44 protein-coding genes and 2 pseudogenes are annotated in these 49675 nt (G+C 61.9%); 23 read left to right on the plus strand and 23 right to left on the minus strand.

Going from position 1 to position 49675, the window contains the following annotated elements:
- Positions 1-129, plus strand: a pseudogene (locus K6N12_RS31575) (electron transfer flavoprotein subunit alpha/FixB family protein); the annotation flags it as partial.
- Between the two features lie 42 nt (positions 130-171).
- On the opposite strand, the gene K6N12_RS31580 reads toward K6N12_RS31575, so the two are convergent.
- Genes K6N12_RS31580 through K6N12_RS31590 form a run of 3 tightly spaced genes read right to left on the minus strand, consistent with a single transcriptional unit; the run spans position 172 to position 2583 of the window.
- Entirely contained in the window at positions 172-450 is a 279-nt protein-coding gene (locus K6N12_RS31580; protein ID WP_097629787.1) for a DUF6522 family protein, read from the minus strand.
- Between the two features lie 41 nt (positions 451-491).
- A complete protein-coding gene (locus K6N12_RS31585) occupies positions 492-1622 on the minus strand; it encodes an HPP family protein (protein ID WP_097629786.1) in 1131 nt (376 codons plus the stop codon).
- A 55-nt stretch (positions 1623-1677) separates the two neighbouring features.
- Positions 1678-2583: a LysR substrate-binding domain-containing protein gene (locus tag K6N12_RS31590; RefSeq protein WP_097629785.1), complete on the minus strand. Its 906-nt coding sequence runs from the start codon at positions 2581-2583 to the stop codon at positions 1678-1680.
- A gap of 255 nt (positions 2584-2838) precedes the next feature.
- Between K6N12_RS31590 and K6N12_RS31595 the strand changes: the two genes are divergently transcribed.
- Positions 2839-3150, plus strand: a complete 312-nt coding sequence (locus tag K6N12_RS31595; RefSeq protein ID WP_097629783.1) for a hypothetical protein — start codon at positions 2839-2841, stop codon at positions 3148-3150.
- A 37-nt stretch (positions 3151-3187) separates the two neighbouring features.
- On the opposite strand, the gene K6N12_RS31600 is transcribed toward K6N12_RS31595, so the two are convergent.
- Entirely contained in the window at positions 3188-3409 is a 222-nt protein-coding gene (locus K6N12_RS31600) for a hypothetical protein (protein ID WP_097629782.1), read from the minus strand.
- A gap of 292 nt (positions 3410-3701) precedes the next feature.
- Here K6N12_RS31600 and K6N12_RS31605 point away from each other — a divergent pair, with 292 nt between their 5' ends.
- Both K6N12_RS31605 and K6N12_RS31610 read left to right on the plus strand, forming a co-directional pair.
- Positions 3702-3902 carry a hypothetical protein gene (locus tag K6N12_RS31605; protein WP_097629788.1) on the plus strand — a complete coding sequence of 67 codons (201 nt, stop codon included), beginning with the start codon at positions 3702-3704 and terminating at the stop codon, positions 3900-3902.
- Positions 3903-4113: 211 nt separating this feature from the next.
- Complete coding sequence (locus K6N12_RS31610) at positions 4114-5157, plus strand: tartrate dehydrogenase (protein ID WP_097629781.1); 1044 nt, start codon at positions 4114-4116, stop codon at positions 5155-5157.
- 60 nt (positions 5158-5217) lie between these two features.
- On the opposite strand, the gene otnC is transcribed toward K6N12_RS31610, so the two are convergent.
- Both otnC and K6N12_RS31620 read right to left on the minus strand, forming a co-directional pair.
- Entirely contained in the window at positions 5218-5886 is a 669-nt protein-coding gene (gene otnC / locus K6N12_RS31615; RefSeq protein WP_097629780.1) for a 3-oxo-tetronate 4-phosphate decarboxylase, read from the minus strand.
- Between the two features lie 16 nt (positions 5887-5902).
- Positions 5903-6901, minus strand: coding sequence for a LacI family DNA-binding transcriptional regulator (locus K6N12_RS31620; protein WP_097629779.1), 999 nt, complete (start codon positions 6899-6901; stop codon positions 5903-5905).
- Between the two features lie 240 nt (positions 6902-7141).
- Between K6N12_RS31620 and K6N12_RS31625 the strand changes: the two genes are divergently transcribed.
- The 14 genes from K6N12_RS31625 to K6N12_RS31690 all read left to right on the plus strand — a co-directional run bounded on the left by K6N12_RS31625 (position 7142) and on the right by K6N12_RS31690 (position 23297).
- Positions 7142-8458 (plus strand): MFS transporter, encoded by a 1317-nt coding sequence (locus tag K6N12_RS31625; RefSeq protein ID WP_097629778.1) that lies wholly within the window; start codon positions 7142-7144, stop codon positions 8456-8458.
- A 169-nt stretch (positions 8459-8627) separates the two neighbouring features.
- Complete coding sequence (gene ltnD, locus K6N12_RS31630) at positions 8628-9566, plus strand: L-threonate dehydrogenase (RefSeq protein ID WP_097629777.1); 939 nt, start codon at positions 8628-8630, stop codon at positions 9564-9566.
- Between the two features lie 2 nt (positions 9567-9568).
- Positions 9569-10345, plus strand: coding sequence for a 2-oxo-tetronate isomerase (gene otnI / locus K6N12_RS31635; protein ID WP_097629776.1), 777 nt, complete (start codon positions 9569-9571; stop codon positions 10343-10345).
- A 3-nt stretch (positions 10346-10348) separates the two neighbouring features.
- The gene (gene otnK, locus K6N12_RS31640) at positions 10349-11629 is read left to right on the plus strand and encodes a 3-oxo-tetronate kinase (protein ID WP_097629775.1); all 1281 of its coding nucleotides are present in this window, start codon (positions 10349-10351) and stop codon (positions 11627-11629) included.
- Between the two features lie 76 nt (positions 11630-11705).
- Positions 11706-11954: a hypothetical protein gene (locus K6N12_RS31645; protein ID WP_222149137.1), complete on the plus strand. Its 249-nt coding sequence runs from the start codon at positions 11706-11708 to the stop codon at positions 11952-11954.
- Between the two features lie 145 nt (positions 11955-12099).
- Positions 12100-12813: an HAD-IA family hydrolase gene (locus K6N12_RS31650; RefSeq protein WP_097629773.1), complete on the plus strand. Its 714-nt coding sequence runs from the start codon at positions 12100-12102 to the stop codon at positions 12811-12813.
- A 63-nt stretch (positions 12814-12876) separates the two neighbouring features.
- Positions 12877-14487, plus strand: coding sequence for an ABC transporter substrate-binding protein (locus K6N12_RS31655; RefSeq protein ID WP_097629772.1), 1611 nt, complete (start codon positions 12877-12879; stop codon positions 14485-14487).
- Positions 14488-14576: 89 nt separating this feature from the next.
- Complete coding sequence (locus K6N12_RS31660; protein ID WP_097629771.1) at positions 14577-15527, plus strand: ABC transporter permease; 951 nt, start codon at positions 14577-14579, stop codon at positions 15525-15527.
- Complete coding sequence (locus tag K6N12_RS31665) at positions 15524-16390, plus strand: ABC transporter permease (RefSeq protein WP_097629770.1); 867 nt, start codon at positions 15524-15526, stop codon at positions 16388-16390. The genes K6N12_RS31660 and K6N12_RS31665 overlap by 4 nt, the downstream gene beginning before the upstream one ends.
- Complete coding sequence (locus K6N12_RS31670; RefSeq protein WP_222134771.1) at positions 16387-18042, plus strand: ABC transporter ATP-binding protein; 1656 nt, start codon at positions 16387-16389, stop codon at positions 18040-18042. The genes K6N12_RS31665 and K6N12_RS31670 overlap by 4 nt, the downstream gene beginning before the upstream one ends.
- Before the next feature lie 127 nt (positions 18043-18169).
- Positions 18170-19495, plus strand: coding sequence for an NAD(P)/FAD-dependent oxidoreductase (locus K6N12_RS31675; RefSeq protein WP_097629768.1), 1326 nt, complete (start codon positions 18170-18172; stop codon positions 19493-19495).
- Between the two features lie 26 nt (positions 19496-19521).
- A complete protein-coding gene (locus K6N12_RS31680; RefSeq protein ID WP_222134772.1) occupies positions 19522-20946 on the plus strand; it encodes an aldehyde dehydrogenase family protein in 1425 nt (474 codons plus the stop codon).
- 149 nt (positions 20947-21095) lie between these two features.
- Positions 21096-22421 carry an NAD(P)/FAD-dependent oxidoreductase gene (locus tag K6N12_RS31685; RefSeq protein WP_097629766.1) on the plus strand — a complete coding sequence of 442 codons (1326 nt, stop codon included), beginning with the start codon at positions 21096-21098 and terminating at the stop codon, positions 22419-22421.
- A 177-nt stretch (positions 22422-22598) separates the two neighbouring features.
- Complete coding sequence (locus tag K6N12_RS31690) at positions 22599-23297, plus strand: aspartate/glutamate racemase family protein (protein ID WP_097629765.1); 699 nt, start codon at positions 22599-22601, stop codon at positions 23295-23297.
- 92 nt (positions 23298-23389) lie between these two features.
- On the opposite strand, the gene K6N12_RS31695 is transcribed toward K6N12_RS31690, so the two are convergent.
- The 3 genes from K6N12_RS31695 to K6N12_RS31705 form a co-directional block, all read right to left on the minus strand.
- Positions 23390-25927, minus strand: coding sequence for a methyl-accepting chemotaxis protein (locus K6N12_RS31695; RefSeq protein ID WP_097629764.1), 2538 nt, complete (start codon positions 25925-25927; stop codon positions 23390-23392).
- A 219-nt stretch (positions 25928-26146) separates the two neighbouring features.
- Complete coding sequence (putA, locus tag K6N12_RS31700) at positions 26147-29854, minus strand: trifunctional transcriptional regulator/proline dehydrogenase/L-glutamate gamma-semialdehyde dehydrogenase (protein WP_097629763.1); 3708 nt, start codon at positions 29852-29854, stop codon at positions 26147-26149.
- Between the two features lie 28 nt (positions 29855-29882).
- Complete coding sequence (locus K6N12_RS31705; protein ID WP_097629762.1) at positions 29883-30089, minus strand: hypothetical protein; 207 nt, start codon at positions 30087-30089, stop codon at positions 29883-29885.
- A 173-nt stretch (positions 30090-30262) separates the two neighbouring features.
- Here K6N12_RS31705 and K6N12_RS31710 point away from each other — a divergent pair, with 173 nt between their 5' ends.
- A complete protein-coding gene (locus tag K6N12_RS31710) occupies positions 30263-30757 on the plus strand; it encodes an Lrp/AsnC family transcriptional regulator (RefSeq protein ID WP_097629761.1) in 495 nt (164 codons plus the stop codon).
- 68 nt (positions 30758-30825) lie between these two features.
- Positions 30826-32478 carry an acyltransferase gene (locus tag K6N12_RS31715; protein WP_097629760.1) on the plus strand — a complete coding sequence of 551 codons (1653 nt, stop codon included), beginning with the start codon at positions 30826-30828 and terminating at the stop codon, positions 32476-32478.
- Positions 32479-32493: 15 nt separating this feature from the next.
- Here K6N12_RS31715 and K6N12_RS31720 read toward each other — a convergent pair whose 3' ends face one another.
- A complete protein-coding gene (locus K6N12_RS31720; RefSeq protein WP_097629759.1) occupies positions 32494-33381 on the minus strand; it encodes a LysR substrate-binding domain-containing protein in 888 nt (295 codons plus the stop codon).
- Positions 33382-33491: 110 nt separating this feature from the next.
- On the opposite strand from K6N12_RS31720, the gene K6N12_RS31725 reads away from it, so the two are divergent.
- From K6N12_RS31725 to K6N12_RS31735, 3 genes are read left to right on the plus strand one after another with little or no spacing between them, the layout of a single operon-like run.
- Entirely contained in the window at positions 33492-34745 is a 1254-nt protein-coding gene (locus K6N12_RS31725; RefSeq protein WP_131711821.1) for an aromatic ring-hydroxylating oxygenase subunit alpha, read from the plus strand.
- Positions 34735-35826 carry an FAD-binding oxidoreductase gene (locus K6N12_RS31730; RefSeq protein ID WP_097629757.1) on the plus strand — a complete coding sequence of 364 codons (1092 nt, stop codon included), beginning with the start codon at positions 34735-34737 and terminating at the stop codon, positions 35824-35826. Before K6N12_RS31725 ends, K6N12_RS31730 begins: the two co-directional genes overlap by 11 nt.
- Before the next feature lie 39 nt (positions 35827-35865).
- Entirely contained in the window at positions 35866-37146 is a 1281-nt protein-coding gene (locus tag K6N12_RS31735) for a M24 family metallopeptidase (RefSeq protein WP_097629756.1), read from the plus strand.
- A gap of 135 nt (positions 37147-37281) precedes the next feature.
- Here K6N12_RS31735 and K6N12_RS31740 read toward each other — a convergent pair whose 3' ends face one another.
- The 13 genes and pseudogenes from K6N12_RS31740 to K6N12_RS31800 all read right to left on the minus strand — a co-directional run.
- The gene (locus tag K6N12_RS31740) at positions 37282-38295 is read right to left on the minus strand and encodes a GlxA family transcriptional regulator (RefSeq protein WP_097629755.1); all 1014 of its coding nucleotides are present in this window, start codon (positions 38293-38295) and stop codon (positions 37282-37284) included.
- A gap of 40 nt (positions 38296-38335) precedes the next feature.
- Entirely contained in the window at positions 38336-39334 is a 999-nt protein-coding gene (locus tag K6N12_RS31745; protein ID WP_097629754.1) for a 4-hydroxyproline epimerase, read from the minus strand.
- Positions 39335-39347: 13 nt separating this feature from the next.
- A complete protein-coding gene (locus K6N12_RS31750) occupies positions 39348-40199 on the minus strand; it encodes an ABC transporter permease (RefSeq protein WP_097629753.1) in 852 nt (283 codons plus the stop codon).
- The gene (locus K6N12_RS31755) at positions 40196-41044 is read right to left on the minus strand and encodes an ABC transporter permease (protein WP_097629752.1); all 849 of its coding nucleotides are present in this window, start codon (positions 41042-41044) and stop codon (positions 40196-40198) included. The genes K6N12_RS31750 and K6N12_RS31755 overlap by 4 nt, the downstream gene beginning before the upstream one ends.
- 21 nt (positions 41045-41065) lie before the next feature.
- Positions 41066-42157, minus strand: a complete 1092-nt coding sequence (locus tag K6N12_RS31760; RefSeq protein ID WP_097629751.1) for a quaternary amine ABC transporter ATP-binding protein — start codon at positions 42155-42157, stop codon at positions 41066-41068.
- Positions 42158-42241: 84 nt separating this feature from the next.
- The gene (locus tag K6N12_RS31765) at positions 42242-43093 is read right to left on the minus strand and encodes a glycine betaine ABC transporter substrate-binding protein (RefSeq protein WP_097629750.1); all 852 of its coding nucleotides are present in this window, start codon (positions 43091-43093) and stop codon (positions 42242-42244) included.
- A 77-nt stretch (positions 43094-43170) separates the two neighbouring features.
- A complete protein-coding gene (locus K6N12_RS31770) occupies positions 43171-44517 on the minus strand; it encodes an NAD(P)/FAD-dependent oxidoreductase (RefSeq protein WP_097629749.1) in 1347 nt (448 codons plus the stop codon).
- Positions 44514-46031, minus strand: a complete 1518-nt coding sequence (locus K6N12_RS31775; RefSeq protein ID WP_222134777.1) for an aldehyde dehydrogenase — start codon at positions 46029-46031, stop codon at positions 44514-44516. The genes K6N12_RS31770 and K6N12_RS31775 overlap by 4 nt, the downstream gene beginning before the upstream one ends.
- Complete coding sequence (locus K6N12_RS31780; protein WP_131711814.1) at positions 46024-46935, minus strand: dihydrodipicolinate synthase family protein; 912 nt, start codon at positions 46933-46935, stop codon at positions 46024-46026. Before K6N12_RS31780 ends, K6N12_RS31775 begins: the two co-directional genes overlap by 8 nt.
- Positions 46932-47648, minus strand: coding sequence for a GntR family transcriptional regulator (locus K6N12_RS31785; RefSeq protein ID WP_131711813.1), 717 nt, complete (start codon positions 47646-47648; stop codon positions 46932-46934). The genes K6N12_RS31780 and K6N12_RS31785 overlap by 4 nt, the downstream gene beginning before the upstream one ends.
- 413 nt (positions 47649-48061) lie before the next feature.
- Positions 48062-48634 carry an S-(hydroxymethyl)glutathione synthase gene (gene gfa, locus K6N12_RS31790; RefSeq protein ID WP_097629745.1) on the minus strand — a complete coding sequence of 191 codons (573 nt, stop codon included), beginning with the start codon at positions 48632-48634 and terminating at the stop codon, positions 48062-48064.
- Between the two features lie 55 nt (positions 48635-48689).
- Complete coding sequence (gene fghA / locus K6N12_RS31795; protein ID WP_222149138.1) at positions 48690-49526, minus strand: S-formylglutathione hydrolase; 837 nt, start codon at positions 49524-49526, stop codon at positions 48690-48692.
- Positions 49527-49529: 3 nt separating this feature from the next.
- Positions 49530-49675: pseudogene (locus K6N12_RS31800) on the minus strand (S-(hydroxymethyl)glutathione dehydrogenase); the annotation flags it as partial.

A 49675-nucleotide genomic window follows, 5' to 3' on the forward strand; every position in this document is an offset into this window, starting at 1 on the left:
GGCATGAAGGACAGCAAGGTGATCGTCGCCATCAACAAGGACGAGGAGGCGCCGATCTTCCAGGTCGCCGACTACGGCCTCGTCGCCGATCTGTTCGAAGCCCTGCCGGAACTGGAAAAGGCGCTCTGAATAGAGCGGCGGCATTAGAGCCGCTCCTCATGATGGATGGGGTCAGCCCGAATTTCGCTCGGATGATTTTCCCCGAAGCACGGTCATCTGTTCGTGCTGCACCTCGTTCGCATCATTCAGTACCGCGCGCCAAAGCCTGTTGCCGAGCCGAAGCGACACCCGTTTGGTACCCTCGTGTTCAGCCGTGCCGATTTCCACGGTGCTGACGAGTGAGCCATGTCGCATGTGACGGCGGAGATCGGCCAGGGACAGCCCGAACCGTTCCGCGAGTTCGGATGAGTCCAGGATAAAATCCCCATTCGGATCGCGCTCGATCAACACCGGCTCATTCCTCCCTCTGCTTGACAATCCACGACCAAAGTTCAGGCCACCGCCGAGATCGGAGCACTGTCGTTCGGCAGCAGCCGCGCCACTGCGCTGAGGAGATCGGTCTGCGATATCAGGCCGAGAATCCGGTAATCGTCATCGACAATGATGACGGCATGCGTGCGCCCGTCCGTCAGAATGGGAAGCAGCGACAGGGCCGGGTCCGAAGGCCTTGCCACCGCCGGTTTTGAAATTGCGCCGGCGATCGTATCGATGCTGGTCGACAATTCCCGCAAGCCGACGCTGCCGATCAGGCGGCCCTCCGGGTCCTTTACCGGCAGCGTGCGGATATTGTGCTTCAAAAGCAGGTGCCGTGCGGCATCCGGTTCCGCAGCTTCGCCGACGGCGATCACGTCGCGCGACATGATATCGGCGCAGCTGATCTTGCCGTTTGAGCGGATTGCCGCCTGCAGCTCGACCTGCTGCAGCAGCCGGCCGAGATCGGCGCGATCGATATCGAAGGTTTCGTCGAGCGCTGCAAGGGCCGCATCGACATCCTCCTCACGAAAACCCACCCGCACGGCGGACGGCAGGTCGATCGTGCGATGGGTGTTCTCAGCGGGTTTTGGAACGACATGCGGATAGTTCCGCCGGGAAAGCTTGTGGAACAGCAGGCCGAGACCGACAAGAAGGCAGGAATTCAGGGCGACCGGCACGAAGGGAAAGAGGAAACCCCAGCCGGCGACGACGGGGCCGCCGAGAACGGCGGTCAGCGCCGCAGCACCTCCCGGCGGATGAAGGCAGCGTGTGAAAGACATGGCGCCGATAGCAAGCGACACGCCGACGCCGGTCGCGATGATCGGATCGCGGATGAAATAGGCGGCAATGATTCCCATCAGGGCGGAAATGGTATTGCCGCCGATGATCGACCACGGCTGCGCAAGCGGGCTCGCGGGCACCGCGAAAAGAAGCACCGCCGATGCCCCCATCGGCGCGACGATCAGGGGAAGGTGCGGCCCCTGCCCGAAGAGATAGCCGCTGATGACGCCGGTAAGGCCGATGGCCAGCAAAGCGCCGAGACATGCGATCAGCCGCTCGCGTAAGGTCGCGCCGGCCAGAATCGGTGAAAACAGACGGAAGCGACGGAAGCGGCTCGGTCCCACCTTCGGGGAAACGGGGTGCGGCATGACAAGACCAATGTTGAGCGAGGATTATCTGGCGGACTGAGGGAAGGCATGAAGGCTAGTTTGTGGCAAGCCTGATATCCCTGCCTTTTGTCGCGCTGAGGACTTCGTGGAAGGCGTTAAAGGCGCTGGGGCGATCGTTCTTGCGGTAGACCAGCAGCGTCTCGACAGGTCCCAGTTGATGAGTCTGGACGGATGTTGGCCAGGGCATGAGGTCGAGAACGGATCTCGGTATGACGCCGGCGGTATTGCCGGTCGCGACGCTCGCCAGTATCGCATGGTAGGAGCCATGCTCGCTCGTCGGCATGGCGGTCGATTTGCGCGCCCAGTTTTCGGCGATCCGGCGATAGGTGCAGCCAGGCTCCAAAGCGGCAATCGACCCGACACGCAGGTCGGCAGCGGATTTGACGGCGGGATGCCCTGATGGCAGCACGATCAACAGGTCCTCGACAAAGACCGGTTCCATCGCCAGCGCCTTAAGCTCGGCCTCGAAACTCATCTCTTCCCCGCGCATCGCCTTCGGCGGGCGGGCAATCAGCGCACAATCCAGTGCATCGGCCACGACGGCGCGGGCGAGATCGCGGGATGCGCCCATCGTCAGATGAAGCGACACATCAGGCCACATCCGGTTGAATTGCGTCAGCACCGCGGGCAGCCGGCTCGCCGCCGTGCTTTCCATGGTGCCGACGCGCAATGTTCCCGACGGGGCGAGAGGCCGCACGGCCTGGCGCGCTTCGAGTGCAAGCGCCATCAGCCGGTTGGCGTAGGCCAGGAACGTCTCCCCCTCCCGCGTCAACGTCATCTTCTTGCCGTCACGGCTGAACAGGGAAACACCGAGATCGTCCTCCAGCTGCCGGATGCGCGTCGTCACATTCGACGGCACCCGACCGACGGCCTTGGCAGCCTTGGTAACACTGCGATCGCCGGCGACAGCGCGGAATATTTCGAGCGACGAAAGGTCCAATGAAAGATCTCGTTTCCAGAATTATGGAGAAAGATAATTCTCCATACAAAAATCATCGCCGCCACTCAAGTCGTATTGCGATATAATTTGCCGGCGCAAGCGAAGAGGGAACAGTTGCCGAAAAAAACAACGCGGCGCCGAGGAAATAGCCACGGGCGGCCGATATTGCCGCCACTTGGCGGGAATTGCGGTGTTTGCAGCTGGCACGGGGTTTGCATCGGCAATTCCATCTGCAGATCGATCGGCGACGACCCCATGGCGCATCTTGTCTTGACCTGTCTTCTTCTCAGCATCGCTTCCGGCCTGAGCATGCGACGCTTTCTCCTGCCCTATCTCCCGGGAGGCGATCTCGCCGAGAAGTCCGCGCCCGTGACGATCGTCGCAAGCGCCGTTTTTCTGGGGGCGCTGGCCATTACCGTCTCCGATCAGAATCTCTGGGCGACATCCGCCATCCTGTCGCTCGGCCTGCTGCTGGCAGCCATGTTCGACGATGCCCGACCCAAACTGACGATCGCCCTCTCCGCCATCAGCCTGGCGGTCTATCTCGGCTTTCGTTCGATCAACTGAGCCATTCGGTTTTTCCAGGCGACGATCGAATACTCGCCTATTTGGCGATATCGAAGCCTCTGTCGAGATGCTGCATCCAAAGACGAAAATCATTCGTGAGCAGCGCCACATCATACCGCCACTCCGCCCGCAAAAGCTCCCAGCGGCCTGCGTCTCCACTATCAAGCAAGGCATGACCCCTCTGCCTGAGATTTTCAAACGCCTTATCGGCGGGATAAAGCACGGGGCGGTGCAATACGGGATGCAATCGGCTTTCCATGAAGCTCACTCCTCAACGATCGGCGCTCTTTAAATATATCGTATTACGATATACATTGACAGCCGTGAACGCGCCGCGATACAGCCAAGGAATTCTCACCCAGCGCGGGAAAACAATCTCTATTGAAGAATGATATTTCATTGTTATTCTTCACTGAGGAATAAATCCGCTGGTGGGATCAGGGGCCCATCTAACGAGAAGAAACGTTCCGTGAGCGGCGACAGCAGCAACTTTCACGGCCTGCTTTTCGATCTCATGAACGCCTCCAAGCATGCGGAGTTGAATAATGACCATGGAGAGCAAACAGGCCGGCAAGATCTGGTCTGAATGGTACGCCTGGCATCCGGTCTTGCCGATCGACGACACCGTGTTCTGGCTCGAGACCGTCTACCGGCGGCAATCCCCGGACGGTCTTTGGCAATACCGCTCGTTCCGCCCCGAATCCGAACGCCGGCAGGCTCAGGCCTCCACGCCCGTCTATCCCGGCGCTTGAATCCGACCGACCGCCGATGAATCCGCTCAATCGATTTCCGTCGATCCAGATCGCTCGAGAGAATGCACTGGCGATGCCGGCGTAAACCCAACAATCGACCAAATCCCGGCCGCTTTCGGCAAATAAAGTCGGAGCCTTCCTCTACAGTCATTCCCGCACGGCGCAACCCGCAGAGCAAGAATGTGCTGATCAGCCGGTGAGAGGACCTGCCATGAAGACCTATAAGATCGCCCTTCTCCCAGGAGACGGTATCGGCCGCGACGTCACTGAGGCAGCCAAGGCCGTACTCGAAAAGGCGGCTGCGCGGAACGGATTCTCGCTTGTGACGACAAGCTATCCCTGGTCCTGCGACTACTATCTGGAGAACGGCAGCATGATGCCTGGCAATGGCATCGAAACGCTGCGCTCGTTCGATGCCATTCTGCTCGGCGCCGTCGGGTGGCCTCGCAAAGTGCCCGATTCCGTGTCGCTGCACGGGCTTCTGCTACCGATCCGCAAGGCTTTCGTGCAATATGCCAATATCCGCCCGCACCGGCTGCTGCCGGGTGTGCAGGGACCGTTGCGGTCGGAGAATTTCGACATCCTCTGCATTCGTGAAAATACCGAAGGCGAATATTCCGGCGCCGGCGGCCGCGTCCATCAGGGGACCGACAGCGAGGTGGCCGTGGAGACCTCGATCTTCACCCGCAAGGGCGTCGAGCGTATCCTGCGTTTCGGCTTCGAACAAGCGCGGGCGCGGGGCGGCAAGCTTGCCTCGGTCACAAAGTCCAACGCGCAGAGATATTCGATGGTTTTCTGGGACGAGACCACCGAAAGGCTTTCCGCTGAATATCCCGATGTCGAGGTGACCAGCTATCATATCGACGCCATGGCCGCCCGCATGGTCATGGCGCCTGAGAGCCTCGATGTGGTCGTCGCTTCCAACCTGTTCGGCGACATCCTGACAGACCTTGGCGCCGCCATCCAGGGCGGGCTCGGCTTTGCAGCCTCCGCCAACATCAATCCCGATCGCTCGGCGCCGTCGATGTTCGAGCCCGTCCACGGTTCCGCGCCGGATATCGCCCATCTCGGCATCGCCAATCCGATCGCCGCCATCTGGTCGGGCGCGATGATGCTGGAGCACCTTGGAGAAACGGTCGCCGCCGGCAAGGTGATGGCCGCAATCGAGGCAACGACTGCACGCGGCATCGGTGCAAGTCCCGGCAGGGACAAGACGGACGCAATCACGGCATCGGTGCTTTCGGCGCTCGATTAGGACAAGATGCGGACGAAGTGAGCGGATTGGGTCGCCCGACCTGAATCCGGTTTGGGCCGTTCAATGGTCGTCGTGATCGTGATGCGAAGGAAGGTCGAGGCCGAACGTGTCGACCAAATCTGCCACCTGTCCCGGGCTGAGATAACGGGGATTGAGGTTGCGCAGCAGCAGATAGAGCTTTGCCGTTTCCTCTAGTTCCTCGGTCGCAAAGACCGCCGCTTCCAGGCTATCGCCGGCAACGACGGGTCCGTGATTGGCCAGAAGCACCGACGAATACTTGCCTGCCAGCCCGCGGATGGCGTCGGCCACCGCCGGATCGCCGGGACGATAATAGGGCACCAGAGCGGTTTCGCCGGCGCGCATGAGATAATAGGGGGTCATCGGCGGCAAGGCGGCGCGCGGATCGATCTCCGGCAGCATGGTCAGCGCCACCGCGTGCGTGGAGTGAAGGTGGACGATGGCGCGGGCGCTGCCGCGTGTGTCGTAGAGGGCGGTATGCAGCGGAATTTCCTTGGTCGGCTTGTCGCCGGAGAGCAGCCAGCCTTCGGCATCGAGCCTGGAGATCCGTGCCGGATCGAGAAAACCGAGCGAGGCGTTGGTCGGCGTCACCAGCCAGCCGCCATCATCGAGCCGCAACGATATGTTGCCCGACGAACCGGGCGTCAGCCCGCGCTCAAACAGCGAGCGGCCGTATCGGCAAATTTCTTCACGCTGGCGCGCGTCGGACATGACATTTCCTCCAAGATTACGCGGTTGCGCCTTCGATCAGCTCAAAACCGAGATCGACGGCCTGGGGCGGCGCGTTGGCGACGACCAGCTGCGCGGCGATCTGTCCGGTCGACACACGCGGCGTTCGGATGGTCGACAAGGGCTGCGGCATCGCCCGGCCGATATCGAGGCCGTTATAGCCGAAAATGGCAAGCTTCGAAGGGATAGCGATCCCCTCGGCCAGACAGTGAAAATAGCCGCCGAGCGCCATATCGTCATTGGAGAAATAAACCGCATCGAGATCCCTCGTCCGGGCAAGCAGCCGCTCCAGCCCTAGCCTGCCGTTTTCCACCGACGAAGCGCCGGCGAGAATTTCGCGCGCGACGAGAGGCACGCCGCCGGCCTCCAGCGTTTCGCAAAAGCTTGAAAACCGCTTGCCGGCGCGGGTGTCACGATTGAGATCGTGACCGACATAGCCGATCCGGCGATAGCCCCGCTTCAGCAGAAAGCCAGCGCTCTCCCGCCCGGCCGCGCGGTTCGAGAAGCCGACCGCGATATCGAGTGCATCTCCGTCGAGATCGAGCAGTTCCACGACCCGGCATCCGCTGGCGCGCAGCATCTTCACTGTCCCGTCGGTATGTTCGTATCCCGCCAGCATGACCGCCGCCGGCCGCCAGGCGAGCATCGCAGCGGCAAGCGCCTCCTCCTTACCCGGATCATAGTCGGTGACGGAGAATACCGCCTGGTACCGGTTCTCCTCCAGGACGGCGCTGGCGCCGCGCAACACATCGGGGAAGACGATGTTGGACAGCGAGGGGATGACAAAGGCGACCAGGCGCGAGCCGGTGGAGGCCAGCGTCCCGGCGATCCGGTTCGGCACATAGCCCAGCCGCTCAACCGCAGCCATCACTCGCTCCCGCGTCTTGCCGGAAAACGAGCCGTGATTGCGCAGCACGCGCGACACCGTGCTCTCGCCAACACCGGCTGCTTCCGCAACCTCGGCAAGCGTCACCGTCACCTGCGGTTTGAATTCCATCGTATGTCCGAACCCAAGCTCTATTGGAATGGTCTGCCGATATGTCCGTCGGCAACCGCCGCGCTACCACCATTTTTCACCGCTCCCATCAAGAAGCAAGGATTTTTTGGCAGCGCTACCAATTTGCTGTTGGCAGCGCTGCCAAAATGGATTAGTAAGAATGGCAGCGCTGCCAAAAATGGCTTGGCGTGCTGCGGGAGGACCGACAGGAGACCGCGGCAACAATAGGAGGAGAAAATCATGACTCTGCAGACACAGGCGCCGCCCGTTGGCGCACTTCCCGCACGGACGGCGGAAGACCGCGCCTATGCCAAGGTGTTCTGGCGCATCGTGCCGTTTTTAATGTTGTGCTACGTGGTTGCCTATCTCGACCGCGTCAATGTCGGCTTCGCCAAACTGCAGATGTCGAGCGAACTCGGCCTCTCGGAAGCTGCCTATGGCATCGGCGCCGGCATTTTCTTCATCGGCTATTTTCTGTTCGAGGTGCCGAGCAACGTCATCATGAACAGGGTTGGCGCCCGGATGTGGATTGCCCGCATCATGGTCACCTGGGGCATCATTTCCGCCGCCTTCATGTTCACCTCATCGGAAACGGTCTTCTATGTGCTGCGCTTCCTACTGGGCGTTGCCGAAGCCGGATTTTTTCCCGGCATCATTCTCTATCTCACAGCGTGGTATCCGGCCGATCGCCGCGCCAGGATCATCACGACCTTCATGTCCGCGATCCCGATATCCGCCATTTTCGGCAATCCGCTTTCGGGTCTCCTGATGGACAGTTTCCATGGCACGCACGGCCTTTCCGGCTGGCAATGGATGTTCCTGATCGAAGCCGTTCCGGCCATTCTTTTCGGCGTCGCGACCTTCTTCTATCTTGATGATACGATCCATGACGCGAAATGGCTGAACGATGAGGAAAAGCGCGTGCTGACGGCCAACATCGAAGCGGAGAACCGGGTCAAGACAACCAGCCCGCACAGCATTGCCGCAACGCTGACCGACCGCCGCGTCTGGCTGATGTGCCTGATCTATTTCTGCTTCGTGCTCGGGCAATACGGCCTGAATTTCTGGATGCCTTCAATCGTGAAAGCCTCAGGCGTCAGCGGAAACCTCAATATCGGCCTGATTTCCGCGATTCCCTATATCTGCACATTCGTCGTCATGCTGGCCCTCGGGCGCTCGGCCGACAGGCTGCGCGAACGCCGGTGGCACCTAGTCGTCCCGGCCGTCGTCGCCGCCGGTGGTTTTGTCGCGGCGACGATAGCGACCAGCACGACGATCTCGATTGTCTGCCTTTCGCTCGCCGCCGCAGGCGCCATCAGTTGCGCCCCGCTCTTCTGGTCGCTCCCGACAGCTTTTCTTGCCGGCACGGGTGCAGCGGCCGGCATCGCCTGGATCAACTCGGTCGGCAACCTTGCCGGCTTCCTAGGGCCATTTCTGGTAGGCTATCTGAAGGACTTCACCGGCACCAACAGCGCCGGCATGTATCTGCTGGCGGCTGCGTTGATCATCGGCTCGCTCGCCGTGTTGACGGTTCCCGCCAAAACCGTCAATCGCTGAACGCGCGCATCCCCCGAAAATCGGAATCGATTTTCGCAAAGGATTATGCGCAAATTCAAAATGTTAGAGCGTCCTTAGCGTGTCTTATGGACGCACGGCGCTCTAAGGCCCCTCCGGGACTGCACCCGGAGGGCACAGAGTTTTTCTCACGAGACCGGAGAACCTCCTGATGTCACCACTTGCTGAAAATCCAGGCCCTGTCGTCGTCGCGGCCGTCATCGGTCTCGGTTCCATGGGGCTGGGGATGGCCCGGTCGATGAAGCGCGCCGGGCTCGATGTCGTCGGATATGACATCACGCCGGCGGCGGTGGATCGCTTCATCGCCGACGGCGGACGTGGGGCGGCGACCCCAGTCGGCGCCGCGAAGGACGCCGACATCGTCGTCTCCGTCGTCGTCAACGGCGCCCAGACCGAAGCCGTGTTGTTCGGGCCGAAAGGCGTCGCGAACACGATGAAGCCCGGGGCCGTCTTCATCTCCTCGGCCACCATGGATCCCGCCGTTGCCCGCGATCTGGCACGAAGGGTACAAGCTCTCGGCCTGCATTATCTCGACGCGCCGATTTCAGGTGGCGCAGCCAAGGCTGCGCTGGGCGAGCTGACGATCATGGCGTCCGGCTCCAGACAGGCTTTCGACGCCGCCCGTCCGGGTCTCGACGCCATGGCCGGCAAGGTCTACGAGCTCGGCGACGCCGCCGGGGCAGGCGCGGCCTTCAAGATGATCAACCAGCTTCTCGCCGGCGTGCACATCGCCGCCGCCTGCGAGGCCATAACATTTGCTGCCAAGCAGGGCCTCGACCTCGACAAAGTCTATGAGGTGATCACCGCCTCAGCCGGCAATTCGTGGATGTTCGAAAACCGCGTGCCGCATGTGCTGGCCGGAGACTATACGCCGCTCAGCAGCATCGAGATTTTCGTCAAGGATCTCGGTATCGTCCAGGACATGGCCCGATCCGAGCGTTATCCGGTGCCGCTCGCGGCGGCGGCGCTGCAAATGTATCTGGCCGCCGCCGGCGCCGGCATGGGCCGTGATGACGATTCCTCGCTCGCACGGCTCTATGCCCAGCTTTCCGGGGCGGAATTGCCCGGTTCCAACAAAGGGGAACGCTAGCCATGCCGGTTTTCGCCGCCAACCTGACGATGATGTTCAACGAATGGGCATTCCTCGACCGCTTCGACGCCGCAGCCGATGCCGGCTTTGCCGCCGTCGAATACCTCTTTCCCTACGAAGCTGCGCCGGAGGCAATCGCCGAACGGCTTGCCCGCAACAATCTGCAGCAGGCCTTGTTCAACCTGCCGCCGGGCGACTGGGCGGCAGGCGAGCGCGGCATCGCAGCCCTTCCCGGACGGTTCGATGCGCTGAAGGCCGATGTCGAACGGGCACTCGACTATGCGGCGGCGACCGGCGTCAAGCGGTTGCACCTGATGGCGGGCATCGCCGACCCTCATGATGAAGCCGCCGCCGCCTCTTATCGGCGCTCCGTTACTTATGCTGCCGGGCGGCTTGCGGACAAAGACATCGATCTCGTGCTCGAGCCGATCAACGGCCGAAACATGCCAGGCTATTTCCTCAAGGACTTCGGCGCCGCCGAAACGCTGATTGCCGAATCCGGCCTGCCCAACCTGAAACTCCAGTTCGACATCTATCATCGCCAGATCATCCATGGCGACGTCACAATAGCGTTGCGGCGCCTGCTGCCGATTACCGGCCATATCCAGATCGCCAGCGTGCCCTCCCGCAACGAGCCGGACGGGGAAGAACTGAACTACCCCTACCTTTTCGGCGAAATCGACCGCCTGGGTTACGACGGGTTCATCGGCTGCGAATACATCCCGCGCGGCCATACACTGGACGGCCTCGGCTGGTTCAGATCTTTTGCACGGAGCTAGACAATGGCCATTTTGCTCGGATCAATCGCCGACGACTATACGGGCGCGTCCGACCTCGCCAATACGCTGACGAAGAACGGGCTGCGCACGGTGCAGACGGTCGGCATCCCCGATCCGTCGCTCGCTCTGCCTGACGTCGACGCCGTCGTCGTTTCCCTGAAGATCCGCTCCGTCCCGGCTTCGGACGCGGTGACTGCCGCAACCAGCGCCGAACGATGGCTGCGCCGGCGCGGCGCGAGCCACGTGCTCTACAAGATCTGTTCGACCTTCGATTCCACCGATGCCGGCAATATCGGACCCGTCACCGAGGCATTGAGACACGCTGCGGGCGGCGGCATCGTGCTGGTCACGCCAGCCTTCCCGGAAGCAGGTCGCACCGTCTATCTTGGCCATCTTTTCGTCGGCGGACAGCCGTTGAACGAAAGCCCGCTCAAGGACCACCCCCTCAACCCGATGCACGACGCCGATCTCGTGCGGGTTCTCACCCGGCAATCGCATGGTGCTGTCGGGCTGATCGATCTCACCGCCATCGCGGCCGGACCTTGCGCCGTCAAAGCGAGGCTCGAGGCCCTGCGCGCGGCCGGCGTTACCGCTGCCATCGCCGATGCGATTTTCGAGCGGGATCTTGAAACGCTCGGCGAGATCGCATTGGAAACACCGGTATCCACCGGCGCATCCGGGCTCGGTCTCGGCCTTGCCCGCGCGTTGGTCCGCTCCGGTCGGATATCGTCCGGCGGAGCGGCGCCGGCAGACGTCATTCGCCCGGTCGGCGGGCTTTCCGCGATCGTTGCCGGCAGTTGCTCCAAGGCAACGTTGCGCCAACTCGAGGTCGCCGAACGGTCGATGCCAGTCCTGCGGCTCGATCCGGAACGGCTGCTTGCCGGCCCGGATGAGATCGCCGCGGCGATTTCCTGGGCTGGAGACCGCATCGCCGCCGGCCCCATCGTGGTCGCCGCAAGCGCCGCACCCGAAACCGTGGCCCGGCTGCAATCCCTTTACGGACGGGACGCATCCGGCCATGCGATCGAGACCGCAACCTCGATCATCGCAGCCGAACTGGTGGCAAGAGGCGTCCGGCGCCTCGTGGTTGCAGGCGGAGAAACGTCGGGCGCAGCGGTCGACAGGCTTGCCATTCCAGCATTTCTGATCGGGCCTGAGATTGCGGCCGGCGTGCCGGTGCTGCGCACGGTCGGCAATGCCCAGGGCGACATGCTTCTGGCTTTGAAGTCAGGCAACTTCGGAGGTGAGGATTTCTTTGCGGCAGCGCTGGCGATGATGCACTGACCTATCTCCGGTCTGGCGGAAGTACCGGCGGAAACGGCACCCGCCGGCACCGCCGATTCCCCCGCCAGCACGGCGCTTGAACACGCTCTCTTTGGCCTCGTCATTCCCCGCCTTCGACGATGGCGTCCTTGCCATGCGCTGCCGCGCGCAGCCCGAAACGGCAGACATGATCATCGAGCGCACGGGCGCCCGCCAAGAACAAACCATGAACTACGACGACCGGCGCGTGGGCGATGCAAGCCTCAGAATATCGCGAAACGGTCAGATTCGGTATTTTGTGCCGCCATATGACGCCTTTCAGGAGAATCCGGCGCGGTGCAGGTGACACACTACGATCACTGAAGGGCTCGGATCCCGGCAAATGCGAGGCCTTCCACAGAAGAGCGGGACAACGATCTCGCCCGCGGGAACAGAATATTCTTCTTCGAGACACCATGCTCCCACTGGGAGCCGAACACTGGGGAATTCACGTGAGCAAGAGCCTTCCGGAATTCAAATATATGACATTCGATGTCGTCGGCACGCTCATCGACTTCGAGAGCGGCCTCAAGACCTGCATCGGCCATATCGCCGCCGAGGCGGGAACGACCGTCGACGGCGAGCAGGCGCTGACCCTCTACCGTGCAGCCCGCTATGCCGAGGATGCCAATCTCTTTCCCGACGACCTCGTGCGCGTCTACCTGGCGATCGCGCCGAAGCTCGGCCTGCCCACTGAGCAAAAATATGGCGAACAGCTGCGGGATTCGGCCAAGGGCTGGAAGGGTTTTGCAGACAGCGCCGCAGCGCTGGCCAGTCTTGCGAAGGATTACCGCCTCGTTGCGATGACCAACGCCCGCCGCTGGGCATTCGATTTCTTCGAGAAAGAGCTCGGCAATCCCTTTTATGCCGCCTTCACGGCGGATGATACGGGCACCGAGAAACCCGATCCCGCATTCTTCGAGAAGGTATTCGCCTACGTCGTCTCGCAAGGACATTCGAAGGACGACATCCTGCATGTCGCCCAGAGCCAATACCACGATATCGGCATTTCCAGGAAACTCGGGCTGACCAATTGCTGGATCGAGCGGCGACATGCTGAGAAGGGTTACGGCGGCACGATCGAACCGGCCGAGTTCACCAAACCCGATTACCATTTCACCTCCATGGCCGGCCTTGCCGATGCCGTGGCCGCCGCGCGCGCCTGACTTTGAAAGCAGATCGGACCTGCCCGGAACGGGCAGCCCGCCACACAAGAAAAGGGGAATGAGATGAACGACAAAATCACCAATTGGACCAGATCCGACGACGCCATGGTCGAAAGCGCCATCCGCCGTGGCGCCACCCGTCGCGAGTTGCTGCATATGATGCTTGCGGGCGGCGTGGCCATGTCGGCCGGCGGGCTCGTGCTTGGCCGCGCCGGCAAGGCGCTCGCCGCCACGCCCGTTTCCGGCGGCTCGCTCAAGGCGGCCGGCTGGTCGTCCTCCACGGCCGATACGCTCGACCCCGCCAAGGCGTCGCTGTCCACCGACTATGTCCGGTGCTGCTCCTTCTATAACCGCCTCACCTTCCTCGACAAATCAGGCACGCCGCGGATGGAGCTTGCCGAAGTGATCGAGTCCAAGGATGCGAAGACCTGGACGGTCAAGCTGAAGAACGGCGTTACCTTCCATGACGGCAAGCCGCTGACATCAGACGACGTGGTCTTCTCGCTGAAGCGCCATCTCGACCCGTCCGTCGGCTCGAAGGTCGCAAAAATCGCCGCCCAGATGACCGGCTTCAAGGCGGTCGACAAACAGACCGTCGAGATCACGCTCGCCAGCCCGAACGCCGACCTGCCGACCATCCTGTCGATGCATCACTTCATGATCGTTTCCGACGGCACGACCGATTTCACCAAGGCCAACGGCACCGGCGCATTCGTCAAGGAAGTCTTCGAGCCGGGCGTTCGCTCGGTCGGGATCAAGAACAAGAATTATTGGAAATCCGGCCCGAACGTCGATTCCTTCGAATATTTCGCGATCAGCGACGACAATGCCCGTGTAAACGCACTGCTTGCGGGCGACATCCATCTTGCAGCCACGATCAATCCGCGCTCTATGCGCCTCGTCGAGGCCCAGGGCGACGGCTTCACCTTGTCTAAGACGACGTCCGGCAACTATACCAATCTCAACATGCGACTGGATATGGAGCCCGGCAATAAGCGGGACTTCATCGAGGGCATGAAGTATCTCGTCAACCGCGAACAGATCGTCAAATCGGCGCTACGCGGTCTCGGCGAAGTCGGCAACGATCAACCCGTTTCACCGGCGAACTTCTATCATGACGCAGAGCTGAAAGCGCGAGCCTTCGATCCTGAGAAGGCGAAGTTCCACTTCGACAAGGCCGGCGTGCTTGGCCAATCCATCCCGATCATCGCTTCCGATGCGGCGAGCTCGTCGATCGACATGGCCATGATCATCCAGGCGGCCGGCGCCGAAATCGGCATGAAGCTCGATGTGCAGCGAGTGCCATCCGACGGTTATTGGGACAATTACTGGCTCAAGGCGCCGATCCATTTCGGCAATATCAACCCGCGGCCGACCCCGGATATCCTCTTCTCCCTGCTCTACACCTCGGACGCTCCGTGGAACGAAAGCCACTACAAGTCGGAGAAGTTCGACAAGATGCTGATCGAGGCGCGTGGCTCTCTCGATCAAGACAAGCGCAAGACAATCTACAACGAGATGCAGGGCATGGTCGCCCAGGAAGCCGGCACTATCATTCCGGCCTATATCTCGAACGTCGATGCCACGACTGCCAAGCTCAAGGGCCTGGAAGCCAACCCGCTCGGCGGCCAGATGGGATACGCTTTCGCGGAATATGTCTGGCTTGAAGTCTGATTAAGCAAAGGAGACTGGGGCAGCAGCCGCGCCCCAGTTCCTCCATCTGCATTGATGGAACTCAACTCGAACGCAAAGGGAAGACGCCCGTGAACCGCCAGGTCTTATCCCTTGTACTGAGCAGATTGTTCGTCGCCGTGATAACTCTGGTGATCGTCTCCTTCGCCGTCTTCTTCGCGACAACGCTGTTGCCTGGAGATACGGCGACGATCCTGCTCGGCCAAGCCGCCACGCCAGAAGCCGTCGAGGGCCTGCGCAAGGCCATGCATCTCGACGAGCCGGCGCTCTTTCGTTTCCTGCGCTGGTTAGTCGGACTGCTGCAGGGCGACCTCGGCACGTCCTATGCCAACAACATGCCGATCGCCGCTCTCATCGCCGGCCGCTTCGTCAACACGCTGAAACTTGCCGGCGTCACCGCGCTTTTCTCAGTGCCGATCGCGCTCACGCTCGGGATCACTGCGGCGATGTTGCGCGGCACCCTTTACGATCGGATTGTCACGGTGATCACGATCGGCGTCATCTCCGTGCCGGAGTTCATGGTCGCGACCTCCGCCGCGCTCATCTTCGCCGTCTATCTGAAATGGCTGCCGGCGCTGTCTTTCGCCAATGAGGTCCATAGTATGACCGACCTGTTGCGCGTCTATGCCATGCCGGTGATCACCCTCACCTTCGTTGTCTCGGCCCAGATGATCCGCATGACGCGCGCAGCTGTTATCGAGACGCTCAACACACCCTATGTCGAGATGGCATTGCTCAAAGGCGCCTCCCGGCCGCGCATCGTATTTCGCCATGCACTGCCGAATGCGCTTGGCCCGATCGTCAATGCCGTTGCGCTTTCGCTGTCCTATCTGCTCGGAGGCGTGATCATCGTCGAGACCATTTTCAACTATCCCGGTATCGCCAAGCTGATGCTGGATGCCGTCGCCACCCGCGATCTGCCGCTAATCCAGAGCTGCGCGATGATCTTCTGCCTGGGCTACCTGCTGCTGATCACCGTCGCGGATATCATCGCCATCCTTTCCAATCCGAGGCTCCGATGACCATGACCAGTTCCGAAACCACCTCCGGCCGGCTGTCCGGGACCCGGTTTGGCTATCGCTTCAACATCGTCGGCGCGATCGGCTTCACTGTGATCCTCTCCTGGGCGCTCGTCGCGATCTTCGCGCCGTTGATCATCCCCTATCCCGTCGGCGAAATTGTCGATCTCGACTATTTCGGCCCGATGAGCCGGGAACTCTGGCTCGGCTCCGATTATCTCGGCCGCGACATGCTCTCGCGGATTCTGATGGGCGCGCGGTACACGGTCGGCATCTCGCTGGCGGCGGTAACGATCGCCTGCTTCAGCGGCGTCGTGCTCGGCATGATCGCAGCGGTCGCCGGCGGCTGGCTGGACACGATCCTCAGCCGCTTCCTCGACGCCCTCAATTCCATCCCGAGCAAGCTGTTCGGTCTGGTCGTGGTCGCCGCCGTCGGCTCCTCGATCCCGGTTCTGGTCCTGACACTGTCGGTGATCTACATTCCCGGCGCCTACCGCTTCGCCCGGGCGCTGGCCGTCAACATCAATGCGATGGATTTCATCACGGTCGCGCGCATCCGCGGCGAAAGCACCCTCTATCTCATTCGCTCGGAAATTCTGCCCAACATCGTCGGGCCGGTGCTCGCCGACCTCGGGATCCGCTTCGTCTTCATCGTTCTGCTCCTTTCCGGGCTTTCCTTCCTGGGCCTTGGCGTTCAGCCGCCCTATGCCGACTGGGGTGCGCTGGTGCGCGAGAATATCGGCGGGCTGCCGTTCGGCGCGCCGGCAGTGATGTTTCCCTCACTTGCGATCGCCAGCCTGACGATCAGCGTCAACCTGCTGATAGACAACCTGCCGCAGAAGATTCGCGACCGGAGCGTGTCATGAGCAATTTCATTGAAATCCGCGACCTGAAAATCGAGGCCACCACCGATTCCGGCCGACGTGTCGAAATCATCAAGGGTGTCAGCCTCGACGTTGCCGAAGGCGAGATCATCGCGCTGATCGGCGAGAGCGGTTCGGGCAAGACGACCATCGCCCTGACCCTGATGGGCCATACCCGTGCGGGCTGCCGCATCACCGGCGGCAGTGTTTCGGTCGGCGGCAAGGACATGGTCACGCTCAGCGAGAAGCAGCGCGCCAAGGTGCGCGGCACCGAAGTCGCCTATGTCCCGCAATCAGCCGCCGCCGCCTTCAACCCGGCCACAACGATCATGGACCAGGTGATCGAAGTCACCCGTATCCATCAGCTGATGTCGCCGGAGGCTGCGCGCGCCCGGGCGGTCGAGCTCTTCCGGGCGCTGTCGCTGCCGGAGCCCGAAACGATCGGCAGCCGTTACCCGCACCAGGTTTCCGGCGGCCAGCTGCAGCGCCTGGCCGCGGCCATGGCGCTGATCGGCGACCCCACCCTCGTCATCTTCGACGAGCCGACGACGGCGCTCGACGTGACGACCCAGATCGAAGTGCTGCGCGCTTTCAAATCGGTCATGAAGAAGGGCGGCATATCAGGCGTCTATGTCTCGCACGACCTCGCCGTCGTCGCGCAGATCGCCGACCGCATCGTCGTGTTGAAAGGCGGGGAGGCCCAGGAAACCGGCACCACCAATGAAATCCTCAACAATGCGAAGCATCCCTATACCAAAGAGCTGCTCGCGGCCTTTGAACCGAAATCGCGCGGCGCGGCAGCACTGGCAGCAAGTGCGACCGCGCCGCTTCTGAAGATCGAAGATCTTGTCGCGGGTTATGGACAGCGCCAGGCCGACGGCCTGCCCCTCGTTCGCGCGGTCGAGCACGTCAGCCTGAAGGTGGAGAAAGGGCGAAATCTCGGCATCATCGGCGAATCCGGGTGCGGCAAGTCAACACTCGCCCGCACCATCGCCGGCATCCTGCCGGCGGCAATCGGCAAGATCGTCTTCGACGGCACGGAGCTGCGCCGCAGCGCTCGCGAGCGTTCGCGCGACCAGTTGCGCGAGATGCAGATCGTCTTTCAATATGCCGATACCGCTCTCAACCCAGCAAAATCGGTCGAGGACATTCTCGCCAGGCCCCTGGTTTTCTACCATCGTATGGATCGGCAGGCGCGAAATGCCCGGATTGATCAACTTCTAGACATGGTGCGCCTGCCCCGCAGCCTGCGCCATCGCCGGCCGGGAGAACTCTCGGGCGGGCAGAAGCAGCGCGTCAATTTCGCCCGGGCGCTCGCCGCCGATCCGAAGCTGATCCTCTGCGACGAGATTACCTCGGCGCTCGACACGGTGGTTGCCGCCGCGGTCATCGACCTGCTCAAGGAATTGCAGCGGGAACTCGGTCTCTCCTACATCTTCATCAGCCATGACCTCTCTGTGGTAGAGGCGATCTGCGACGAGATCGTGGTGATGTATGGCGGCCGGAAGGTCGAGGAAATCACGCCCTCGACGGTGAAGGCGCCGACGCATCCCTATTCGCAGCTGCTCTTCTCCTCAGTACCGACGCTTGATCCGGCCTGGCTCGACGGTCTCCAGCAGGATCCTGAACTGGTGCGGGCGTATTGTCGGCAATGAGGGTCGCCGTCGCGATCGTTTGTCCGGCAACGTTCCACCGGAAATCAGGTAAAAACAAAATGTTAGAGAGGTTCTGCGCTTCGGCGAAAGGCTGAACCGCTCTAGAGTATGAAACGGAGACGACACCATGCCTGCACCGCTCGATCGCGTCGATACCACAGCGGAGCTGCCCGTTGCCGCCGATGCTGTGGTGATCGGCGGCGGTATCGTCGGCATTTTCGCGGCCTATTATCTTGCCCGGCGCGGATTGAAGGTTGCGCTCGTCGAGAAAGGCCTTGTCGGGGCGGAGCAATCGAGCCGCAACTGGGGCTGGTGCCGGCAGCAGAACCGCGACGCCCGGGAACTGCCGATGTCGACGAAGAGCCTCGATCTGTGGGAGCGCTTCGCTGCCGAGACTGGGGAGGATACCGGGTTTCGCCGCTGCGGCCTCTTCTATCTCAGCAATAGCGACGAGGAACTGGCCGGCTGGGCACGCTGGCGCGACTTCGCGCGTTCGGTCGGCGTCACGACGCATATGCTGAGCGGTGCAGAGGCAACCGAACGCGGGCGCGCCACCGGCGCGTCGTGGAAGGGCGGGGTGTTTTCGCCGACCGACGGCACCGCCGATCCGGCACGCGCCGCGCCCGCCGTCGCGCGGGCGATCCTGAAGCTCGGCGGCACGGTGCATCAATCCTGTGCGGCCCGCGGCATCGACATCGAAGGCGGCAGGATCGCCGGCGTCGTCACCGAGCACGGCACGATCCGGACAAAAATCGCGATCCTGGCCGGCGGCGCCTGGGCCTCTACCTTCTGCCGCCAGCTCGGCATTCGATTTCCGCAGGCATCGATCCGTTCGTCGATCCTTTCCGTTTCGCCTGGGGCAAGCGGGCTGCCGGACGCACTCCACACGTCCGCGGTCTCCGTTACGCGGCGCAGCGATGGCGGCTACACGCTGGCGATCAGCGGCCGCGGCCGCGTCGATCCGACCGCGCAGCAGTTCCGCTTCGCCCGAGAGTTTCTGCCGATGTTCGCCCGGCGATGGCGCAGTCTCGCGCCCGGCGGCTTGGAGGGGTTTCGTTCCGGCCACGAGTCTCTTGCACGCTGGCGGCTCGACAGGCCGACGCCGATGGAGCGCATGCGCATCCTCGACCCCGCGATCAATCAGGCGACCATCCGCCTGACGCATGCGCGCGCGCTCGAGCTTCTACCCGCCTTGAAGAAAACCGGCATCAGCGCGGCCTGGGCGGGCTATATCGACAGCACACCCGACGGCGTGCCGGGGATCGGCGAGATCGCCTCCCTTCCCGGCTTCATCCTTGCTGCGGGCTTCAGCGGCCACGGCTTCGGCATCGGGCCGGGCGCCGGTCATCTGATTGCCGATATCGCCACAGGCGATGAGCCGATCGTCGATCCCCGGCCCTATCATCCGGACCGTTTCGGGACATCCGCCTGGGGCAAAGTGGCCGACTTTTGATTTCGGCTCGGCCGGAGGGACATTGCATGAAAAACGCCCACAAATTCTATATCGGCGGTGAGTGGGTCGATCCCGAAAGGCTGAGAGAGCTTCACGTGATCGATCCGTCGACCGAACAATCCATCGGAACGATAGCGATCGGCAGCATGGCCGATGCAGAGCGGGCGATCGAAGCCGCCCGCGCGGCCTTTCCGATCTTCTCACAGTCGACGAAGGCGGAGCGGCGGGCGCTCCTTGAGCGAGTTCTGATGATCCTGAAGCGCCGTCAGCACGAGATCGGCGACATCATCTCCCGCGAAATGGGTGCCCCGCTGGCCATGGCACGGGCGGACCAAGCGGGGCTGGGTGCGGCGCATTTCGAAGAGACAATCCGGGCTTTCGATGAGTTCGACTTCGAATATCTGCAGGGCTCGACCCGGATCGTTCACGAACCGGTCGGCGTCGTGAGCATGATCACGCCATGGAACTGGCCGATCAATCAGATTGCCTGCAAGGTGGCTCCCGCGCTGGCGACAGGCTGTACGATGGTGCTCAAACCGTCTGAGATCGCGCCCTTCAACGCTCTCGTCTTTGCCGAAGTCATGCATGAGGCGGGTGTCCCGAAAGGCGTGTTCAACCTGGTTCAGGGTGACGGACCGACTGCCGGCGCGGCGCTCGCCGGCCATTCCGATGTCGATATGGTCTCGTTTACCGGATCGACGCGGGCGGGGATCGCCGTCGCGCAGGCAGCGGCGCCGACCGTCAAGCGGGTGCATCAGGAACTCGGCGGAAAGTCGCCGAACATCCTATTGCGAAGCGCCGATCTTGGTTCGGCGGTCGCAGCCGGCCTGCGCCGGTGCTTCGCCAATTCCGGACAGTCATGCAATGCGCCGACCCGGATGCTGGTGCCGGCCGAACGCATGGATGAAGCGAGTGCCATCGCAGCAAGGGCGGCAGCATCGCTGACGGTCGGACCGCCTCATGACCCGGGCACTGATCTTGGTCCGGTGGCGAGCGCTGCCCAATTCGCCAAGATCCAGGCGCTGATCGAGAAAGGCATTGCCGAGGGCGCCGAATTGGTGGCCGGCGGTCCCGGGCGCCCATCCAATCTGAACGCGGGCTATTACGTGCGTCCGACGGTATTTGCGTGCGTGAAGAATTCGATGACCATCGCACGGGAGGAGATTTTTGGCCCCGTACTGTCGATCATCGGCTACGACACCGAGGACGATGCTGTCGCGATCGCCAACGACACACCCTACGGTCTCGCCGCCTATATCCAAGGCGACCCGCAGGAGGCGCGGACGCTCGCCCGTCGGCTTCGCACCGGCATCGTGCGCCTCAATCAATCCGCATGGGATAGCGCAGCTCCGTTCGGCGGCTATAAGCAGTCCGGCAACGGCCGCGAATACGGGAAGTTCGGATTGCAGGAATTCACCGAGATCAAGGGTATTGTCGGGCACGCAGATTAGGCATGCTCTGACGCGCCTGCCGGCTCAAAGCCGCCGTCACTTTCCGACCGACGATATTCGATGCAAAATACGGCGAATCCGCTGCAACCAGTGCATTCTGCCGCACCCTTTTCTTGATACTGCCGGCTATCATTCACCTTGAGGCCGCCATGTCCCCTTTAATCCACCACATCAGCAGCGATGAAACTCTACCCACGTCATCAGATGTCGTCATCATCGGGGGCGGGATTGTTGGCGCCAGCGCGGCCTATTTCTTGGCACGGCGCGGTCTATCGGTAGCGCTTGTCGAAAAGGGATATGTCGGCTGCGAACAGTCGAGCCGGAACTGGGGCTGGTGCCGTCGGCAGAACCGGGATGAACGTGAATTGCCGCTTGCCAATCTGGCGTTGCGCCTATGGGAAGAGCTGACCGTAGAGATCGGGCATGACCTTGGCTTTCGCCGTTGCGGGCTCCTCTATGCAACCGCTGATCCAAAGCAGCTCGGTGAATGGGAACGTTGGCGCGAGGTTGCCCGAAGGTTTGACGTCAATACCCGAATGCTGACCGCCAGCGAGGCCGCCGCCGCTGTTCCAGCGGCCGACGGCCGCAAATGGCTGGGCGGTGTCCACGCGGTGGACGACGGCAAGGCTGAGCCCTGGCTCGCCGCTCCTCGGATAGCCGAGGGCGCGCGCAAACATGGCGCGACCATTCATCAGAACTGCGCGGCGCGCGGCCTGGATATCACCAATCGCCAAGTAAGCGGCGTCGTCACCGAGAAAGGCCTTATCCGCACCAATAGGGTGCTATGTGCCGCCGGCGCCTGGGCTTCTGCTTTTCTGCGCGTGCATGCGGTTTGCCTGCCGCAGGCCAGTGTCCGTCAGACCGCCTTGCGGACCGGTCCTGCACCCGATTTTGGAGGCGCAATCTATACTTCTGATTGCGCCCTGACGCGCCGGATCGATGGCAGCTACACCATAGCCGTCAGCGGCAGAGCGACGCTCGAGCTCACGCCGCAGAGCATCCGCTATGCTCGCCCGTTTCTGCCGATGTTCCTGAAACGACGGAAGGCCGTCGAGATCGGCATAGGCCGCTCGTTTTTCGAGGGTCCGGAAACACTCGGTCGCTGGCGTCTCGATAGGCCGACCCCCTTCGAACGCATTCGCGTACTCGATCCTGCTCCGGACATTCGGATGACGGCTGCCATAATGGCGCGGATAAGAGCCCTGCTCCCCGCCGTTGCCGAGGCCGGCGTCACGTCTGCTTGGGGTGGATATGTCGACTCCACCCCGGACGCCATACCCGCGATTTCACCGGTGGACAGCATCGGCGGAGTGTTTGTCGCCGCAGGTTGTTCCGGACACGGCTTCGGCGCCGGCCCTGGCATTGGCCATCTGGCGGCGGATCTGGTCGGGGGCGACACGGCAATCGTCGATCCGACACCATTCCGCCTCTCGCGTTTCAGGGACAGATCGAAAATTGAGGTTGGCGCCATCTGACGCAATTCATTCGCGTGGAAGCACAGGCACAGAGCGATTGCGAGCTGGCGCATTTCTATGGGGTCAAAGCGCGATCTTGCCCGATCCGTAACAGAGAAGGATTCGCACACCGAGTTAACGTGATGAACTGCTGCACATTTCCCCCAATCAGTTTCCAACACCCGGATGGGAAATCATATGTCAATTCAAACTGCCAGTGCCTCTGTCAGAAAGCTGGCTTTCATCCACACGGTGTCCGATCTTGTTTCGGAGTTTCGGGCCCTTGCTAAAGAACATTTGCCCGACTGGAAGCCGTTCGCGATCCTCGACGAGAGCCTGTTGAGAAATACCATCGAGCGCGGGTCTTTATGCCATCTGACGAAACGAAGGCTGGCTACCTACGCATGGTCAGCAGTCGACGCCGGGGCAGATGCGATCGTCGTCACATGCTCAACGCTTGGGCCGGCGGTCGATGCCATTGCGCCGCTTTGTCCTGTGCCGCTGTTCCGTATTGACGAAGGCATGGCCAAAGCCGCTGTCGCGCATGGAAACCGCATAGGCGTCCTAGCGACATTATCTACAACGCTGGTGCCGACAGCAGATCTGCTGAGGCGCCAGGCATGCGAGGCGGGCAAAAATGTCGTGATCGACGATGTGCTTGTTCACGGGGCGTTTCAATTCCTCGCCGATGGGAACGTCGAAGCGCATGACGCGCAAATCCGCCGAGCGCTGGAAGAGCTGTCGCAGAAGGTCGACGTGATCGTTTTTGCGCAGGCCTCGATGGCTCGTGCAGTGCAGGGCATGCACCACGGTCTTCCAGTTCTGACAAGCCCGGTACTTGGGATCGAAAACGTGAAACGGCGTTTGGCGGCGCCAAAGGACCAGGGCGGAACCTAACGGAGTCGGGGTGCGGTAGAGCGGAAAATGACACCTCGACGGTCAGCGTCGACGACGCTTGATCACCATGCGGAAGGACTCCGGGAATCTCTTTAGGAGACCGCGGCCATCCGCACGATGCTGGCAGGCGAAGTCCTGCGGCCGTCGGCGGTCTGAAAGTGGGAAATTCTTTCGTTCAACAGTTCCACCTGCTGCCGAAGCCTGTGAATTTCCGCGGTGTTTTCCTCCACCATTGCTGCGTTGTGCTGGGTGATATGCTCGACGTCGCGAACGGCGTTGTTCACCTCGTCGATGCCCTTGTATTGCGTGGTCGTGGAAGCAGAAATGACCTGCACCAGTCCATTAATCGAGGTGAAGTGCTCCATGATGGCAGAAAGCGCATGGCCGGTTTCCTCGACGAGGGTGACGCCGGCGCCAACCTGCGATGCGCTGTTGGAGATGAGGTCCTTGATCTCGCGGGCAGCCTTGGCGCAACGCTGGGCAAGCTCACGCACCTCCTGAGCAACCACGGCAAAACCTCTGCCGGCCTCGCCTGCGCGCGCCGCTTCCACACCCGCGTTGAGGGCAAGAAGATTGGTCTGGAACGCGATCTCGTCGATCACACCGATGATGCTGGTGACCTTCTCGGACGACCGGTTGATGGCGCCCATGGCATCGACGGCCTTCGCCACGACGGCTGCGGAATGCTCGGCCTGGCGGTGTGCTTCCGCAACCGAAAGTGATGTCTGGCGGGCGTTTTCAGCGGTCGTCCGCACGCTGTCGGTCAGTTCACCCAGCACCCGCGAACTCTCCTCTAGCGCTGCGGCCTGCTGTTCCGTGCGCCGCGCCAGATCGTCGGCGGCGCCTGAAAGATTGGTGCTGCCCTCGGCTATCTCGTAGGTCGTGTTGCGGACCTCGGCGAGCGTCAGGCGCAACGCATCGATGGCGTGATTGTAGGTTTGCGCCATCGCGACATAGTCTGCGGCCAGATCCTCGCTCATCTCGGCCGCGAGATTGCCATTGGCAAGCTTGCCCAGCATGTCCGACAGCGCCGTCAGAGCCTCACTCTGTTCCGCCTCGATGCGCGCCTGCTCGGCGGCGCGGCGGGCCTGCTCCCGTTCGTCCCGCGCCCTGTTTGCCTCGGCCACCTCTTCCAGCCTTGTCTTCTCAAGCGCCTGATCGCGGAAAACGGTCACCGAGCGGATCATGTCGCCGATTTCGTCGCCACGCTTGCCGTCGCCGATGGCAACGTTCAGATCGCCGGCGGCAAGCCGCATCATCGTCTGGGTGATCCGCTTCAGCGGCCCACGCAGAGTTTCGATCAGCATGAGGCCGCCGATGATCGCAAGCACGGTGCCCGCAATCATCGCCGCGAGCGACATCGTCGCCGAGCGCTGGCTGATTTCCTTGCCGCTCTCCTGCGCCGTGCTGACGAACTGTTCGAGCGTATGGCTTGCGTCGGCCACAAGTGCGGTCGCCGCCTCCTTGTCCGCGCGCCACCGGTCGGCGATCGAGATCAGAAGCGAGGTGTCCTTCTCGATCGTCGCAAGCGACGGCTCGATCTTCTTGGCAAGATCCTGCAGCGCGGCATTTTTACCGCTCAAGGGAACAAGCTTTGCAGCGCTTTCGCGCAATGCCTTGAGATCGGCGAGAACCTCATCCCGCGACTCTGCATCGACCCGCCTGTTCAGTTCACTCAGGTGCAGGCGCAGATCGTCGATCGATTTGAAGGCGGTGTTGACGATCGCCACCATCGAACGAAGCGTTGAAATGCTCGCATCCATGCCGGTAAAGCGCTCGATCGCCGTGTCCGCATTGCCGGAGGCGAGTTTTGCAAATTGTTCCTGCAGGCCCTGCAGATCCTGATCGACGGGAGCGTAAGCTTCGAGCGTCAGGCGGCTGTCCTTGGCCATGGGGGCGAGCTTGTCCAGGACCGGCTTTAGCGCAGCGATCTGGCTTTGAGCCTTGTCGGAGGCAAGCGCCCCGCTGTCGGCGACCTCTTTGACCAGCGGCGGCAGAAGGCTGCCGATGGCCTGGCCGAGCTTCTGAGGGTCGGCTGCCGCCGCGGTCGCCTTGCGCAGTTTGGCAATGCGACCCGCGAGATTCTTATAGGCCGAGGCGTCGAGAAGAAGCGCCCGGACGAAGGCCTCCTTGCCATTCGCCTGATCCTGGAGAACGTCGAGCTGTTTGCGCGCCGTCTGGCTTTCCTTAAACAGCCCGGCCACCGCGTCGTCGATCGCCTGTTCGGTATTGACGCGCTCCTGCGACACAGCCCATAGCGCGTCGGCGGCGCGCTGCATCTTAGCCCCGAGTTCGCGCACCGCGGCGATCTGCTGCTTTTGTGCAGGATCGATCAGCATGGCATCGAGCGTCGCCGCGCCCTTCTGCTGATCGGAGATGCTGGCGATCAATCGATCGCGCGTGGCCGCTGTCGGAAGATCGGTAAAGGCGGTCAGCGAGGATCGCAGTTGCTGGAAACTGGAAAGGGTATCGATCGTCTGCCGGGTCAGGGTCATCTGCCCGTTCAGCGTGCCGGCGGTGAAATAACCGAAAAGACCGATGCCGGCGATGAGAACGATCAGCGGCACGACGAAGAAGAGCACCTTCGTCACGATCCGCATACGTTGCAACAGTCGGTCAATCAACGCCATAAGGAAGCCCCCGCCCAGGAAATTGCCTGCTTCTCCGGCGCGACCAATCACATCGACATACAGCTTCAGCGGTCATGTCGATGTGACCGCAATTAGCAGTCGTTGCGCCAGCTTGTCACGATAGCCAGAACTCTTAAAAAAATGGTCAATGGTGTCGAGTTTTTTGGAACATACGAAATAGCGATCGAGGGCGCATTTCTGCGCCCTCGTCTCGTCTTCTCAGCCGATCGCCATCAGGCTGGCATTGCCGCCGGCTGCGGCGGTGTTGATCGACGTGGACACCTCCTCCAGCAGCCAGTTCAGGCAATAGGCCTCGGGATCGCTAGCCAATTCCTCGCTCGTCGCAGCCTGGACCAACAGAAGCGGCCCCGGCAGAGCAGCGATCCTCTGATTGACCACCAGAACCCTGTCGCGATCGCCTTCGACAAGTGCGCCGGAGAACGGCCCGTCTTTCTCCCAATCCGACGTCCAGGAAACCCGGCCGGAGACGGCGGCCGGCAGGTCCGCCAGGACCGATTTCGCGAAGGAACCCGCATCCACGACAACGTGGTTGCCGGTCGACAGGGCTGCGGCGATCTGGCGATAGAGCCCGGTTTCGGTCTGCGGCACGGCTAGAATGCGGCCGCGGGGATGGAGCGCATAGAGATTTCGCTCGCCGACCGGACCGGTGAGTTCGCGTTCGAGCCCGAGCGCCGAACGGCTTGCATATCTGCGCGCCGCTTCCCCTTCGGCCGGCAAACCCTTCTTGTCGAGCCAGACGATATAATCGCGAAGGGCAAGGTCCGTATGGACGGAATCCTGCTGCGGCGGCACGGGAGCGCGCTGCACCAGCCGGCCGATATAGAGCGGACCACCGGCCTTCGGACCCGTTCCCGACAGGCCGCGGCCGCCGAAAGGCTGCACGCCGACGACGGCGCCGATGATGTTGCGGTTGACGTAGAGGTTGCCGGCCTTGATGCGGCTGGTCACATGCGCGATCGTTTCGTCGAGCCGGGTGTGAAGCCCGAAGGTGAGGCCGTAGCCGGATGCGTTGATGTCGTCGATCAGGCGATCGAGGCCGTTTCGCTTGAAGCGGACGACATGCAGGACCGGCCCGAAGATCTCCCGCGTCAGGTCCGACAGGGCCTTGATCTCGATGATCGTCGGCGGAACGAAGGTCCCGACCGCGGCACTTTCGGGCAGCGGCAGCTGATCCACCTTGCGGCCGGCGCCGCGCATCTGCTCGATATGCTGGTCGATCTCGGCCTTCGCGCCATCGTTGATGACAGGACCGACATCGATGCTCAGCCGATCGGTACGGCCAATCGTCAGTTCGCGGAAGGCGCCCTTCAGCATGGCGAGGGTCCGGTCGGCCACATCGTCCTGCAGGCAGAGGACGCGGAGCGCCGAGCAGCGCTGGCCGGCGCTGTCGAAAGCCGAGGCAATGACATCGGCCACCACCTGCTCGGCGAGAGCCGAGGAATCGACGATCATGCCGTTCTGGCCGCCGGTTTCGGCAATCAGCGGGATCGGCTTGCCTGACGAAGACAGCCGTTCGGCGAGCTGCGCCTGGATCATTCGGGCGACTTCGGTCGAGCCGGTAAACATGACGCCTGCCGTTTCCGGGGCACCCACCATGCCGGCACCGAGGCGGCCGCTGCCGGGCACGAATTGCAGGGCGCCGACAGGCACGCCGGCCTCATGGAGGATCTTGACGCTCTCCGAAGCTATGATCGGCGTGACGCCGGCAGGTTTGGCAAGCACGGGATTGCCGGCCACCAGTGCGGCGGCCACCTGCCCGGTGAAGATCGCCAGCGGGAAATTCCACGGGCTGATGCAGACGATGGGCCCGAGGGGCGCATGGGACGGCCCGAGCGTCTTGCGCGCCTGTTCGGCGTAGTAGCGCAGGAAGTCGATTGCCTCGCGCACCTCACCGACGGCATTGGCGGCGGATTTGCCGGCTTCGCGCATGATGATGCCCATCAGCGTCTTGATGCGGGCCTGCATGATGTCGGCCGCCCGCTCCAGGCAGGCAGCGCGCTCGGCCGGCGGCACCGCGGCCCATTGCGGCGCATGCTTGGCCGCCATCGCGACGATCCGGGCCGCCTCTTCGACCTTCAACTCAGTGACCGTGCCGACGACGTCGCGGTGATCGGCAGGATTGAGGACGTCACGCGTCACCCCATCCGTGGAGCCATCGGCAAGGATCGGAAGTGCGTGCCAGGGATTGGCAGCCGAGGCGGCGAGCGTCTCGGCCAGGTCGAAAAGTGTCGCCTCGTTCGAGAGATCGAGACCGTCGGAATTGGCGCGGGCGCTGCCGTAAAGCGCCTTCGGCGCGGCGATCTGCACGTGAGGTGCGCCGACGACCGGCATGGCGGCGACCGTCTCGGCAGGATCGGCGATCAGCGCCTCGACCGAGACATTCGGATCGGAGATGCGGTGCACGAAGGAGGAATTGGCGCCGTTTTCCAGCAGACGCCGCACCAGATAGGCAAGCAGCGTCTCATGCGTTCCGACAGGCGCATAGATGCGGCAGGGCCGATCGAGCTTTTCCTTGCCGACGACTTCATCATAGAGAGGTTCGCCCATGCCGTGCAGGCACTGGAACTCGTATTTGCCGACGGCGAAATCGGGACCGGCGAGATGATAGATCGTCGCCAGCGTCTGCGCATTATGGCTGGCAAACTGCGGGAAGACGGCGTCGGGCGCGTTCAGCAGCTTGCGCGCGCAGGTGATATAGGCGACGTCGGTATAAATTTTGCGGGTATAGACCGGATAGTCGTCGAGGCCATCCAGCTGGGCGCGCTTGATTTCCGCATCCCAATAGGCGCCCTTGACCAGACGCACCATGACCCGGCGCCTGGAACGGCGGGCGAGATCGATGACATAGTCGAGCACGAAGGGGCAGCGCTTGCCATAGGCCTGCACGACGAATCCCAGCCCATTCCAGCCGGCGAGATCAGGAGCAAAGCAGAGTTCTTCGAGCAGATCGAGCGAAAGCTCCAGCCGGTCGGCTTCCTCGGCGTCGATGTTCAGGCCGATATCGTAGGACTTGGCGAGAACGGCGAGCGCCTTGACCTTCGGCAGCAGCTCTCCCATCACCCGGCCGGCCTGCGCCCTGACATAGCGGGGATGCAGGGCCGAAAGCTTGATCGAAATACCAGGGCCGTCATAGATGCCGCGCCCGTTCGAGGCTTTGCCGATGGCGTGGATCGCCTTTTCGTAATCCTTGAAATAACGTTCGGCATCGGCAGCCGTCGTCGCGGCCTCGCCCAGCATATCGTAGGAATAGCGGAAGCCGCGCGCTTCGAGCGGCCGGGCGCGCTTCAGTGCCTCCTCGATCGTTTCGCCGGTGACGAACTGCTCGCCCATCATGCGCATCGCCATATCGACGCCGCGACGGATGACCGGCTCGCCGGCACGCGCGATCAGCCGCGTCAGCGCCGCGGACAGGCTGCGGTCGTTGACCGTCGACGTCAGCTTGCCGGTGACGACGAGGCCCCAGGTGGCGGCGTTGACGAACATGGATTTGCCGCCGCCGATATGCGAGGTCCAGTTGCCCTCGGCGATCTTGTCGCGGATCAGCGCATCGCGGGTGTCGGTATCGGGAATGCGCAGCAGCGCTTCGGCAAGGCACATGAGCGCCACGCCTTCCTGGCTGGAGAGCGAATATTCCTGCACCAGCCCCTCGACGCCGGTGCCCTTATGCTTGGCGCGCAGCGCCTCGATCAGCGTGCGGGCGGTACTGCGAATGTCGTAGCGCTTCGCCTCGGAAACGCGCGCGGCCGCAACGAGGGGCGGCAGGCATTCGGTTTCCGGGCGGCGATAGGCCGCCGTGATGGCCTGGCGAAGTTCCGATTGCGGCCGGATCGGCGGGGCAAAGGCGGCGAAGGGTGCGCCGCCGGCGGGTTCTTTGGAGGAAGCGGTGTCGATCGCTGCGTTCAACATGGGAGTCCCTGATCAGTGAATGTTTCGTCTAACGGATAAATGGAACACCGGGCTCATCGTCCCAGGTGTCATGATCCGTAAAAATCGGGCCGGAATATTCCGTCTCGTGAAGCGGACGCGCATTGGGCTTGTCCCGCTTGAGGGTGAAGGCGGCAGCGACCGCTCTTATCGCCACCGGCCGGTAGTGAGCGAGCAGATCCAGTCTTTGATCGCCATCCGCTTTTCTCTCATGCATCTATGATCCCCCTTTTTGCGCGTCGCAGCTACCGATTCCGGCAATGCGCCGAGCGTCCGCGCCCTTCCTCCCGTTGCCGATGCATAATCTACCACAGCCGCAAATCGCGATCTCACTTGATTTCAACGGTTTTCAAGCTGTATGAACTTATAAATCGAGCACAGAGAGTTCAAATGGCCACAGAAACCGACATCTTTAGTGAATTGGACCAGTTCGACAGGAAAATCCTCGCCGCACTCGCCGAGGACGGCAGGCTGTCGATCACCGATCTCGCCGCGCGCGTCGGGCTTTCGAAGACACCATGCCAGATTCGCTTCAAGCGGCTGATCGGCGACGGCTATATCGAAGGCTTCAAGGCCGTCCTCAATCCGTCGAAAATGCAGCTCGACCACATCGCCTTCGTCGAGGTGAAGCTTTCCGATACCCGCGAGGATGCGCTGAAAAGCTTCAACGAGGCCATCAAGAAGATCCGGGAAGTCGAAGAGTGCCACATGATCGCCGGCAGGTTCGATTATCTCCTCAAGATCCGAACCCGCGATATCGGCCGCTACCGCCGCGTGCTGGGCGAGCGCATCTCGACGCTGCCCCATGTTGCCAACACCTCGACCAATGTGGCGATGGAGACGATCAAGGAAGGCTGGGACAAATTCGGCTCGAGCCTTTCGTGAAGGAAGACGGCTGCCCACAGTCCTGCTAAGCCGATATTCGGCGACTGAAGCTGAGTGCGAGGATCAAGATGGACCAAGCCAATGGCGTCCCATTATCGGCCGACGAACAGCGTGAAGCGCGCCGACTACAATATCTTCCCTGGGAACGCATTGTAGCGGACCTCGATCATCCGGCACACGTCGCCCGCAAGGCAGCGCTTCGGCGGGCATGCGGCGCGGAGCTTGCCGAAACCTCCTATATTGCCGAGAACGCCGCGATCTTCACCGAGAGCCTGGTGATGGGCGAGCGGTCGTGGATTGCGGGACACGCACTCGTTCGCGGCGATGTGATCCTCGGAGAGGACTGCTCGATCAATCCCTATGCCTGCGTTTCCGGCAAGGTGACGTGCGGCAATGGGGTGCGGATTGCCTCGCACGCATCGATCGTCGGATTCAATCACGGCTTCGACGATCCGGATCGCCCCATCCACCGCCAGGGCGTCGTCAGCCTCGGCATCGTCATCGGCGACGATGTCTGGATCGGCGCCAATTGCGTGATCCTCGACGGCGTCACGATCGGCAACGGCGCCGTCATTGCGGCCGGGGCGGTGGTGACGCAAGATATTCCTGCGCTTGCGATTGCCGGCGGCGTACCGGCAAAGGTGCTGCGGAGCCGGGGCGCACCGGCCAGGAAATCCGGCATCGCGGAGATCGAAGATCGACTGGTCAGGCTCGGGCAGAAGGTGAAGGAACAATGGCCGGATATCCTTGCGCGCTGGAAAACCTCTGAGGGCTATGAATCGCTGGAAGCGGACGGCGGCAGGCGGCCGGCGATCCGGCATCTCTGCGATGCCATCGAGATCGCCGCCGGCTTCGATCAGCTGCCGCCCGGGCTCGATGCCTCGCAAACCGTCGAGCGTCTCCGGGGTCTTCAGGAGCGGGAGACAGGCCTCTTTCCGGAGGCGCATTCGCATGGGCAGGACCGGGCGTTGAGAGAAGATCCGAAGGCACTCTACAACGTGCTTTCGGTCGGCTATGCGCTCGAGTTGCTCGGCTCCAGGCCGCGACACTCGATCCAGGCGGTTCAGATCGATGCGCAGGAACTGGAGCAATGGCTGAGCGCGCTGCCCTGGTTGAGCCGGGCGTGGCACGCCGGCAGCGTCATCGATGCCATCGGAACCGCTATGTATTTCAACGCCAGGTATTTCGGCATCAAAGGGCCACGGCAGGCGCTCTTCGAGTGGCTGAGCCGCAATGCCAACAGAGTCTCGGGCCTATGGGGCGAACCGACGGCGCTCGAAGGATGGCTCCAGCCGGTGAACGGTTTTTACCGTCTGACACGCGGCACCTACGCGCAGTTCGGCGTGCCGCTCCCGCACCCGCACGCCTCGCTCGAAACGGTCCACCTGAATTACCGCAATCACAAGGGCTTCGTTGCTCAGAAATACAATGCCTGCAACCTGCTCGATACGATCCATCCGCTGCTGCTGATTGCCCGGCAGACCGATTACCGGCGGGCCGATGGCGAAGCGATTGCCCGCAATCTCATTTCACGAGCGCTGGATAGATGGCGGGATGGCGAAGGATTCCCCTTCGCCGACGGTGGCGAACCGAGCTTGCAGGGAACGGAAATGTGGCTTTCCGTCATCCACCTGGCGGCCGATTTTGTCGGCCTGTCGGATCGCTTCACCTTTGTTCCGAAGGGCGTGCACCGGACGGCGACTCCGGGATTGGGCTTGTAGCTTTGGCCTTCTCGATCAACCGTGCAATGACGCCGTCAGCCAGGCGGCGGCGAGATCGCGCGCATTGCTTCGCTTGGTCTTGACGGGCACGATGACATTGTAACGCCCTTCGGCGGCAAGCTCACTGCTGTCGGCCTGCACCAGGGTTCCATCCTCCAGAAACGTGCCGACCAGCATGCGCCATCCCAGCGCGATCCCCTGCCCGGCGCGTGCGGCGGCGATGGTTTCGGTATAGTGGTTGAACCGAAGCGATGGCTTGACTTCGATATTGGCGCCAATCAGCGAAACCCATTGCGACCAGTTGTACCAGGACCGATCGACGACGTCCGTTTCGATGAATTCGTCGGCCGAGCCCAGCGGCCCATCTCCCCGACGCCTGAGGTAATCCGGAGAGCAGACGGGGGAAATGACGTCGCCGCGCGAGGCGATGACGGTTCCATCGCTGAAGGGCGGCAGACCGTAGCGGATCGCCACATCGACCTCTCCGCCGTCGAGCGCGATCGGGCTGTCTTGTGAGATCACCCGCACCAGAATGCCGGGATTTGCCCGGCGGAATTCGGCGAGCCGCGGCAGCAACCAGAAGGAAGAGAATGCGACGGTCGCCCCGATCGTCACCACGTCCTGACTGCGCGATTGGAGCGCTTCCACACTCTCGGCGATATCGGCAAAGCTCTTCGCCAGTGTCGCGCCAAGGCTGATGCACGCCGCCGTCGGTTCGATCGCCCGGTGCTTGCGCACGAACAGAGACTGGCCGAACTCCTCCTCCAGCAACGCAATCTGCCTGCTGACCGCCGCCTGGGTGACGCCGAGCTCGGTCGCGGCCAGGGTGAAGCTTTTCCTGCGCAGCACCGCTTCCAGCGTCACCAGCGCCGTCAGTGATGGAAGCCGTCTTCGAAATTGCATCTTGGAGACCTTTTCACATGAGAAAAGATTATGCGAACGTGATTTTTTATGCCGTTGAAAGCCCTGCACTGCAAGTGCAATCTAGGGAAACTCTCGCATAAGAGGTTCTCATGCTAAACAGGCTTCCTTCTTCCATTTCGGCGCTGCTGGACTCCCGCTCGGAAGGCCACTCGCTGCCGGCCGGCCTCTACATCCGCGAAGACGTATTCGAAGCGGATATCGAGGTCTTCTTCCACAAGCACTGGATCTGCGTCGGCCTCGACTGTGATGTTCCGGAGCCCGGCGACGCCACGGTCGTCGATATCGGCAAGACAAGCCTGATCCTGCTGCGCGACGACGACGGTGAAATCCGCGTCCTGCACAATGTCTGCCGCCATCGCGGCTCTCGCCTTCTCAATCCGGGCAAGACGATCGTTTCGAAGCTCGTCTGTCCCTATCACACCTGGACCTATGAGCTCACGGGCGAGCTCAGCTACGCCCCCCATATGGGCAAGGAATTTGACAAGGATTGTCACGGCCTGAAACCCGTCACCTTCAAATCGATCGGCGGCCTGATCTACGTCTGCCTGTCCGACAATCCGCCCGAGGACATTGCCGGACTCGAACAGGCGATGGTCGAGCGCCTTGCTCCCTATGATATCCGCAATGCCAAGATCGCCCACCAGACCGACGTCATCGAGGACGGCAACTGGAAGCTGACGATGGAGAACAATCGCGAGTGTTATCACTGCTCCGCCAACCACCCGGAACTCTGCGTCTCCTTCGTCGATCTCGACTTCGGCTTCGATCCGGAAACGCTGAGCCCTGAGGATCGTGAGCAGGCCGAGGAGCATTTCCGGATGTACGAGGAGCGCACGCAGGCATGGGAGGCCGACGGTTTCCCTTCGGCTGCTGTTGAGCAGCTTTCCGACTGCGCCACGAACTTCCGCACGCAGCGGCTGATCATATCAGGTGCGGGCGAATCCCAGACCCACGACGCCACCGCCGCATCCTCCAAGCTCCTCGGCCAGATGACCCGCAAGGATCTCGGAGACACGCATCTCTGGGGTCATAACAGCTGGAACCACTTCATGGGCGACCATGCTGTCGTGGCAACCGTCATCCCGCTGTCGGCCGGCAAGACGCTGGTGAGAACCAAGTGGCTGGTGCACAAGGACGCCGTCGAAGGGGTCGATTACGACATCGACAAGCTGACGGATGTCTGGGTCGCCACGACGGATCAGGACGCCGATCTCGTCGCCCGTTCCCATGCCGGCGCTCTCGATCCCGCCTATCAGCCGGGCCCCTATTCCCGCTTTTCCGAGACGAACCTCGACAAGTTCGCCAGCTGGTACATCGACCGGATGCGCGCTCATGGATACTAGGACCCCGCAAGCGCTGCTCGCAAGGGCCGCCCGTCACGACGTCTGGAATCCCGAGGAAGACGATGCGCTCGTCTGTCTCGACGTCCAGCAGGAATCCCATGACGTCAAGACTTTCACCTTCGCATCTCCTGACGGGAAGCGGTTCGCCTTCAAGGCCGGACAGTATTTTCTGTTCGACCTCGAGCATAACGGAGAGGCGGAAAGCCGATGCTACAGCATCTCGTCTTCGCCTTATCGCACGAACGCCTTCTCCGTTACGGTAAAACGCGTTCCGGGCGGCAAGATCTCCAACTGGCTTCACGACACCCTGGTTCCGGGAGCGTCCGTCAAGGCGAACGGCCCGCTTGGCAATTTCATCCGGCCTGAGGCGTCGAAGCCGAAACTTCTGCTGCTCTCCGGCGGTTCCGGTATCACGCCAGTCATGTCCATTCTGCGGGAACTCGCCGACAGCTGCGAGCCTGCCGACGTCGTCTTCATGCATGCGGCGCGCACGCCGCAGGATCTGATCTTCCGCGACGAACTCGCCTGCATCGCCCGCAGGCTCAAGGGCCTTCGGCTGCACTTCCTGCCGGAAACAGTTGCGGGCGAGGCGTCATGGCCTGGCCTCACCGGCCGCATTTCGGCGGACTATGTCAGGCTCGCGGTTCCCGATATTGCGGAACGGATGGTGATGTGCTGCGGTCCCGCCCCGTTCATGGCGGCCGCACGCAGCATTTCCGCGGAGCTCGGCGTTCCCGCCGCGCACTATCTGGAGGAAAGCTTCGACGCCGCGGTCATCGACGAGTCTGAAATCCCGGCGATTCAGGAGGCGGCCGCCGAGGTTTTTCAGGTCACTTTCTCGAAGCAGGCCCGCAGCATCGAGGTAACAGGCGACCAGAGCGTGCTCTCCTGTGCGAAGAAGTCAGGCGTCAGGATTCCATCCTCCTGCGCCAACGGCGTTTGCGGCACCTGCAAGTCGAAGCTGACATCAGGCACGGTCGACATGAACCACAATGGCGGCATCCGCCAGAGGGAAATCGACGCCGGCTTTTTCCTGCCCTGCTGCTCGAAGCCGCTCAGCGATCTCGTCATCGAACGCTGAGCGACACCGCACTATTCACCGACAACAGGGATCACGCGGATGCTGCGAGACGAAAACGAATCCGTCGAGCTGGCCGGCTCAACCGTCTTTAAGGACGAGCGCAAGCAGGCTTACCTCAATCCCGATGGAGCGGACCGGCCTCTCATCAGTCCTGTGCCGGCGGCCACACTCGACCGGGCACGCCGCTACCGGCTGGCGCGGCTGCGCATGAAGATGCTCGAATGGGATTGCGGCGCCCTGCTGCTCTACGATCCCGTCAACATCCGCTATGCCTTCGACTCGTCGAATATGAGCATCTGGACGATGCACAATCCGTCGCGTTACGCGCTGATCCTGGCCGAGGGCCCGGCGATTATTTTCGAATTCGAAGGCGCCGAACACGTCAATGACGGGCTGCCCGGCATCGACGAGATCCGGCTGGCAAAGTCCTGGATCTTCTTCACCGCCGGCAACCTCATCGAACCCCGCCTGAAAGCATGGGCTGACGAGGTCGCGGATCTTGTGACCGGCAATGGCGGCAACAGGCGCATCGCCGTCGACAGGCTCGAACCATCAGGCGCCTTCGAACTCACGGAACGCGGGTTTACCCTTCTCGACGGCCAGGAGCTGGCCGAACGGGCGCGGTCGATCAAAAGCGCTGAAGAAATCGAGCTGATGCGCTGGACGATCCGCGTCTGCGAAGCGGGAATGGCGCGGATGTACGAAGTGTCAGAGCCGGGCCGTACCGAGCGGGAAATCTGGGCCGAGCTGCACTTCGAAAATGCGCGCAGCGGCGGCGAATGGCTAGAAACCAAATTGCTGACCGCAGGCCCCCGAACCAATCCCTGGTATCAGGAATGTTCGGACTACGTCATCAAGCGCGGCGAGATGATCTCCTTCGACACCGATATGATCGGCCCCTACGGCTATTGCGCCGACCTCTCGCGCTCGTGGACATCAGGCCATGTGGCGATGAACGCCAAGCAGAAGGAGCTTTACGCGGCAGCCAGGGACCAAATCGAGCACAATCTCTCGATTATCCGGCCCGGCATGACGTTCCGGGAGTTCAACGAACTGTCGTGGCAAATCCCGGAGAAATACCAGCGCTATCGCTATACGCTGGCCCTGCACGGCACCGGCATGGCCGATGAATGGCCGGGCGTGATGCTGCATCCGGATTTCGATCCCGATTTCAGCGGCATCATCGAGGAGAACATGGTGCTCAACGTCGAAAGCCTGATCGCCGAAGCCGGATCGGAAAGCATCAAGCTGGAGACCCAGGCCCTGATCACATCAAAGGGCGCGGAGCGGCTGGACACCTTTCCGTGGGAAGAGATCTGAGGTGCGTTTAAAGCATGTCGCGCAAAAGTGTGCTGCGGTTTTGCCAGGCAAAGCGCGAAGCGCTTTTGCCGCAACGACATGCGAAAAACAAAGACCTAAAGCGCAAGGAGCGAATCTGAAAGATCGCGAAGCGCTTTAGTGCGCTCTCAAAGCCGCCGCGCGATGCTGTGATGGGGTCTGCCCAAAGGTCCGCTTGAAGGTTCGCGTGAACTGGGAGGCATTTTCGAAGCCGACGTCAAGCGCGATCTCGATAAGCGGCGCCTTCGACTGGACCAGGATCGATTTTGCCCGCTCCATGCGAACCCGATTATAGGCCTTGGCGGGAGACATTCCCGTCTTGTCGATGAAAATTCTCTCCAACTGCCGCCGTGACAGCCCAACCATCCCGGCAAGCTTCTGGATCGATATGCTGCCGTCGACGAACTGTTCCATCGTAATCATCGCCGCCTTGACGCGGGCGTCGTCATAGTCGTCATACAGCGGGCGGCGGGGCTGGATGTCCGCCGGCGCCCGGGCCTTCTCGATCTGAAGCACCTCAAGCGCATTTCGCTCGGCATCCCGGCTGATATATTTCCTGACCAGCAACGCGGCCATGTCGGCCGAACTGCTGCCGCCGGCGCAGGATCCGCGCTGGCGATCGAGATTGAAGAGCCGGTCGGATCGAACGCCGAGGTCGGGAAACCGCTCGCGAAACTCCTTGTAATGCAGCCAGCTCACGCAGGACTCGTGCCGCTTCATCAGGCCAGCGGCCGCAAGAATGAACGAGCCCGTGCAAACGCCGATCAGCGGGACCTTCTTGGCATCCGCCTGCCTGAGAAAGTTGATGGTCTGCTGGTCGACAGGGTTCTCCACAGTCAGAAGTCCGCCGACGACCACGATGTAATCGAATTTCAACGGATCGACGAAATCGGAGGTCGGGGCAACCTGAACTCCGCAGCTCGAGGTGATCAGATGCCGCGTGCTGCCGATCACCTGCCAATCTGCAAGCACCCTCCCGGAGCGATCCTGCTCGTCGCTGGCAAGCCGCAGCGTATCAATGAAGAGTGCGAAGGCCGACAGCGTAAATGACCGCGACAGCACGAATCCCACTTTAAGCCGAGCACCGGGTTTCGCGGCGCCGTCTCCCTGCCGATGCTGCTCCGGTCGCATAGTCATCTCCTTGCCGCCTCTCAAAACTCGGAAAATGCGCTCATCGAATTTGAAATCCGTGTGCCAGTGGATCACGCTCGTCAACAAAAATGGTGTTGTGGCCGATGACCCGCGCCCAGCCGCCAATGCTTGGAAGGATGCCGCGATAAGGTCCGACCCTCGCCTCGGCTTCGACCCGGCCCTCGAAAATGGTTCCGATCAGGCTTTCATGACGGTATCTCGACCCGACATCGAGCCGCCCCTTGGCGTGGAGCTGCGCCATGCGCGCCGAAGTGCCGGTGCCGCCCGGCGACCGATCGATGGCCTTGTCGCCATAAAAGACCGCACAGCGTCCGTCCGAAACGTCGTTCACCGGACGGTCGCACCAGATCGCATGATGTACGCCGCGGATTCTGGCATCGTCGGGATGAACGGGATCGCAGACATCGGCAAGCGCTGATCTGAGCTTCTGGCTGCAGCCGACGATGTCGGAGGCGCTCATGCCGTCGAGCCCGCTCCAATTCTCTTGCGGCTCGACGACCGCATAATAATTGCCGCCATAGGAGATATCGACGCGCAGACGGCCCATACCAGGCACATCGACCTCGACATCCGCCTCATGGAGATAGCTCGCTACATTGTGGAGACGAACGGAATCGACATAGCCGCCCTTCTCCTCATAGGTCACATCAACCCTGCCCGCTGGCGTTTCGATGGCGACCCTGCCGGGCTTGCGCGGTCTGACCAGCCCCTCCTCGATCGCAGCGGTCACGGTACCGATCGTGCCGGCGCCGCACATCGGCAGGCAGCCGCTGACCTCGATGAAAAGAACGGCGAAATCGCAGTCCTCTCGATAGGGGGGATAGATGATCGAGCCCGACATGATGTCATGCCCCCTCGGCTCGAACATCAGCGCCCTGCGGACCCAGTCGTGGTCGCGGACGAAGATTTCCCGGCGCTCGCCCATCGGCACGTGCGGAAGCAGCGGACCGCCGCCGGCAACAAGGCGGACGGGGTTGCCGCAGGTATGCGCATCGATGCAGAAGAAGCTGTTTCTCATCCTCGGATCCTCCTCATCTCGCCTTCGGCAGCCTGTCGCGGTCGAGCAGGCCGCGGGACAACCGGTCGAGCAGAACGGCGACCGCGACGATTGCCAGGCCGGCTCTCAGGCCAAGCCCCATCTCCATGCGCGTCAGGCCGCGCGTCACCTCGGCGCCGAGACCGCCTGCGCCGACGAGGCCGGCCAGCACGACCATCGCCAGCGACAGAAGAATGCACTGGTTGAGCCCGACCAGCAGCGTCTGCTTGGCCAGAGGGATTTCGATCTTCCAGAGGATCGAGCGCGGCGGCGCGCCGATCGCGCTGCCGAGTTCGATGAACACCTTCGGCACCTGGTTGAAGGCCAGCGTCGTCAGGCGCAGCATCGGCGGAATGCCGTAGACGATGGTGGCGATAATCGCCGGCACGCGCCCAAGGCTGAAGATCATCACCGCCGGAATGAGATAGACCCAGGGCGGCACGGTCTGCATCACGTCGAGAATTGGCCGAACCACCGCCTCCAGCGTCTTGTGCCGCGAGCACAGGACGCCGATCGGAAAGGCGATGAGCACCGAGATCATCACGGCGACGGTGACCAGCGCAAGGGTCTGCATCGATGCCGTCCACAGCCCGACGAGCAGGCAGAAGCCGAGGCAGAGACCGGCAAGGATCGCGGCGCGCAGGCCGACGGCAAAGAATGCCAGGACGACGACGATCGCGATCAGCGCATAGGGCGGCACGAAGAGCAGTGCTGCCTCGATAGCCGAAAGCACCGTTTCCACCAGATAGCTGATGGCCGCAAACAGCGGGTGAAGATTGGTGTTGAGCCAATCGACTGATGGGGCCAGGAAGGCGCCGGGCGAAAACTGCAAGGTCGAAAGATTCATGCTTTCCTCCCTGTTCCCAAGCGAGCGGCACTCTGGGTGATCCGGTCAATCACCATGGTCAATACCACGATGGCGATCGCTCCATTGATTGAAGTGGCGATGTCGAGTGTCCTGATCGCGCCGTAGATCGTCTCTCCGAGCCCGCCGGAGCCGACGATGCCGGCGATGACCACCATGCCGAAGGCCATCATCAGGCTCTGGTTGATACCCGCCATGATGCTCGGCAGGGCAAAGGGAAGACGGATCTTGAAGAACATCTTTGCCGGCGTCACCCCGAGCGCCTCCCCAAGTTCGATGAATTCCTTGGGGGTCATGCGGATACCGAGCGAGGTCAGGCGGATTGCCGGCGGCACCGCGACGATCACGGTTGCGATCAGCGCAGTTGCCGGCCCGTAGCCGAGCAGGGCGATCGCCGGCAGCAGGTAGATATAAGGCGGAAGCGTCTGGATCAGATCGAGGCCCGGCTCCATGAATCGATCGAGGGCGGTGAAGAAGCCGGCGGCGATGCCGATCGGGATGCCGATCGCCAAGGCGATCACAGTCGCGGTCAGAACCAGAGCCAGCGTGCTCATCGTCTCCGGCCAGAGCCCCATCCAAAAACAAAGCGCCAGCGCGATGCCGCTCAAGAGGGCGAACCAGACATTGACCAGCCGCCAGCCGATAAGCGCCACGACCAGGGCGATCAGATAGAAGGGCGGAAGCTGCAGGAGCCAGAGGATGCCGTCATAAAGCCCTTCAAGAACCTGTCTGATATAGTCGAAGAGGGACTCCCCGTTGTCGCTCACCCATTCGAGCGCCGAGTCGGTCCATTCGTCGAAAACATCGGTGAAGGCTGAACTATCCATGTCAATCACCTCCAGTTGGGGTCACGCCGCCGTGAGATCGGGGGCAGACGTTCCCTTGACGCCCATCAGCAGGCTGCGCGGCGTGACCACGCCGACGACCCGATCATTGTCGACGACGGCGATGGCGTCGCGCTCCGACTGCATCGTCAAAGAGATGAGCTCGTCGATATCCGCGTCCGGCGTCGTGCGCGCCAGCGACGCAATGTCGAAGTTCGGCGCGCTTTGCTGGAATTCGGTGACGCTGCGCATGACGGAATGCGCCTTGATCAGGTGAAGGCGGGAGATGCCCGCGACGAATTCGGCGACATAGGCGTCCGCCGGGTTAAGGATGATTTCCTCGGCCGTGCCGGTCTGGATGATGACGCCGTCCTTCATGATCGCGATGCGGTCGCCGATGCGGATCGCCTCGTCGAGATCATGAGTGATGAAGACGGCGGATTTGCCGAGCGCTTTGGTCAGCTGGCGGAATTCATCCTGAAGCTGGCGCCGGATCAGCGGGTCGAGCGCGCTGAACGGCTCGTCCATCAGAATGATCTCGGGGTCGGAGGCGAGCGCACGGGCAAGCCCGACGCGTTGCTGCATGCCGCCGGAAAGCTCGTTGGGATAGCGGCTCAGCCAGTCGGCGAGGCCGACCTTCTCGAGCGCGGCAGAAGCAGTCTTGTTTCGCTCCGCCTTCGCAATACCCTGGACTTCGAGGCCGAAGGCCGCATTTTCGAGCACCGTCCGGTGCGGCAGCAGCGCGACGCTCTGGAACACCATGCCGATGTTCTTGGCGCGCATCTGCCTGAGATCAGCCGGCGACAGGCTGGCAAGGTCGCGTCCCTTGACGAGGACCTTACCGGAGCTCGGTGTGATCAGCTTATTGAGAAGGCGGATGAGCGTCGATTTTCCGCTTCCCGACAGCCCCATGATGCAGAAGATTTCGCCGCGCCGGACCTCGATGCTTGCATCGGAGACGCCGACGACGCAGTTGAATTCCTTGAGGACCTCATTCTTGCCGAGGCCGCGTTCCTTGATCGATTTCATCGCGGCAGCTGACTTGCTTCCGAAGACCTTCCAGAGGGATTGGCAGTCGATCAGGACATCTTTGGCTTCGATATTGACAGCTTTCATAGCGATCCCCTTTGAGCCAATGGCGCTGGCTTCTTTATTCCGTTCCAAGATGGCCGCCCGACGTGTCGGGCGGCCACGAGATGCTTACTTCTTCTTGATGTTTTCCCAGCGCTTGATCAGGTCGGCATGGCCGCCGATCCAATCCTGCACGGCCTGATCCATAGTCTTGCCGTCCTTGACTTCACCGTTGATGGTGGTGATGTCGGCGATCGGCACGTAGACGCTGGCCATGACTTCGCGGGCGTGCGGGTATTCTTCGGAGAAGCCCTTATGGCCGATCCAGTAATAGCTCTGCGGCGGCGGGAAGACGCCCTTCGGATCCTTCAGGTACTTGACCTCGTACTTTTGGACCATCCATGACGGCTCCCAGATCGTGACCGCGATCCACTCCTTGCGATCGTAGGCGGATTTCAGCGCCGCCGTCATCGCGGCCGTGCTGCCTTCGACGAGCTGGAGCTTGAGGCCGTAATCCTTGACCGCATTCGACGTATCGCGCATCAGGCCGGCGCCCGGTTCGATGCCGATGATCTTGCCGCCAAACTTGTCGGCGTTTTCATTGAGCTGTTCGAGCGAGTCGATCGGAACGTATTTCGGAACGGCGACACCCTGATAGAGGCCGTGCGAAACCGGCGAAATCTTTTCGAGACGGTTCTTGTTCTTGTCCCAATAGTCTTGGGCGACGTAGTCGGTCTGCGAGGTGAGAGCCTGGATATCGCCCTTGGCGAGAGCGGCATAGGCGATGCCCCATTCGGAGAACTCGGTGACCTTCACGGTGTAGCCGGCGTCTTCCAGAACCTTCTTGGTAATGCCGGTGATGGGCGTAAGGTCTTCCCACGACATCGTGCCGAGATTGATCGTCTTTTCCTCAGCGCGAGCCGGAAGGACGCTCATCCCGATTACTGCAGCGGCGCAAAGCGCCTTCCACAAAATCTTCATTGTTCTTACTCCTGGTTTTCGTTCCCATTCTCATCGAAGTCTGCAGGCGGCAGTCTTCATATTGCGCGGCCGAGGGATCATCCCTCGCGGCCTGCCCGCAATTCCTGAAAGCGGATGACCGAATTGACGCCAAGCCATGCGATGGGCTCGGGCGGCAACCTGGTCGGTTCCGGCTGATTGCTGTATCGGTCGAGTTCGGGGCTGCGGGCGCCGGTCGCGAGATCCGCGGCCATCATGCCCGCAAGCGTGCTCTTGACGGTGCCGAGGCCATTCTCGCAGCAGGCCGAAAAAAGCCCGTCTTCGACCTCGCCGAACGCCGGCACATGATTTCTGCTGAGGCAGAGCGCACCTGCCCAGCTATATTCCAGCGGCAGGCTTTCTAGCCCAGGAAAACGAGCGTCGAACGACCGTCGCTGCTCGGCGGCGATGCCGGCGACGCGCTTTTCCGACACTTTTAGGCTCGGGTCGTAAGTGAACCTCGTCCTGACGACGATCCTCGAAAGCCCGTCCTTGGTGATCTTGCGCACCGTCGCGCCCATCGGGTCGGCCGGCAGCAACGCCCAGCGATCCACACCGGTGACATCGCCTGCGAATTCGTTCTGGGAAAAGGCTGAGGTCATCGACGCATAGGTAAAGATATGCATCAGCCGTCCACGGAAATGGCCGAAGCTTTGAATATGACCGTTCACACCGAGGATGACCTTGGGCGCCGAAACGGAGCCGCGGGCGGTCTTCGCCTTCCAGGTCCTGCCTTCGCGCGAAAGCTCCAGCACCGGCGAGTGCTCGTGGATGGCAACCTTCGAATGGAGCCCGCGCGCGAGGCCCCTGATATAATCGGCAGGCTGGATCATCACCGCGCCCGGCGTGTAAAGGCCGCCGCGATAATAGTGCGAGCCGGTCATCTCCCGCATCTGATCGGCATCGAGAACGCGATGCTCCTCGCCGATCTTCTCAAGCGACTTCCTGTAATTGTCGTTGAGACCCATTCCCCGGTCGGAGGCTGCGGCATTCACCTTGCCAGAGGGATCGAATGTATCCCTGGACAGGCCGTATTCGGCCGCGGCATCGGCTGCGAAAGAGATCGCTAGACGGTTCTGCCGGATCTCGTCCTTGGTCGCTTCCTCGTCGGCCACCGAATACTCGCCCGAGGACAGATTGTGCGGCACGTCGATCATGAAGCCGGAATTCCTTCCGGCCGGGCCCTTAGCGAGTTCGCGGGCCTCGAGGACGACGATCTTGTCCTGAGGCCGCGACTGTGAGAGGCGGCGCGCCGCCGACAGACCGGCAAAGCCGCCGCCGATGATCAGCCAGTCGGCGGTAATGTCGTGTTCAAGCGCCGTTACGGGAAAGGCGCGTTCGCTGGTTGCCTCCCATCCCGAAACGCCGGTGTCAGTCGGCAGGTGCTTGATCACATGGCGGCTCATCGGATCGTCTCGTCAACCGACCGTTCGGAGATGTCGATCCAGATGGTCTTGAGCTCGCAGTAATTGTCGTGGGCGAAGACCGACTTGTCGCGGCCGCCGAAACCGGACTCCTTATAGCCGCCGAAGGGGGTCGAGGCATCGCCCTCGCCGAAGCAATTGACGGTGACGAGGCCGGCGCGGATGTCGCGGGAGAGCCGGATCGCGTTGCGCAGACTGCCGGTATAGACGGATGCCGTGAGGCCGTAATTGGTGTCGTTGGCCAAAGCGGTCGCCTCGGCGAGCGTGTTGAATGTCGTAACCGACAGGATCGGGCCGAAGATCTCCTCCTGGAACAGGCGGCTAGCTGGTGTTACGCCCTCGACCAGCGTCGGCTCGATGAAGATGCCCTTATAGGTTTCGCCGCCCTGGGTGACGGACAGCTTCTCCGTCTTGGCGTCGTCGAGGAAGGATTTCACCTTCTCGAAATGCGACTTGCTGACGAGCGCGCCGATGCGGTTTTCGGGATCGAGCGGGTCGCCGGTCTTCCATTCGCGCATATAGGCGCCGATGCGCTTCATCAATTCATCCTTGATCTTGGAATGAACGATGAGACGCGACGTGGCCGAGCAATTCTCGCCCATGTTCCAGAAAGCGCCGTTGACCACCTGCTCGGCGACGAGATCGAGGTCTTCGGCATCGTCGAGAACGACGGCGGGATTCTTGCCGCCGCATTCGAGCACGACCTTCTTGAGGTTCGAGTCCGCGGCGTAACGCAGGAAGCGACGGCCGGTCGGCGTCGATCCGGTGAAGGCCACCATGTCGACATCATTATGCAGGCCGATCGGTTCGCCCACCTCCCGGCCGGAACCGGTGACGACGTTGAACACACCAGCAGGGATACCTGCCTCATGGGCAAGCTCGGCGACGCGCAGCGTCGTGAGTGTCGTTTCCTGCGCCGGCTTGACGATGACCGAGCAGCCGGCGGCAAGCGCCGGGCCGATCTTCCAGGCCAGCATCAGCAGCGGGAAGTTCCACGGCAAAACACAGCCAACGACGCCGATCGGCTCGCGCACCACCATGGCCAACGCATTGGCGCCGACATTGTTGGTGTTGTCGTAGATTTTGTCGATGAGCTCGGCATGCCAGCGGATCGTATGAATGGTATCGGGAACATCGACCGTCTGGCATTCGCGCACCGGCTTGCCGCTGTCGAGGCTTTCCAGGACGGCGAGCTCGTGTCTGTTCCGCTCCAGGAGCTTGGCGAGCTTCAGCAGCACTTCCTTGCGCTCGCCCGGCGAGCGCAGCCGCCAGCGTCCGTCGTCGAACGCGTCCTTCGCCTTCTGCACCGCGAAGTCGACGTCGCTGGAATCGCAGGCTGCGATTTCGGCAAGGACCTCACCTGTCGCAGGGTTCGTGGTGGTGAAAGTCTTGCCGGAATTTGCCGGACGAAATGCGCCGTCAATGAAGGCGTTCGTCGGAAACTGCAGTTCGGCGGCGATCGCCCTATATTCTGCGGCGGTCAAGGGTTCATGCATGATTGGCTCCCGACGTGATCTGGGCGACCGTGCGCTTCAACGTGGAAACGACGGTCTCAAGGGTTCTTTTCTCTTCGGAGTTCAGTCCGCGCAGCGGCGCCCGCACCGGGCCGGCTTTGAGGCCGATGATCTCGCAGCCGTGCTTGATCGATTGGACGAATTTGCCGCATTCGAGGAAATCCATCAGCGGCAGCATCGCGCTCATGATCGCGCGGCCCTTGTCGAAGTTCTTCTCGAGGACGCAGGCCTCGTAGAGAGCGACATGCTCGCGCGGCAGGAAATTGGAGCCGGCGCAGACCCAGCTTTTCGCGCCCCAGGCGAAGAATTCGAGCGCCTGGTCATCCCAGCCGCAGGACAGGGCAATATGCGGAAACTTCCGGGCGAGCCGGTGAAGGTTGCCCATGTCGCCGGAGCTTTCCTTGATGGCGATCACGTTCTTCGACTTGCCGACGCGGGAGAAATACTCCTCGCCCATCACCACACCCATACGGGCAGGATAGTTGTAGAGCATGATCGGCAGATTGGCGGCGCGATCGACCGTCAGCGCATGGACCGCATTCTCGCGTTCGGTCGGCAGGGCGTATGGCGGCGACGACACCAGGATCGCATCCGCGCCGATTTCTTTCGCCGCCTTGGCATATTCGACCGAATCTTCGGTGCGCGTGGCGCCGGTGCCGATGATCAGCGGTAGCCGCGTGCCGATGACGTCCTTCGCATAGGCCGCGAGTTCGTGACGTTCCTGGCCGCTCTGGGCGTAGTATTCGCCCGTCGAGCCGCCGACGATGATGCCGTGGACGCCCGCCTCGATCAGCGACTCGAGCACGGCGGCAAATCCGGCCCGGTCGATCTGTCCGTTCTTATCGAGCGGCGTCACTGCCGGCGTATAGATCCCCTCAAATTTCACGACGACTTCTCCAATAATTGCGTGGCTGGACCGCCCACGAAGGCATCAGCCTTGAGGCCTTGCGGGGCGATGAACATCTCCATGTTCTCGCGAGACAATTCCCAGTGTTCGAAAACGAGATCGACGACGGCATCCTCGTCGTGAGCGCCGAGCGCCACGATGAAGCCGTCATGATGGTCGACGGCCAATTGCAGCCGCCGCCGCATATCCTCGTTTCTCGGCCGGAAAAACGTATGACCGATGCGCGCATGGTCGATGAGCAACCGGCCGAGGCTCGGCTGCATGTAGACGTTGCCCGACATCTCGCCGAAGATCTCGTGAAAGCGATTGTTCTCGAGAACCATCGCCATGGCATCCATGCTCTGGCTGGCGGCGCGGAACCGCTCCTGCGTCTGCTTCAGGTCCGACAGCTGGGCGGGCTTGAAGTTCTGGACGGCAAGACGGCCGATCGCCGCGTAGATCATCGGCGCAACGAGAAAGAAATTCCGAAGCGTGGAGTGGTTCATCGGGATGACCCGCGCACCCCTGTTCTCACGAATGTCGATATAGCCCTCGCCGGCAAGGCGGCGGAATATGTCGCGCACCGGTGTCCGGGAAAGTCCGTATTTTTCACTCAAACTGGCCTCGTCCAGATCGGCGTCCGGGTCCAGTTCCATCGTCAGAATCTGGCGTTTCAGGTCCTCGTAGAGATTGCTCTTCGGTGTCTTCGCCATCGTCGATCTCCGGCCATTCGTTGCTCTACGCCCTGAAGATGGCACGCCTTTTTAACGGAGTCAAACGATTGTGTACTTTGCGTACACAATTATTATTCGGAGGATACACAATTATAGGCCGTTCCGACGGCCTGTCTAAGCGCATGATCCCTGCGTGGAGAGAAAACGGTTTAGGGGTAGAAAATTGGCGCCACTAATCGAGATGACAGAGATCAAGTGAGAACAGCTCCGCGGCGGTAGCCACCGCGGAGCTTCTTGCCAAACGGTTTATCGTATAATAGGGCGCGAGAGTTCTCTGCGGCCGGGCATCGGAAAGCCCGGGCGCCGGCAAACCGGCGGCGCGCGGCCATCTGGGATTATCTCTCGATAGCGGCGGCATGTCGGGGGCGCCGGGGTCGGCGCCCCCGATGAAATCACGAGGCCAGAACGCCGCTCTTCTTGGCGGTCCAGGTGGCGATATAGTCCATCAGGCCGGGGTTGAGGCAATCATACGGCTCGATACCGGATGCCTTCAACTGCGCTCTGACGGCGTCCATCTTCGAAGGATCGAAGCCACTTTCGATGATCGACGAGACGAAGGCCGCAAAGCCGGGCTTTGCCCAGCCGGTTTCTTGGAAGCGTTCGGGATGGACGAACGACAATCCCTGGAACGGATGTTCGCGCTCGACCGGCCCATACATATGCACGCCGCATTCCTTGCAGGCATGCCGCTGGATCAGGGCAGCAGGATCGACGACGGCGAGCTTGTCGCCGTTCTCCAGCACTTCGACGTTTTCGGTCGGCGCGACCGCCACGACCGAAAAGGCCGCACCCTCGGGCTTCCAGCACTTCGTGCAGCCGCAGGCGTGATTGTGGGCGATATCGCCCTTGATCCTGACCTTCACGGGATTACTGGTGCATTTGCACACCAGCGTCCCGCCTGAAAAGGCAGCGTCAGTCGCTCGAAAGCCTGAATCCACTGCCGGATGAATGGCTATGCTGCTCATTGCTTTTCTCCCTTCCTCCCTGGCCGTTTGCGTTATGCCCGGCCGAGCTCTGCAATCAATTCGCCAGCCTCTGCGCGTGCCAGCGCAGATGCCCCTCCATGAATGTCGAAATGAAAAAGTAGGAGTGGCCGTAGCCTTCCTGCATGCGAAGCCTGAGCGGAATGCCCGCCGCCTCGCAGGCTTGCCTGAGTTCATCGGGACGCAAGCCGTCCTCCAGGAAGCTGTCCGCCGTCCCCTGGTCGACGAAGAGTTCCGGGAACCGGTGCCCGTCTTCGATCAACGAGAAGGCGTCATAAGCCCGCCAGGTCTTTTCATCGGGCCCAAGATATTTCCGCAATGCCGGTTTCGACCAGCCGGACACCGAGGGATGGCTGATCGGCGCAAAGGCCGAGCAGCTGCGGAAGCGGTCCGGGTTCTTGAGCGCGATGGTGATTGCGCCATGTCCGCCCATTGAGTGGCCGAATATCCCCTGGCGGTCCATATCGACGGGAAATTCTGCGGCAAGGAGGCGCGGCAGCTCGTCGGTGATGTAGCTGTACATGCGATAATTCGCCGAAAACGGCGGCTCGGTGGCGTCAACGTAAAAGCCGGCGCCCTTGCCGAACTGCCAATTGTCCGATTCATCCGGAACGTGGTCACCGCGGGGACTGGTATCCGGGCAGACGACGATCAGTCCGAGCTCGGCCGCAAGCCGCCGATATTCGCCCTTGTCCATGACATTGGCATGCGTGCAGGTCAGGCCGGACAGATACCACAGCATCGGGCAATTGCCCTTGGCCGCCTGCGGCGGCACGTATACCGCAAAGGTCATGTCGCAGTCGCAGGCCTCGGAGCGACTGACATAGACCCCTTGAGTGCCGCCATGAGATTTCTCGGTCGAGATGGTTTTCATGGCTCAGTAGACCACCACGCCGCGAATGCTTTCGCCCTTGTGCATCATCTCGAAGCCCTTGTTGATGTCGTCGAGCGGCATGGTGTGGGTGATCATCGGGTCGATCTGGATCTTGCCCTGCATGTACCAGTCGACGATCTTCGGCACGT

The organism is Rhizobium redzepovicii, from assembly GCF_019793435.1.
GTDB classification, from domain to species: domain Bacteria; phylum Pseudomonadota; class Alphaproteobacteria; order Rhizobiales; family Rhizobiaceae; genus Rhizobium; species Rhizobium redzepovicii.

Excerpts from the sequence above, each read along its gene's own strand:
- K6N12_RS31655 (WP_097629772.1), top strand. The coding sequence starts at position 12,877 with ATGAACGACAAAATCACCAATTGGACCAGATCCGACGACGCCATGGTC.
- K6N12_RS31665 (WP_097629770.1), top strand. The coding sequence starts at position 15,524 with ATGACCATGACCAGTTCCGAAACCACCTCCGGCCGGCTGTCCGGGACC.
- ltnD (WP_097629777.1), top strand. The coding sequence starts at position 8,628 with ATGTCACCACTTGCTGAAAATCCAGGCCCTGTCGTCGTCGCGGCCGTC.
- K6N12_RS31585 (WP_097629786.1), bottom strand. The coding sequence starts at position 1,622 with ATGCCGCACCCCGTTTCCCCGAAGGTGGGACCGAGCCGCTTCCGTCGC.
- K6N12_RS31785 (WP_131711813.1), bottom strand. The coding sequence starts at position 47,648 with ATGGCGAAGACACCGAAGAGCAATCTCTACGAGGACCTGAAACGCCAG.
- otnI (WP_097629776.1), top strand. The coding sequence starts at position 9,569 with ATGCCGGTTTTCGCCGCCAACCTGACGATGATGTTCAACGAATGGGCA.
- K6N12_RS31710 (WP_097629761.1), top strand. The coding sequence starts at position 30,263 with ATGGCCACAGAAACCGACATCTTTAGTGAATTGGACCAGTTCGACAGG.
- K6N12_RS31670 (WP_222134771.1), top strand. The coding sequence starts at position 16,387 with ATGAGCAATTTCATTGAAATCCGCGACCTGAAAATCGAGGCCACCACC.
- K6N12_RS31690 (WP_097629765.1), top strand. The coding sequence starts at position 22,599 with ATGTCAATTCAAACTGCCAGTGCCTCTGTCAGAAAGCTGGCTTTCATC.
- K6N12_RS31735 (WP_097629756.1), top strand. The coding sequence starts at position 35,866 with ATGCTGCGAGACGAAAACGAATCCGTCGAGCTGGCCGGCTCAACCGTC.
- otnK (WP_097629775.1), top strand. The coding sequence starts at position 10,349 with ATGGCCATTTTGCTCGGATCAATCGCCGACGACTATACGGGCGCGTCC.
- K6N12_RS31760 (WP_097629751.1), bottom strand. The coding sequence starts at position 42,157 with ATGAAAGCTGTCAATATCGAAGCCAAAGATGTCCTGATCGACTGCCAA.
- K6N12_RS31685 (WP_097629766.1), top strand. The coding sequence starts at position 21,096 with ATGTCCCCTTTAATCCACCACATCAGCAGCGATGAAACTCTACCCACG.
- K6N12_RS31675 (WP_097629768.1), top strand. The coding sequence starts at position 18,170 with ATGCCTGCACCGCTCGATCGCGTCGATACCACAGCGGAGCTGCCCGTT.
- K6N12_RS31765 (WP_097629750.1), bottom strand. The coding sequence starts at position 43,093 with ATGAAGATTTTGTGGAAGGCGCTTTGCGCCGCTGCAGTAATCGGGATG.
- K6N12_RS31600 (WP_097629782.1), bottom strand. The coding sequence starts at position 3,409 with ATGGAAAGCCGATTGCATCCCGTATTGCACCGCCCCGTGCTTTATCCC.
- K6N12_RS31610 (WP_097629781.1), top strand. The coding sequence starts at position 4,114 with ATGAAGACCTATAAGATCGCCCTTCTCCCAGGAGACGGTATCGGCCGC.
- gfa (WP_097629745.1), bottom strand. The coding sequence starts at position 48,634 with ATGAGCAGCATAGCCATTCATCCGGCAGTGGATTCAGGCTTTCGAGCG.
- K6N12_RS31595 (WP_097629783.1), top strand. The coding sequence starts at position 2,839 with ATGGCGCATCTTGTCTTGACCTGTCTTCTTCTCAGCATCGCTTCCGGC.
- K6N12_RS31680 (WP_222134772.1), top strand. The coding sequence starts at position 19,522 with ATGAAAAACGCCCACAAATTCTATATCGGCGGTGAGTGGGTCGATCCC.
- K6N12_RS31745 (WP_097629754.1), bottom strand. The coding sequence starts at position 39,334 with ATGAGAAACAGCTTCTTCTGCATCGATGCGCATACCTGCGGCAACCCC.
- K6N12_RS31695 (WP_097629764.1), bottom strand. The coding sequence starts at position 25,927 with ATGGCGTTGATTGACCGACTGTTGCAACGTATGCGGATCGTGACGAAG.
- K6N12_RS31775 (WP_222134777.1), bottom strand. The coding sequence starts at position 46,031 with ATGCATGAACCCTTGACCGCCGCAGAATATAGGGCGATCGCCGCCGAA.
- K6N12_RS31625 (WP_097629778.1), top strand. The coding sequence starts at position 7,142 with ATGACTCTGCAGACACAGGCGCCGCCCGTTGGCGCACTTCCCGCACGG.
- K6N12_RS31715 (WP_097629760.1), top strand. The coding sequence starts at position 30,826 with ATGGACCAAGCCAATGGCGTCCCATTATCGGCCGACGAACAGCGTGAA.
- K6N12_RS31740 (WP_097629755.1), bottom strand. The coding sequence starts at position 38,295 with ATGCGACCGGAGCAGCATCGGCAGGGAGACGGCGCCGCGAAACCCGGT.
- K6N12_RS31755 (WP_097629752.1), bottom strand. The coding sequence starts at position 41,044 with ATGGATAGTTCAGCCTTCACCGATGTTTTCGACGAATGGACCGACTCG.
- K6N12_RS31725 (WP_131711821.1), top strand. The coding sequence starts at position 33,492 with ATGCTAAACAGGCTTCCTTCTTCCATTTCGGCGCTGCTGGACTCCCGC.
- K6N12_RS31770 (WP_097629749.1), bottom strand. The coding sequence starts at position 44,517 with ATGAGCCGCCATGTGATCAAGCACCTGCCGACTGACACCGGCGTTTCG.
- putA (WP_097629763.1), bottom strand. The coding sequence starts at position 29,854 with ATGTTGAACGCAGCGATCGACACCGCTTCCTCCAAAGAACCCGCCGGC.
- K6N12_RS31620 (WP_097629779.1), bottom strand. The coding sequence starts at position 6,901 with ATGGAATTCAAACCGCAGGTGACGGTGACGCTTGCCGAGGTTGCGGAA.
- K6N12_RS31750 (WP_097629753.1), bottom strand. The coding sequence starts at position 40,199 with ATGAATCTTTCGACCTTGCAGTTTTCGCCCGGCGCCTTCCTGGCCCCA.
- K6N12_RS31605 (WP_097629788.1), top strand. The coding sequence starts at position 3,702 with ATGGAGAGCAAACAGGCCGGCAAGATCTGGTCTGAATGGTACGCCTGG.
- K6N12_RS31705 (WP_097629762.1), bottom strand. The coding sequence starts at position 30,089 with ATGCATGAGAGAAAAGCGGATGGCGATCAAAGACTGGATCTGCTCGCT.
- K6N12_RS31730 (WP_097629757.1), top strand. The coding sequence starts at position 34,735 with ATGGATACTAGGACCCCGCAAGCGCTGCTCGCAAGGGCCGCCCGTCAC.
- fghA (WP_222149138.1), bottom strand. The coding sequence starts at position 49,526 with ATGAAAACCATCTCGACCGAGAAATCTCATGGCGGCACTCAAGGGGTC.
- otnC (WP_097629780.1), bottom strand. The coding sequence starts at position 5,886 with ATGTCCGACGCGCGCCAGCGTGAAGAAATTTGCCGATACGGCCGCTCG.
- K6N12_RS31720 (WP_097629759.1), bottom strand. The coding sequence starts at position 33,381 with ATGCAATTTCGAAGACGGCTTCCATCACTGACGGCGCTGGTGACGCTG.